The following is a 56,702-nucleotide window of genomic DNA, read 5'->3' as shown; positions in this document are numbered from 1 at the left end:
GGGCCGTACTCTGCGCGAAGTCTCCTCGTCCGCCCGAGTCTCGCTCGGCTATCTCTCCGAGGTGGAGCGGGGGCAGAAGGAGGCTTCCTCCGAGCTGCTTTCCGCGATCTGCGACGCGCTTGACGTACGGATGTCCGAGCTGATGCGCGAGGTGAGCGACGAGCTCGCTCTCGCGGAGCTGGCCGAGTCGGCAGCAGCGGTCCCGTCGGAGCCGGTGCGCGCACCGGTTCGTCCGATGCTCAATGCGGTATCCGTGACCGGCGTCCCGCCGGAACGGGTGACGATCAAGGCGCCTGCGGAGGCGGTCGACGTCGTAGCGGCGTAGCGTCTGCGGGCACTGTGAAGTGTGGGAGAGCCCCGATCGGGAAACCGGTCGGGGCTTTCTGCTGTGCGCTTGAGGTCGAAGGTCCCAGATTCTGGCTCCGCGTGTCCGTAATAGTGCATGTGTGCCATCGTTGTTGGTGATTTCCTATGGAGGTGACGGATGTACGTCGTGAAGAGCCCGCTGTCCGATGCTGATCTGAAGGTCGTGGCCGAGGCGCTGCAGGGCGCCCTGGTGGACCTGGTCGACCTCTCTCTCGTGGCGAAGCAGGTCCACTGGAACGTGGTCGGGCCTCGGTTCCGGTCGGTGCATCTTCAGCTCGACGAGGTCGTGGACACCGCGCGCCAGCACTCCGACACCGTCGCGGAGCGGGCCTCGACGCTGGGTGTCCCGCCGGACGGCCGGGCCAAGACCGTGGCCGCCACGACCGGTATCGGCCTGGTGCCCGACGGCTGGGTGAAGGACACGGACGCGGTGGGGACGCTCGTGGAGGCCCTCGGCGCGGTGATCACTCGGATGCGTGAGCGGATCGAGGCGACCGGCGAGGCGGACCCGGTGAGCCAGGACATCTTCATCGGCATCACGGCCGACCTGGAGAAGCACCACTGGATGTTCCAGGCCGAGAATCGCGGCTGACCCGCCCGTTCCGCGGGCGGACGGTGCGGGGGCGCGTCACAGGGTTCGTGGCGCGCCCCCGGTGCGTTCCGCCGGGCACGACAGTGGGCAACTCAGCGTCGAGGAGACAAGCCGGTGACGGGTGGAGGTGAGCGGTCGGTGGCAAGACGGCTGCTGCGCTGGATACCGGCCGTGGTGCTCGGCGCGCTGTGGTGGTGGGGTGTGCTGCGCCTGGCCTTCGCGCCGGATGCCGGGGCGTTCGAGGGGGCGGTCGCGGCCGGCGGCTGGGGGCTCAGCCTGCTTCCGGTGCACGCGCTGCCGAAGGCGCGAGCGGCGGGTGTGGCCGGGGCGTCGGGGCATCACGGGGCGCGGCGGGTGCGGGCGCGGGCGGTGCGCGCGGGGCGGGAGATCGGGGTCGGGGCGCGGGGGCAGGTCACCAGGGCATGGCGACGCCGCCGTTCGGACGGAGGATCTGGCCCGTCGTGAACGACGCGGCGTCCGAGGCGAGGTGCAGGACCGCATGTGCGATCTCCTCGGGGGCGCCGACCCGGCCGAGCGGGGCCATCCGCACCATCAGGGACTCCGTGTGGGCCTGGACGGCGTCGTCGTGGCGGGTCGTCATCGGCGTCCGGATCCAGCCCGGCGCGACCGCGTTGACGCGGATGCCGTGCGGGCCGACCTCCGTGGCGAGTGTCTTGGTGAGCTGTACGACGGCGGCCTTGGCCACGCCGTAGCAGAGCAGGCCCGGGCCGCCGGTGTCGATCGCGCCCGAGGCCATGGTGACGATGCTGCCGTGGGTGCCCGCCGCGATCATCGTGCGGGCCGCTTCCTGGCACGCGTACAGAACGCCCTTGAAATTGATGGCGAGCACCCGGTCGAGGTCCTCGTCGCGGGTCTCCAGGACGGGGCTGCTGTGCATGATGCCGGCGACGGCGGCCATGATGTCCAGCGTGCCGGTGGGGCCGGCAGCGGCGGCGACGGCTTCCGCGACCTGGGCGCGGTCCGACACGTCCAGAGTGTGGGTGTGGGCGATGCCGCCGGTCTCCTTGATGAAGGCCGCCGTCTCGTGCAGGCCCTGCGCGTCGCGGTCCGCGCAGTGCACGGTGGCTCCCGCCTCAGCGAGGAGCGCGGCCGAGGCGCGCCCGATGCCGCTGGCGGCGCCGGTGACGAATGCGATGCGTCCGGTGAGGTCGTACGCCTTGACGGGCATGAGGGGACCGTACGAGCTCCTCTGACGGACCGTCAATTGGCGTGCGGGGATTACCTGATGGGGGACGGACCCGACTGGCATGCGGGGCACCAGTAGGTGGGGCGTTCGCGAGAGCCGTCACCCTGGTCGGCCACGCGGATCGAGGTGCGGCAGCGCAGGCAGGGGCGGGGTGACCTGCCGTAGACGTACAGGCGCTCGTCGGGGCGGGCGCGGCCGGTGGTGACGCGGGTCGGGCGGTCGCGGTTGGCTTCGAGGAGCTTCTTGGCGAGCAGGGGGAGACGCTCGGCGGTCCCGGGCGACAGCTCGCCGACGGGGAGCCAGGGGGTGGTCCGGAGGAGGAAGCACAGCTCGGACTTGTAGACGTTGCCGATGCCGGCGAGATTGCGCTGGTCGAGGAGTGCCTCGCCGAGGGGGCGGGCGGGATCCCGCAGCAGGTTGCGCAGGGCCGTGTCGGGGTCCCAGTCCGGGCCGAGCAGGTCGGGGCCGAGATGGCCGACGGCCTTGGACTCCTCGGCGGTGCGCAGCAGTTCGAGCACGGGGAGGCGGTAGCCCACGGCCGCGTGCGACTCGTTGGCGAGGATGGCCCGGATCTGATGGGCGGGGCCGCCGCGCCAGCGCTCGCCCGGGGCGTAGATCTTCCAGGCGCCGTCCATCCGCAGGTGCGAGTGCAGGGTCAGGCCGCCCTCGATGCGGGTCAGCAGATGCTTGCCGCGCGGGGTGACGTCCAGGACCGTGCGGCCGGTGAGGTCCGCGGTGGCGAACCGGGGGACGCGCAGGTCGGAGCGGATGAGCACCTGGCCCGCGAGTGCGGTGTGCAGCCGCTTCGCGGCGTGCAGGACGGTGTCTCCTTCGGGCATGGATCCAGGGTAGGCGGCGTGCTGTCGATGGGCTGGCCCGCAGGGCGCGGTCCGGTGCAGTCGGCGGCGTCACGCCCGCAGACGCAGGCCGCGGGGCGTCGCGTGGAAACCGGCTCCTTCCAGGAGAGGGGCGTACGGGGAGGTGAGCGCGGCCTCGCCGTTGATCCGCTCGACCGTGATCGTGCCCAGGGCGCCGGAGCGGGCCGCCTCGGCCAGGGACTGGGCGGCGGCGGGCAGGCGGGGATCCTCCGTGAGGTGGGCGGCGGTCGGCTGCGCGGAGCCGGCCTCGGCGGCGGGCCAGGCGAGGAGCGTCTTCCCGCCGCGCTCCATGTAGAGCGACAGCTCACCGTCGACGAGGACCACCAGGGAGCCTGCCTTGCGGCCCGGCTTGTGGCCCGCGCCGGTGGGCGGCTCGGGCCAGGGGAGGGCCGCGCCGTACGCACTGGCCGGGTCGGCGGCCGCGAGGACCAGGGCGCGGGGAGCCGTGGTCCGGGCCGCGGGGGCCTCGGCCTGGGCGTACGGGTCGGGCGGGGGCGCGCCGCGCTCCCGCGCGTTGGCCGCCGCGCGCAGGCGGTCCACCGCGCCGTCCATCGCGAACTGGGCGGCGCCGAGCCCCTCCACCACATATCCGCGCCGCGCCTGCCCGCTCTCCTCGAAGACGGACAGGACCCGGTACGTCGCCGAGAAGCCGCCCTCGACGCCTTCCGCGGCGACCGCGCCGCGGGTCACCACACCGTGCCGGTCCAGGAGGGTGCGGGCCAGGGCATGGGCGCGCACGGTCGGGTCGGGCTCCTGGGCGGGCAGCAGTGACCAGCGCCCGGCGACGGTGGGCGGGCCCGTGCGCGAGGTGGCCCGGGCGGCTGCCGTCAGACCTCCGTAGCGGCCGCGCGGAACGGCTCTGCGGGCGCGGTGGGCGGTGGAGCCCGCGGTGCGGCCCGAGCCGAGGAGGGCGCGCATCGGGGCGAGCGTGTCGTTCGTGAGCCGGCCCGACCAGGCCAGCTCCCAGAGAGCGTCGGCCAGCTGGGGATCGGTCGACTCGGGATGCGTGGTGGCGCGGACCTGGTCGGCGATCTGCCGGAAGAACAGGCCATAGCCTCCCGAGAGGCTGTCCAGGACCGACTGGTGGAGCGCCGTGAGCTCCAGGGGGTGCGGGGGCGGGAGCAGGAGCGGGGCGGCGTCGGCGAGGTAGAGGGAGACCCAGCCGTCCTTGCCGGGGAGCGAGCCCGCGCCGGCCCACAGCACTTCGCCGGACGCCGTGAGCTCGTCGAGCATCGCCGGTACGTAGCCGGAGACACGGGAGGGCAGAACCAGCTTCTCCAGGGCCGAGGCGGGTACGGAGGCGCCCTGGAGCTGCTCGACGGCGCGGACCAGACCGTCGATGCCGCGCAGGCCGTGGCCGCCCAGGTGCTGCCACTGGGGCAGGAACTGGGCCAGCGCGGCGGGTGGCACCGGCTCGAGCTCGTGCCGCAGCGCGGCGAGGGAACGGCGGCGCAGGCGGCGCAGCACGGCGGCGTCGCACCACTCCTGACCGATGCCGGCGGGATGGAACTCGCCCTGCACGACCCTGCCGTTCGCGGCGAGGCGCTGGAGGGCGCCCTCCGTGACCGCGGTGCCGAGCCCGAACCGGGTGGCTGCCTGGGGGGAGGTGAACGGCCCGTGAGTGCGGGCATAGCGGGCCAGGAGGTCGCCGAGAGGGTCTTTGACCGGCTCGGTGAAGGCCTCCGGGACCCCGACCGGGAGCGCCGTGCCGAGGGCGTCGCGCAGGCGGCCCGCGTCCTCGATCGCCGCCCAGTGGTCCGTCCCCGCGATACGGACCCGGATCGCCCGCCGGGCCGAAGCGAGGTCCTCGGCCCAGCCCGGCTCCGCGCCGCGCTCGGTGAGCTCGGCGTCCGTCAGCGGCCCCAGGAGGCGCAGCAGGTCCGCGACTCCCTCGGCGTCCTTGATACGCCGGTCCTCGGTACGCCACTGCAGTTCCTGCTCGAGCTCCGCCAGGACGTCCGCGTCGAGCAGCTCGCGCAGCTCGGCCTGGCCAAGGAGCTCGGCCAGCAACCGGGAGTCCAGGGACAGGGCCGCCGCGCGGCGCTCGGCGAGCGGGGAGTCGCCCTCGTAGAGGAACTGCGCGACGTAACCGAACAGGAGCGAACGCGCGAAGGGAGACGCCTCCGGGGTGGTGACCTCGACCAGGCGCACCTTGCGGGACTCGATGTCGCCCATCAGCTCGGCGAGGCCCGGGACGTCGAAGACGTCCTGGAGGCACTCCCGCACCGCCTCCAGGACGATCGGGAAGGAGCCGAACTCGCTCGCCACCTGCAGCAGTTGGGAGGCGCGCTGACGCTGCTGCCACAGAGGCGTGCGCTTGCCCGGGTTGCGCTTGGGGAGCAGCAGCGCGCGGGCGGCGCACTCGCGGAAGCGGGAGGCGAACAGGGCCGAGCCGCCCACCTGGTCGGTGACGAGCTGGTCGACGTCCCCCTTGTCGAAGGCGACGTCCGCCGCGCCGATGGGGGCCTGCTCGGCGTCGTACTCGAGGCCCGGCTTCGTGGGTTCCTGGTCGAGGAGGTCCAGGCCCATCAGATCGGCGTCAGGCAGGCGCAGCACGATGCCGTCGTCGGCGTGCATGACCTGGGCGTCCATGCCGTACTTCTCGCTGAGCCGGGCGCCGAGGGCGAGCGCCCACGGGGCGTGCACCTGGGCACCGAAGGGGGAGTGGACGACGACCCGCCAGTCGCCCAGCTCGTCCCGGAAGCGCTCGACCACGATGGTGCGGTCGTCCGGGATGTGGCCGCACGCCTCGCGCTGCTCGGCCAGGTACGACAGCACATTGTCCGCGGCCCACTGGTCGAGCCCCGCCGCGCTGAGGCGCACGCGCGCGTCGTCGGGCTTCAGTGAGCCGACCTCGCGGAGGAACGCGCCCACCGCCCGCCCCAGTTCGAGCGGGCGGCCCAGCTGGTCGCCCTTCCAGAAGGGGAGCCGGCCGGGAACCCCGGGGGCCGGGGAGACGAGCACGCGGTCGCGCGTGATGTCCTCGATGCGCCAGGAGCTGGTGCCCAGCGTGAAGACGTCGCCGACGCGGGACTCGTAGACCATCTCCTCGTCGAGCTCGCCGACGCGGCCGCCGCCCTTCTTGGGGTCGGCGCCCGCGAGGAAGACGCCGAAGAGACCGCGATCGGGGATCGTGCCTCCGGAGGTGACGGCCAGACGCTGTGCCCCGGGACGGCATGTGACGGTGCCGGTGACGCGGTCCCAGACGACGCGCGGGCGCAGCTCCGCGAAGGCGTCGGAGGGATAGCGGCCCGCGAGCATGTCGAGGACACCGGTGAACGCCGATTCGGGGAGCGAGGCGAAGGGGGCCGCTCGGCGGACGAGGGCCAGCAGGTCGTCGACCTGCCAGGCGTCCAGGGCCGTCATCGCGACCAACTGCTGGGCCAGCACGTCCAGCGGGTTGGCCGGGACCCGGAGGGACTCGATGGCTCCGGACCGCATCCGCTCGGTCACGACCGCCGACTGCACCAGGTCGCCGCGGTACTTCGGGAACACGACGCCGGTGGAGACCGCGCCCACTTGGTGGCCCGCACGTCCGACGCGCTGCAGGCCGGACGCCACGGACGGCGGGGACTCCACTTGGACGACGAGATCTACCGCACCCATGTCGATGCCCAGTTCGAGGCTGGACGTGGCGACGACAGCGGGCAGTCGGCCCGCCTTCAGGTCCTCCTCGACGAGCGCGCGCTGCTCCTTGGAGACCGAACCGTGGTGCGCGCGGGCGATGACCTGGGGCGCGCCCGTCGCCGCGCCGGAACCGCCCATCAGCTCGGCGGGGGAGTGGGCCTCGGGAAGGGATTCTCCGGTGGCGCGCTCGTACGCGATCTCGTTCAGCCTGTTGCACAAGCGCTCCGCCAGGCGGCGGGAGTTGGCGAAGACGATGGTCGAACGGTGGGCCTCGATGAGGTCCGCGATCCGCTCCTCCACCGAGGGCCAGATCGACGGGCGCTCGGCTCCCTGGTCGGAGTCGGCGACCGGGGAGCCGCCGAGCTCGCCCAGGTCCTCCACCGGGACGACCACCGACAGGTCGAACTCCTTGCCGGACGGCGGCTGGACGATCTCCACCCTGCGCTGCGGCGACAGATAGCGCGCCACCTCGTCGACCGGACGGACCGTCGCGGACAGGCCGATGCGGCGGGCCGGCCGCGGCAGCAACTCGTCCAGGCGCTCCAGCGAGAGCGCCAGGTGGGCGCCGCGCTTGGTGCCGGCCACCGCGTGCACCTCGTCCAGGATCACCGTCTCGATGCCGGTCAGCGCGTCCCGCGTGGCCGACGTCAGCATCAGGAACAGCGACTCCGGGGTCGTGATCAGGATGTCCGGCGGACGTGTGGCCAGCGCGCGGCGCTCGGCGGGCGGGGTGTCACCCGAGCGGATGCCGACCTTCACCTCGGGCTCGGGCAGACCCAGACGCACGGCTTCCTGGCGGATCCCGGTGAGCGGGCTGCGCAGATTGCGCTCCACGTCCACCGCGAGCGCCTTCAACGGCGACACGTACAGGACGCGACAGCGCTTCTTGGGGTCGGCGGGCGGCGGATCGGAGGCCAGCTGGTCGAGGGCGGCGAGGAAGGCGGCGAGCGTCTTGCCCGAACCCGTCGGCGCGACGACCAGCACGTCCGAGCCCTCGCCGATCGCCTGCCACGCCCCGGCCTGCGCGGACGTGGGCGCGGAGAAGGCCCCCGTGAACCAACCGCGGGTCGCGGGGGAGAACCCGTCAAGGGCACTGCGGGCGCTGTGGGCGCCGTCGGCCCCCTGCCTGGACCTGACCATGCCTCCATCCTGCACCCCACCACTGACAATGGGCATGACCTGCGGAAACGGCTGGTTCGCGGAGAGTGACGTGGCGCAGAATGGAGCCATGGCGGGCAAGGGCGAATGGGCACGGCACTGGCGGTACGAGCAGCTGCCCGGGCTCGACCTGCTGCGGGCCCGCTACCTCCGCCACACCTTCCCGCGCCACAGCCACGACGGCTATGTGTTCGGCGCGGTCACGCACGGTGTCGAGGAAGTCGGACTGCCCCATGGCACCGTGCACGCCGGGCCGGGCAGCGTCGTCATGATCAATCCCGAGGTGGCGCACACCGCGCGGGCGGGCGGCCCGGACGGCTGGTCGTACTTCACGCTCTACCCGTCGGCGGAGGTCGTCGCCGAGGTCGCCGCGGAGACCACCACCGTCCGCGGCACGGCCGGCTTCGGCGAGACCATCGTCACCGACCCGCGGGCCGCGCAGCTCATCAGGGAGGTCCACCGGGCCGCCGAGCAGGGCAACGCACTGGCCGCCGACAGCCTGCTGCGGGTCGTGCTCGCCCGGCTGCTGCGCGACCACGGCACGGCGCTCGCCCAGCGGCCGCACCGGTCCGCGGGAGCCGAGGCCGCGGCACGCGCGCGTGACGTCCTCGAGGAGGGCATGGCCGACCCGCCGTCCCTGGAGGCGCTCGCGGCGGACCTCGGCACCAGCCCCTTCGCCCTCCTGCGGGCCTTTCGCGACGCCTATGGGATGCCGCCGCACACCTGGCTCACCAACGCCCGGGTGCGCACCGCGCGCAGGCTCCTCGAGAAGGGCACCGCCCCCGCCGATGCCGCCGTGGCCGTCGGATTCACCGACCAGCCGCACCTGAACCGGCACTTCACCCGGATCGTCGGGGTGCCTCCGGGCGCCTACCAGCGGGAGCGCAAGAACGTACAAGACCCTGACCGGCTACTCCCCGTACTGTCCGGGACGTGGCAGAACAGACAACACCCACCGACATACGAACAGCGGACGGTCCCCGTCCCGAGCACATCGAAGAGGCCGGCAAGCCCGACGCCGCCGTCGTCCGTGACGCGCTCGGCGTCGGCGTCGCCGTCGGACTGTCCGGATTCGCCTTCGGGGTGACCTCGGCGGGCAGCGGCCTCAGCGTGCTGCAGACCTGCGTGCTCAGCCTTCTTGTGTTCACCGGGGCCTCGCAGTTCGCGCTCGTCGGTGCGCTCGCGGCCGGCGGCAACCCGTTCACCGCCGCCGCGGGTGCGTTCTTCCTGGGGGTGCGCAACGCGTTCTACGGGCTGCGCCTCTCCCAGCTGCTGGCCCTCCCGCGCGCGGTGCGGCCGTTCGCCGCGCACTGGGTCATCGACGAGACGTCTGCGGTCGCCCTGGCCCAGCCGACGCGGCGCAGCGTGCGCCTCGGCTTCACCGTCACCGGGCTGACCCTGTATGTCCTGTGGAATCTGACCACGCTCCTCGGCGCCCTGGGAGCCGAGGCCATCGGCGACACCGACGCCTGGGGGATCGACGCGGCCGGGCCGGCCGTCTTCCTCGCGCTGCTGGCACCGATGCTGAAGACCACTACGGAGCGAGTCGTCGCGGGTCTCGCCGTCGTGCTCGGGCTCGGGCTGCTTCCTGTGCTGCCCGCAGGCGTTCCGGTCCTCGTGGCCGCGCTCGCCGCGCCGGCCGTGCTCTACGTAGAGGGGCGTCGCCGCCCCGCCGCTTCCGATGCCGCGCAAGGAGGAGACCGTTGAACATCTGGATCGCCATCGGCGTCACCGCTGTGGGCTGCTACGCCGTCAAGCTGATCGGCCTGCTCGTGCCCGCCGGAGCCCTGGAACGGCCCACGGTGAAGCGGCTCGCGGCGCTGCTGCCGGTCGCGCTGCTCGCCGCGCTCACGGCGCAGCAGGTGTTCGCGGACGGGCGCACCCTGGTTCTCGACGCCAAGGCCGCGGGGCTCGCCGCGGCTGCCGTCGCCCTGGTGCTGCGCGCACCGTTCCTTGTGGTCGTCGGTGTCGCCGTGGTGGTCACGGCAGGAGTGCGGGCGCTCACCGGGTGACAGGATCCGTGCGGCGTCACATGGAACGCGCCTCATCGCACCTCTAGGCCGTCTGGGTAATGTGACGCGTCACAACCGAGCCGCCGAGTGCAGAACCGCGTACAGCACCGAGGGAGGGCCGTGCCTCTGTCACCCGAAGCGCGCTCCCTCGCTGCGCGCTGCGAGCCGCGCGTCAACGCGTTGGCCCGGCGCATGGCCCGCGACTCCTTCGAGGAGCTGCCCGGGTACGCGGATCTGCCCGACGACGTGAAGGACGTGGAGATCGCCGCGACCGCCCGGCACGGCGTACGGCTGTTCCTGCGCCGGGTCGGCGACCTCGACCCCGAGGTGTCCGACAGCCACCGGCTGTTCCGCGAGAGGGCCGCCCAGCGCGCCGAGGAGGGCATGCCGCTGCATCTCCTGCTGCGCACCCACGCGCTCGGCGTCTACGTCCTGTGGCAGGCGCTGCGCGACGTGGCACGCCCCGGTGAGGAGGCCGCCCTCGTCGAGCTGGTCGACGTCCTGCTGGAGAGCCACCCCGGCGTCGTGGGCGCGGTCGCCGAGACGTACCTGGACGAACGCTCCGCGCTGGAGGCCGAACAGCGCGCCCAGCAGCGGTCGCTGCTGCGCGGACTGCTCGACGGCATGCTCCCTTCCGGCCATGAGCTGCTCGACCAGCTCCACATCGAGGGCCCCGCCCTCGTCCTCGCCCTCGGCCTGGACACACCGTCCCCGGAGAGCCCCGTCGCGGTACGCCGCCGTCTGCGGCGTCTCCAGACCGTCCTGGACCACGCCTTCCGTGTGGACGTGCTGGCGCTCCTGGACGGCGACGGCGGCCGCGTCGTCGTTCCCGAGGACTGCGACCCGCCCGACGACCTGCCGCGGCAGCTGAGCAGGGCGAGCGGTCTGCGCGTGCGGGTGGCCGCGGTGCGGGCGGACGGACCCGAGCACATCACCGACGCGGCCCGCACCGCGACCGAGATCCTGCGCATCACGCGCGTGTGCGGCATGCCACCCGGTCTGCACCGCCTCGACGACGTCCTGCTCGAGTACCACCTCTCGCGGCGCAACGAGAGCAGCCACCGCATCGCCGCGCTCCTCGACCCGGTCGCCGGGCGGCCCGAACTCCTGGAGACACTGCGCACCCATCTGGCCCACCAACAGGACCGCAGGGCCACCGCCGCCGCGCTCGCGCTGCACCCGAACACCGTCGACAACCGGCTCGCGAAGATCGCCGAGCAGACCGGCATCGACTTGCCGTCGCCGCGCGGCACGGCCCTCGCGATCGCGGCGCTGCTGCTGCGCGACTCCGAGGACTGAGCGCGGAGGACCGCTCACCAAGGACGCGCTCCAGAGACGCGCTTACAAGGGACGTCCGTAGGCACGCAGTGTGCGCAGCGCCTCGATCGTCACCATGGGGCGCGCCTCCAGGGCGGTACTCGGCGCCCACTGGCGCCAGTTGACCGGCCAGCCGCCGTCCTCCTGCTGCTCGCTCTCCAGGTGGTCGAGCGCGCGCCCCATCTCCTCGTCGGTGAACCAGGAACGGGCCAGCGACTCGGGCGCCCTCGCGTAGTCGTACGGGAAGTGGTGCTCGCCCGGCGCATAGCCGGGCGCGACCGGATAGTCGTCCCTGCTGTCCGGATCGAGCACCGCGAGGCGCTGCTCGCGTACGAGGCGGCCGAGCCGGTCGGCGGCGGCCCGCGCGCGTGGGCGGTCCGGCGCGCCGTCCAGGAAGGCGACGGCCGCCTCGATCTCGTACGGATGCGAGGTCTTCAGGGACTCGACGGCCGACCAGCAGAAGTCGGTGGCCCGGAACAGCCAGGCGTGCCACACCTCGTTGCGGTGCAGCAGGCCGACCACCGGACCGGTGGCCAGCAGTTCGCTCGGCGGGTCGTCCACCACGGGCACGAACGGCGCGTGCGGATAGTCGCGCTGGCTGGGATGCACCGCCGGAAGGGCGCCTTCCGGGGTGGAGACGGCGGTCAAGTAGCGGCACATACGTTCGATGCGCTGTCCTGAGCATCGCCCGATCGAGTCCAGGACGCGCAGCGCGTGACCGGTGTGCAGGGGCTGGCTGACCGGGCCGCGCAGATCGGGTTCGAGGCCGTGCCCGTAGCCGTCGTCCTCGTTGCGGTAGGCGGTCAGGGCGGTCTCGACGGCATCGGCCGCGGCGGGCGAGCCTTCCAGGAAGTGGTAGGCGAACCGGCGCTGCTCCAGGACGCGCGCGGTCAGCCAGACGAACGGTTCGGCACGGGAGAGCGGGGAGCGTGCCGGCGGCGATGAGAGGAGTGGGGAAGCTCCGGTTTCGGCCATGCTCCGACCGTAGGACGGAAAGCGTTCTCAGCAAGCCACCCCGGCGGGGGCCCACTCTCAGGAGCGGGATACTGGAGGTATGCGGTTGACGGTCTTCTGGCAGCGGATGGCGGATCACTTCGGGTCCGGGTACGCCGACACCTTCGCGCGCGATCACGTGATGGCGGGCCTGGGCGGGCGTACGGTCCACGAGGCGCTCGACTCCGGCTGGGAGGCGAAGGACGTCTGGCGTGTGGTGTGCACCACGATGGACGTGCCCTCGGAGAAGCGCTGACCGCGGTGAAGATCCCCGGGTGGTAACCGATTGTCGGTGACGTGGGCGAGACTTGCTCCGTGGCAGCGACAGACGAGACCCTCCAGGTGACGGCCGATGCCGTACCGCCCGGCACGACGCCTCCTGAGCAACCGCCGGGCCAGGCGGCGATCCCGCGGCCCGGAATGCCGCGCTGGCTGCCGCGCGCCATGGTGCTGGCCCTGGCCCTCATCGCCTGCTTCCAGCTGGGCAGTTGGGCCTTCCACCAGATCACCGGACTGCTGATCAACGTACTGATCGCGTTCTTCCTGGCCCTCGCCGTCGAGCCGGCGGTCAGCTGGATGAGCGCCCGCGGACTGCGCCGCGGCCTGGCCACGGGCATCGTCTTCCTCGGCGTGATGATCGTGAGCGCGGGCTTCGTCGTGCTGCTCGGATCGATGCTCGCGGGCCAGATCGTGGACATGGTCGAGGACTTTCCGAAGTACCTCGACCAGGTCATCAGCTGGGTCAACGAGACGTTCCACACCGAGCTCAACCGCGTCGAGGTCCAGGACAGCCTGCTGCACTCGGACTGGCTCCAGAAGTACGTCCAGAACAGCGCGAGCGGCGTTCTCGACGTGTCCGCGCAGGTGCTCGGTGGGCTCTTCCAGCTCCTGACGATCGCCCTGTTCTCGTTCTACTTCGCCGCCGACGGGCCGCGGCTGCGGCGCGCGCTGTGCTCGGTGCTGCCGCCCGCCAAGCAGGCCGAGGTGCTGCGCGCCTGGGAGATCGCCGTCGACAAGACGGGCGGCTACTTGTACTCGCGCGGCCTGATGGCGCTGATCTCCGGCATCGCGCACTACATCCTGCTGCAGGCGCTCGGCGTGCCGTACGCGCCGGTGCTCGCCGTGTGGGTGGGCCTCGTCTCGCAGTTCATCCCGACGATCGGCACCTACCTGGCGGGCGCGCTGCCCATGCTGATCGCCTTCACCGTGGACCCCTGGTACGCGCTGTGGGTGCTCATCTTCGTAGTCGTGTACCAGCAGTTCGAGAACTACATGCTGCAGCCGAAGCTGACCGCGAAGACGGTGGACATCCATCCCGCGGTCGCGTTCGGGTCGGTCATCGTGGGCACGGCCCTGCTCGGTGCCGTGGGCGCGCTGATCGCGATCCCCGCCGTCGCGACGCTGCAGGCGTTCCTGGGCGCGTACGTGAAGCGGTACGACGTGACCGACGACCCGCGCGTGCACGGACACCGCAGACGCAGCGGAGCATCGGTCCTTGCACGTATGCGACGTGCCATGCGAGGTCCCAACGAGCCGAACTCCGAAGATTCGTAAGCGGGTTCACCCGGTCACTACGTGAGAGCGGCCCAGGCGCCGGCGCCGAGGACCGCGGCCACATAGCAGCCGACCGCCGCATACATGACGCGGTTCTTGGCGCGGTCGCTCCATGCGGTGCGGGACATCAGCCGGGCCAGGACCGGCAGCACGAGTACGGCATGCAGGCTCACCCCGTGCAGCGGCTTCAAGGCGGCCGTCGAGTGGTACGCCGCTTCCTGGTGCCCGGTCCTCGTGAGGGTGACGCCACGCGCGATCATCGCCGCGCCGGAGGCGAGCGCGACCAGGAGGACGGCGAAGCCCGCGCGCACGGCGAGAGGCATTCCTGTAGGTCCGCCCGGACGGTTCCTGAAGGAAGCGACGGCGAAGACCGTCAGCACCACCACCAGAATGCCGCCGCCCACGGCGAGCGACATGGAGACGGCTGTGTCGAAGCCGGCCTCCATGTTGAGGTGCGACGGAACCCTGCGCCACGCCTGAAGAGTGATGCCGCCGACCTCCACGACGCAGTCGGCCGCGAACACGGCGAGCAGCACGGACCTGAGCCGCACACCGATCCGCACGTACGAGGTCACCCACGTGAGGGCGATCAGCGTCAGGCCGAAGGAGAGCCCGAAGGTGACGGGCTTGCGCCAGGACACGGGCCCGTCCCACGGGCCGCCGTCGACCCCGAGGACCACGAGGTGGACGAGGCCTGACGCGACCAGAGCGACACTGGTCGCGTAACAGAGCCGCTCTGCCGGACGGGCGGTGTGCCACAGAGCGCCGAGAACGCCAAAGGCCCTGTTGAGCGAAGCCGCCGGGGCAGTGGACGTCGGCGCCGCGCCTTCAGGGACCAGCTCTCGATGCTCATGGTTCGCCATGCCTTGAGCCTCCCTGCGCGGGGCGGCGCCGTCGTCGTCCGGCCGAAGGCATGCCGCATACGTCCGCGGGAGTACGGTCCCGCGCCGGCCCGGGCTTGACCCTGACGTGCGCGTCAGGGATTAGCGTCACCGCACCTCGGCGGCCTCCGGGCCGCCGCCCAGCGTCCACCCGGAGGCCGACCATGACCGCAGCGCTGCCCGGTACCACCCGCCTGATACGGCTCGCGGCCGTCCCCGAGGGACTGCCCGCGCCGGAACACTTCAGCGTCGTCGAGGAGCCGCTCGCCGCACCCGGAGCGGATCAAGTGCTGGTCAGGAACCGGCACTTCCTGGTCTTCCCCGGACTGCGCACCCTGATGGGCGGTGAGGCCGACGGGATGCCGCTGCCTCGACTGCGCCGTGGGGACGCGTTGGTCGGCCCCGCTGTCGGCGAGGTCGTGGCCGCACCTGCGGGCGGACCGCTGAGCCCCGGCGACCTGGTGACCCACATGTCCGGCTGGCGGGAGTACGCCCTGGTGGGCGCCGCCGAGTGCGCTCCTGTGGACAGCGCGCTGCCCGATCCGGTCGCCTGCCTGTCCCCGGGGCCGGCCGCCTACGGAGCACTGACCCGCCTCGTCGGCGTACGGCCGGGCGATGTCGTCCTCGTCACCGGTGCGGCGGGAGCGGTGGGGTCCCTCGCCGGCCAGATCGCCCGGCTGCTGGGCGCGAAGCGGGTCATCGGCAGCACCGGATCGCGGACGAAGGCCGAGCGACTGGTCACCGAACTCGGCTACGACGCGGCCGTGCTGCGCGGCGAGGGACCGTTCGCCGACCGGCTCGCCGAGGCGGCACCCGAAGGCATCGACGTCCTGGTGGACAACGTCGCGGGGGAACAGCTCGTCGCCGCACTCGGCGCGGCGCGGCAGGGAGCGCGGTTCGCGCTGATCGGCGCCCTGTCGGGGCAGCTGGCAGCCGACCGGGCCGGGGGCAGCGCGCCGGTGGAGATCGACGCCTACCGCCTCGTGGTCAAGGGCGTCTCACTGCGCGGGTACACCGGCGCGGAGCACCCCGGTGTCGAGAAGGAGTGGAACGGCCGCTTCGGGGACTGGCTGCGCTCCGGCGAGATCGTCTTCCCCCACGTACGGATCACGGGTATCGACCGCGCTCCGCAGGCATTGCGGGACATGATGGAGGGCAGGCATTTCGGGGCCGTCGTCGTCGACGTGTAGCCATCGCGTCGCGGGAGAGTGGGGCGGGATGCGGATCGGCGAGGCGGCGGCAGCGGCCGGGACCACCCCTCGGGCGCTGCGGTTCTACGAGCAGCGAGGGCTGCTGTCCCCACCCGTGCGCACCGCCTCCGGCCAGCGCGAGTACGGCTCCGGCGAGGTGGCCCAGGTCCGTGCCATCCGCGAGCTGCTGGCCCTCGGGCTCACCATCGAGGACCTGCGCGGCTTCGCGGACCGCCTGCCGCTGCTGGCCCAGGATCCGCCGCCGCCGTGCACCTCTTCCGGGTCCGGCGTCGTCGGTTCCGCGGTCGTCACCCGGCGGCTCGCGGCCCTCGACGCCGAGATCGGCCGGCTGACCGAGCTGCGCGAAAACCTCGCGCGACGGACCCGCGGCGACGCGTGATCCTGATCGCTCCGTCCCCGCGTGGTGCGCTTGACACCAAAATCGAACATCCATTCTTATGGAGTGTCCAGGAGCTCCCGCCCCAGGAATCCCAAGGGATTCGGAGTGAGCGACTGGGCGAGAAGCCTCGAGTTATCCACAGGCGGACGGGCGTCGAGGCCGATTGTCAGTGGCAGGCGTTAGCGTCTTTGACGTGAAGCGATCGACACAAGCAAATCGGGTGGAACCCATGGCAGGAACCGACCGCGAGAAGGCGCTCGACGCCGCGCTCGCACAGATTGAACGGCAATTCGGCAAGGGCGCGGTCATGCGCATGGGCGAGCGGCCGAATGAGCCCATCGAGGTCATCCCCACAGGGTCGACCGCGCTCGACGTCGCCCTCGGCGTCGGCGGCATCCCCCGCGGCCGCGTGGTGGAGGTGTACGGCCCGGAGTCCTCCGGTAAGACGACCCTGACCCTGCACGCCGTGGCCAACGCCCAGCGGGCGGGCGGCGCGGTGGCCTTCGTGGACGCCGAGCACGCCCTCGACCCCGAGTACGCGAAGAAGCTCGGCGTCGACATCGACAACCTGATCCTGTCCCAGCCGGACAACGGTGAGCAGGCTCTGGAGATCGTCGACATGCTGGTCCGCTCCGGCGCCCTCGACCTGATCGTCATCGACTCCGTCGCCGCGCTCGTGCCGCGCGCGGAGATCGAGGGCGAGATGGGTGACTCGCACGTGGGTCTCCAGGCCCGTCTGATGAGCCAGGCCCTGCGGAAGATCACCAGCGCGCTCAACCAGTCGAAGACCACCGCGATCTTCATCAACCAGCTCCGCGAGAAGATCGGCGTGATGTTCGGCTCCCCGGAGACCACGACCGGTGGCCGGGCGCTCAAGTTCTACGCCTCGGTGCGCATGGACATCCGCCGTATCGAGACCCTGAAGGACGGCACGGACGCGGTGGGCAACCGCACCCGCGTCAAGGTCGTCAAGAACAAGGTCGCGCCGCCCTTCAAGCAGGCCGAGTTCGACATCCTCTACGGCCAGGGCATCTCCCGCGAGGGCGGCCTGATCGACATGGGCGTCGAGCACGGCTTCGTCCGCAAGGCCGGTGCCTGGTACACGTACGAGGGCGACCAGCTCGGTCAGGGCAAGGAGAACGCGCGCAACTTCCTGAAGGACAACCCCGACCTGGCCAACGAGATCGAGAAGAAGATCAAGGAGAAGCTCGGCGTCGGTGTCCGCCCGGAGGAGCCGGCCGCCGAGCCGGTCGCGGACGCGGTGGCCGGTGCTCCCGCCGAGGACGCGGCCAAGACGGTGCCCGCTCCCAAGGCCGCCAAGTCCAAGGCCGCGGCGGCCAAGAGCTAGTCCGTGACACGACGAACCGACTGGGCCGAGTACGACGCCTGGCCCGCCGTCCCTGAGGGCCGGGGACGCGGGAGCGACGAGGCGTACGACGATGCCGCGTACGGGGAGACGGGGCACGACGCCGACGCGGGGGACGGTGCGGCGGGCGGGCCGCGCCGCGGGGGCCGCGCGCGCGGCGGCGCCGGGCCGCGCGGCCGTCGACGCAGGGGCGGATTCGGGGATCCGTCCGGCGGCGCACAGGACGACGGCCCCCCTGACTCGTCGAGGGCCGAGCGAGGGGAGCCGTCAGGGGACCCGGCGGAGCGGGCGCGGAACATCTGCTTGCGTCTGCTCACCGGGACCCCGCGCACGCGCAAGCAGCTGGCCGACGCTCTCCACAAGCGGGAGATCCCGGACGACGTGGCGGAGGAGGTGCTGTCCCGGTTCGAGGAGGTCGGGCTGATCAACGACAGCGCCTTCGCGGACGCCTGGGTGGAGTCCCGGCACCACGGCCGGGGGCTGGCCCGTCGGGCGCTCGCCCGTGAGCTGCGCACCAAGGGGGTGGACTCGACGGTGATCGACGAGGCGGTCGGGCAGCTCGACGCCGAGCGGGAGGAGGAGACCGCGCGCGAACTGGTCGCTCGCAAGCTCCGTTCCACGCGCGGCCTCGACCGGGACAAGAGACTGCGCCGCCTCGCGGGCATGCTCGCCCGCAAGGGCTACTCCGAGGGCATGGCGCTGCGTGTGGTGCGTCAGGCGCTGGAGGAAGAGGGGGAGGAGACCGAGGACCTGGGGTTCGGGGAGTAGGGGCTGTCGCCCGGCAGACGTCCTGGCGGTCGCCGTGTCCCTCCTCGGACCGCTCCCCGTCAAGGCCGCCATGGTCTTCCTCGGGCGGCCGTTGCGGCCGACCGGCTCCGGCGCCCGGCTCGCCGCCGCCAACCTCCGGGGCAATGCCGCAGGCATGGCCGCCGTGGTCACCCCGCTCACCCTGCTGGTCGGCATGACGTGCACCGTCCTGCTCGCCCAGCCCACCCTCGGCTACGCCGCCCTGCCCAGGTCCGTGACGGGCTCCGCGCCGACCGGGTGCTCGCGGCACAGGGGTCGGGTGTGCCCGAGGCCGCTGTCCGGACGCTGCGGAGAGATCGGGGGCGCCACTGTCACCGAAGTCGTCCGCTCCACTGTCCGCGTCGGCCTCGACAAGTACCCGGCGCAAGGCCTCACGTCGACCGGACCCACCCGCACCTGGGACTCGGACGTCACCGCCGGATCACTCGGCGGATTCGGTGCCGGCTCGGTCGCCGGGAGCGAACTCGCCGCCGATCAGCAGCACTTGAATCTCGGAGACCATCTGAAGGTGGCGCTCGGCGACGGCATGCCCGTCATGCTCACCATCGCCGAAGCAGTAAGCAGTAAGCAGTAAGGGGCAGTTCGCAATAGTGGGTGGCCCTTACGGCCCCTACGGCCAGGGGCACCCGTACTCACGCCTCGGTGACCGGCAGACCCGCCGCTCGCCACGCCTGGAACCCGCCCACCAGGTCCGTCGCCCGGTGCAGCCCCAACTGCCGCAGCGACGCGGCCGCGAGGCTGGAGGCGTAGCCCTCGTTGCAGACGACCACGACGCGCAGATCATGACCGGTCGCCTCGGGCGCGCGGTGGCTGCCCTGCGGGTCGAGACGCCACTCCAGTTCGTTGCGCTCGACCACCAGGGCGCCGGGGATCAGCCCGTCGCGCTCGCGCAGCGCCGCGTACCGGATGTCGACCAAGAGGGCCTCACCTGCGGAGGCCGCGTCGAACGCCTCCCGTGCCTCGATCCGGTCGAGCCCGGACCGCACCTGTTCCAGCAGCGTGTCGATGCCCACCGGGCCGTGGTCCGCGGCGCTCACTGCCAGTCCTCCGGGCGCTCCACCGACTCCAGGCGCAGCACCGGACCGGTGCGGCTGTAGCGGCGGATCTGCGGAAGCGGCGGGTAGTAGGCGTGCACCGACACGGCGTGCTCGGTGCGGGATTCGTTCAGCACCTCGTGCACGTGGTGGCGGCCGAAGGCGCGGCCCTGGCCGGCCTTCAACTGCCGCTCCCTGTCGACCCCTTCGGACAGTTCCAGGGTGCGCCAGCCGTCGGCGGGCAGTCGGGCGGCCAGGGAGTTCTCCGTCAGCTCGCCCGACGCCGTGAGGAAGGCGCCGACGGACTCGGCGTGGTCGTGCCAGCCGGTGCCGGTGCCGGGCGGCCAGCCGATCAGCCAGGCCTCGCTGCCGCCGGGGCCTTCGAGCCGTACCCAGGTACGGCCCTCCGGATCCAGCGGCAGGGAGGCGATGAGATCACGGTCCGCGGCGGTGCGGCGGACGAAGTCGAGCAGGTCGGCCTGGGTGGGCGCCGCTTCGGGCGCGGCGCCCCCGGCGGACACGGGGGAAGACGTGGGCAGAGACACGGGTACCGTCCTGGAGTTCGCGAAGGACGCGCGCCGCGGATGCCGACGACAGGGCATCACAGGGCAGGCACGCGGAAGGGAAGAGAAGGCGAATTCAGCAGGACGGGCGACACACGCAGCCCGCGTAGCGGACGAGGTCCATATGGACCCTCCGCCACAGGCGTACATCGCTGTCGATCGTCACGCTCCGGAGTACACCATGGCGGTGGGAGCCGGTCAACTCACATCCCTGGAGGCCCGCTCGAGCCCGTCGCGGCCCGCGCACGATCAGGCGCGCCCGCCCTTCGTGGCGCTCTCCACCGGTTCGCCGTCGGGCACGGGGCCGCCGAGCGCGGTCTGCGCCGCTTCGTACAGCTCCGCCGGGCGCACTCCGCTCAGCGCCGTCACCAGATGCCCGTCGGGCCGGATCAGCAGCACCGTGTGGGCCGCGGCGCCCGGATAGCTCTCCGCGACGAGCAACTCGGCCTCGTGCGGCAGCGCCGCGACGGCCGCGGCGAGCCGTGGCATCAGGCCCGCCGACATCCAGTGCTTGCGCTCCCACACACCGGTGCCGGGCGCGACGAGGACGACGAGCAGGTGCCCGAGGCCCAGCCGGTCCCGCAGCCGGACGAACGAGCCGTCGGGCGCCGTCACGCGGACATCGGAGATCGGGGCGCCGGGCGCCGTGCCGACCTCCACCTGCGACTCGGAGCGGGGCGGCGCGAGGGGCGAATCGGCGTACGTCCCCGGCGCGCCGAGCGGGCCGTGCCCCAGGTGACCGTCCGTGAGCAGCGCGTCGTGACCGCGGGCGGACCCGGGGACGTACGAACGCAGTCCGCCGCCGCCCCGCAGTATCGGCAGCGCCTGGTCCGCGGCGCGCAGCCGCCCCGCGACGACGGCGCGGCGCTCGACCTGGTAGCTGTCGAGCAGCGCGTCGTCCGGGGCCGCGCGCGGCCCGTCGTGCCAGGCCAGGGCCAGCTTCCACGCGAGGTTGTCCGCGTCGCGCAGGCCTTCGTCCAGGCCCTGGGTGCCCAGGGCGCCCAGCAGGTGCGCGGCGTCGCCGGCGAGGAAGGCGCGGCCGACGCGCCAGCGGCGGGCGAGGCGGTGGTGGACCGTGTGGACGCCGGTGTCCAGCAGCTCGTAGGGCGGGGTGGAGCCTCCGCACCAGCCCGCGAGCGTCTCCCGGATGCGTGCCACCAGCACATCCGGGGTGACCAGGTCGCTGCGGGGCGGCAGCAGCCAGTCCAGGCGCCAGACGCCGTCGGCGAGGGGGCGGCCGACGATTTCCGCGCCCGAAGGACCCGAGGTCCGCCACGGAGGGCTCCGATGGAGCAACGCCTGGCCGGGCCAGGGAAGTTCCGTGCGCAGCGCGGCGACCGCGTGCCGTTCGACGGCGGTGCGGCCCGGGAAGCGGATGTCGAGGAGCTTGCGCACGGTGGAGCGGGGGCCGTCGCAGCCCACCAGGTAACTGCCCCGCCACCACGTGCCCTTGGGGCCGCGGGTGTGCGCGGTCAGGCCGGACTTCTCCTCCTCGATCGAGTCGAGGCGGCTGTCGACGGAGATCTTGACGAGCCGTTCCCGGGCGACGGCCTCGCGCAGCGCGCCGGTCAGTTCGTGCTGGGCGATGTGCAGCGGGGCGGGCAGTTGCTCACCGAAGGTGAGCGTACGCATCTCCTGTTTGCGGCGCAGGGAGCGCCACCCCGCCCAACGGGAGCCGGCCCCGTCGAACGACGTACCCGACAGGCGCTCGACGAGCGCGGCGGTGTCCTCGCGCAGGACGACCGTGCGCGCCGGGCGCTGCTCGTCCTTGCCCGGACCCTCGTCCAGCACCACGGACGGCACGCCGTGCCGGGCGAGCGCGAGGGACAGCGTGAGCCCGACCGGGCCGGCGCCGACGACGATCACCGGATCCACGGCGCGGCCCCTCCTGCCCCGAGAAGCCCGCCGGTGGGAGCCCCGCGCAGGGGCGCGGGCGGCGTACTGGACGTACAAGGACGGGCAGTTGGAGCGGGGTGCGCGTTCACAGAGCGTATGCAACCCATTGCCGGTGCTTGCGTCAAGTGACGGAGGCAGTGGCGATCATGCCACTGCCTCCTTGATACCGGAACGGTCGAGCGACCGCGCGCCGACCCCCTACATGGTGCCGCCGGCTCCCGCGGACTCCGCGCCGCCGACGGCCGCAGCCGGGAGCACCGCGCCGGTCGACTTCTTCCTGCGGCGCAGCCGTCCCTCCAGCCAGGAGGCGAAGGTCGTCAGGGCGAAGTTGATCGCGATGAAGATGAGGGCCACGATCGTGAAGCACGCGATGGTGTTGGCGCCGTACGCGGCGCTCATCGGACGCACGGACGCCAGCAGTTCGGGGAACGTGAGGAGCGCGCCGCCCAGGGCGGTGTCCTTCACGATGACGACGAGCTGGCTGACGATCGCCGGCAGCATCGCGGTCACCGACTGCGGCAGCAGGATCGCGCGCATCGTCTGGCCCTTGCGCAGACCGATGGCGTACGCGGCCTCCGTCTGGCCCTTGGGGAGGGCCTGGATGCCCGCGCGGACGACCTCGGCGAGGACCGATGCGTTGTAGAGCACCAGGCCCGTCACGACGGCGTACAGCGGCCGGTCGTCCGAGGAGACGTTCGTGAACTCGGAGTACGCCGCGTTCGCGAAGATCATCAGAATGAGGACCGGGATGGCGCGGAAGAACTCGACGACTGCGCCGGAGGGGATGCGCACCGACAGATGGTCGGAGAGACGCGCGATGCCGAAGAGGGCGCCGAGCGGCAGTGCGATGACCATCGCGAACGCGGCTGCCGTGAGGGTGTTCTCCAGGCCCGGCCAGATGTAGGTCTCCCACGGACGGCTGTCCGTGAAGAACGGCTTCCACTTGAGCCAGTCGAGCTGGTTCTTCTCGTCGAGCTTGGCGATCACCCACCAGGCGACGAGAGCGAAGACGACGAGGAACGCTATGGAGTAAAGGACGTTGCGCCGCTTGGCCCGGGAGCCCGGGGCGTCGTAGAGGACCGAGGTCATCGCTTTACCGCCACCTTCTTGCTCACCCAGCCGAAGAACAGGCCGGTCGGCAGCGTCAGGCAGATGAAGCCGAACGCGAAGACGGCGGAGATGAGAATGAGCTGGGCCTCGTTCTCGATCATTTCCTTCATGAGGAGCGCGGCCTCGGCGACACCGATGGCCGAGGCCACCGTGGTGTTCTTGGTGAGCGCGATCAGCACGTTGGCGAGCGGGGCCACCACCGAGCGGAAGGCCTGCGGCAGGATGATCAGGGTCAGAACCTGATTGAAGCTGAGCCCGAGCGCACGGGCCGCCTCCGCCTGGCCGAGAGGCACCGTGTTGATACCGGAGCGGAGCGCTTCACAGACGAACGCCGAGGTGTACGCGATCAGGCCGAGCACCGACAGCCGGAAGTTGATGGTGTCGAACTGAGTGGAACCCATGCTCATGCCCAGCGTCTGGAAGAGGCCGAGCGAGGTGAACACGATGATGACGGTCAGCGGAATGTTCCGCACGATGTTGACGTACGCGGTGCCGAAGCCGCGCATCACGGGGACCGGGCCGACTCGCATACCGGCCAGGACGGTTCCCCATATGAGGGAGCCGACGGCTGAGAGAGCGGTGAGTTTCACCGTCACCCAGAACGCTCCCAGCAGGTCGTAACCTTCAAGAAAGTCGAACACGATCTCCCGCGCTTCCGCGTGTCTGGAGGGCTGCCAGGTATGGGGAGGGCGCGGCGGTCCGTCCGGCCGGAGGGATCGCCGCGCCCTGCCTCACCACGTCACTTGACGATGTTGCCGATCTTCGGGGCGGGCTCGTTCTTGTAGTTCGCGGGACCGAAGTTGGCCGTCACGGCCTTCTCCCAGGAACCGTCCGAGACCATCTTCTCCAGGGCCTTGTTGATCTTGGCCTTGAGGTCGCTGCCCTTCTTGACGCCGATGCCGTAGTTCTCGTTGGTCATCTTGAAGCCGCCGAGCTTGAACTTGCCCTTGAACTGGGACTGCGCGGCGTAACCGGCGAGGATCGAGTCGTCCGTGGTCAGCGCGTCGATCGCCTTGTTCTCGACGCCGGTCAGGCACTCCGAGTAGCCGCCGTAGTTCTGCAGCTGGGCCTTCGGAGCGAGCTTGTCCTTGATGTTCTGCGCCGACGTCGAACCCGTCACCGAACACAGCTTCTTGCTGTTCAGGTCCTTCGGGTCCTTGATCGAGTTGTCGTCCGCGCGGATCAGGACGTCCTGGTGGGCCAGGAGGTACGGGCCGGCGAAGTCCACCTTGGCGGCGCGCTCGTCGTTGATCGAGTACGAGGCGGCGATGAAGTCCACGTCGCCGCGCTGCAGCATCGTCTCGCGGTCGGCGCTCTTGGCTTCCTTCCACTCGATGTTGTCCGCGCTGTAGCCGAGCTCCTTGGCCACATACGTGGCGACGTCGACGTCGAAGCCCTCGTACTTGCCGTCCGGGGTCTTCTGGCCGATGCCCGGCTGGTCGAACTTGATACCGATGGTGATCTTCTTGCCGCCACCGGAACCCTTGTCGTCGTCGCTGCCGCCGCACGCGGTGGCGGTGACGGCGAGCGAGAGGGCGATGGTGGCCGCCGCGGTGACCTTGCGGAGCTTCATGGGGAACATCCTTCGTGTCGGCAGATTCGGCAGAGGGAAAAACTCAACACGCGCGCGCGGGGGTCCCGTTGGGGCGACGCACGCGTCGACGCGCGTCTAGTGGTGCAGGATCTTCGACAGGAAGTCCTTGGCCCGGTCACTGCGCGGGTTGCTGAAGAACTGGTCGGGGGCGGACTCCTCGACGATCCGGCCGTCCGCCATGAAGACGACGCGGTTGGCGGCCGAGCGGGCGAAGCCCATCTCGTGCGTGACCACCACCATCGTCATGCCGTCCCGGGCGAGCTGCTGCATCACCTCGAGGACCTCGTTGATCATCTCCGGGTCGAGCGCCGAGGTGGGCTCGTCGAAGAGCATCACCTTCGGGTCCATCGCCAACGCCCGCGCGATGGCCACACGCTGCTGCTGGCCACCGGAGAGCTGTGCGGGGTACTTGTCCGCCTGCGCGCCGACGCCGACCCGGTCGAGGAGCGCCCTGGCCTTCTCCTCGGCCGTCTTCTTGTCCGCCTTGCGGACCTTGATCTGGCCCAGCGTCACGTTCTCGAGCACGGTCTTGTGCGCGAAGAGGTTGAAGGACTGGAACACCATGCCCACGTCCGCGCGCAGCCTGGCCAGTTCCCTGCCCTCCTGGGGCAGCGGCTTGCCGTCGATCGTGATGCTGCCGGAGTCGATCGTCTCCAGGCGGTTGATCGTGCGGCACAGGGTCGACTTGCCGGAGCCGGACGGGCCGATGACGACGACGACCTCACCTCGCGCGACGGTCAGGTCGATGTCCTGGAGCACGTGCAGCGCACCGAAGTGCTTATTGACTTCGCTCAGCGCGACCAGTGCATCGCCCGCAGGGGGAGTGGCGTCCTTGGTCACCGAAACTTCGGTCATCGGGGTCTTGCTCCATCCTCCTCGGTTGGGAGGACATTAGTAACGCCGTACGACCAGCGTCATTACATCTGAGGGGAAATTGAGCATAACGATCCGGCCGCAACCGGACACTATGCGTGAAGAGGGCGTGGTCCCGCGTACCGGCTGCATAACGGAACACGGACGTAACCGGCAGGCTCTTGACGCCGTCCTTATGTATCGGCGTGGATGCCTTGGTGAACGTGAAGAGACCGGGGCGGGTGAGGGGGCCGGAATGAGACTGCTGCTCGTCGAGGACGACGACCATGTGGCCGCGGCCCTGTCCGCCGTGCTCGCCCGGCACGGTTTCTCGGTGCGGCACGCCCGCAACGGCGAGGAGGCGCTGCAGGCGCTCGTCCCCGAGCCCGACGCGTTCGGCGTCGTCCTGCTCGATCTGGGGCTGCCCGACCAGGACGGCTACGAGGTCTGCGGCAAGATCCGCAAGCGCACCTCGACCCCCGTCATCATGGTCACCGCGCGCGCGGACGTGCGCTCGCGCATCCATGGGCTCAATCTCGGCGCGGACGACTACGTGGTGAAGCCGTACGACACCGGGGAACTGCTGGCCCGCATCCATGCCGTCAGCCGGCGCAACACGGGCGGGGAGGCCGCGCCCGTCGCCGAGGCCGAGCCCGGACTGCGGCTCGGTGCCGTACGCATCGAACTGCCCACGCGGCAGGTCACGGTGGACGGGACCGCCGTCCAGCTCACCCGCAAGGAGTTCGACCTGCTGGCACTGCTCGCGCAGCGTCCGGGGGTCGTGTTCCGGCGGGAGCAGATCATCAGCGAGGTGTGGCGCACCAGTTGGGAGGGGACGGGGCGCACCCTGGAGGTGCATGTCGCCTCTCTGCGGTCCAAGCTGCGGATGCCCGCCCTCATCGAGACCGTGCGCGGCGTCGGGTACCGGCTCGTCGCGCCGGCCGCGTAGCGGAAGCCGTAGAGTCCCCGGGTGCGCGCCCGTCTGCTTCCGCTGCTCATCGTCCTCATGGCGGGCGTGCTGCTCGCGCTCGGCTTCCCGCTCGCGGTGAGCGTGGCCTCCGCGCAGCAGCAGAAGGTCGTGATCGACCGCATCGACGACACCGCACGGTTCGCCTCGCTCGCGCAGTTCGTCACGACCCACCCGGAAGAGGGCGGGCGGAGCGTGACGGACGAGCGGCAGCAGACCCTGCAGAAGGAACTCGCCCGCTATCACGACGTGTACGGCATAAAGGCCGGCGTCTTCTACCGCGGCCGGGAGCCGATGGGCCGGGCCCCCGGCGACTTCTCCGTGCCCCGGCGAACCGGCGCCGTGTACGCGGCGTTCGAAGAGGCGCTGTACTCGCGCGGCAGCCACGATCCGGCCCAGGTGTGGCCGTGGCAGGAGGGCCGGCTCGTCGTCGCCTCGCCGGTCATCCGGGACGGTGACGTCGTCGCGGTCGTCGTCACCGACTCGCCCACCGACGCGATGCGCGCCGCGACGCTGCGCGGCTGGCTCGTCATCGTGGCGGGCGAGGTCGCCGCGATGCTCCTCGCGGTGGGCGCGGCGCTCCGCCTGACCGGCTGGGTGCTGCGTCCGGTACGGGTGCTGGACGCGACCACCCACGACATCGCCACCGGGCGCCTGAAATCGCGGGTCGCGGCCGCCGGCGGTCCGCCGGAACTCCGGCGCCTGGCCCGGTCGTTCAACGAGATGGCGGACAACGTCGAGGACGTGCTGGAGCAGCAGCGCGCCTTCGTCGCCGACGCCTCGCACCAACTGCGCAATCCGCTCGCCGCCCTGCTGTTGCGCATCGAGGTCCTGTCGTACGAGCTACCGGAGGGGAACGAGGAGATCGCGTCCGTGCAGACCGAGGGCAAGCGCCTGGCCCGCGTCCTCGACGACCTGCTCGATCTGGCCCTGGCCGAGCACGCCGCCGCCGACCTGCAGTTGACCGACATCGGCGCGCTGGCCGCCGAGCGCGTCGAGGCCTGGCGCCTCACGGCCGACGGCAAGGGCGTACGGCTGGTCGCCGAGTGTCCCGCGGTGACCGGCTGGGCCGACCCGGTCGCGCTGTCCAGTGCCCTGGACGCGGTGGTCGACAACGCCCTGAAGTTCACGCCCGAGGGCGAGCGGGTCACGGTCACGGTCCGGGCGAACGGGGAGACGAGCGCCATCGAGGTCGCCGACGGCGGCCCCGGCCTGCGCGAGGAGGAGCTCGCCCGGATCGGCGACCGGTTCTGGCGCAGCGGACAGCACCAGAACATCAAGGGCTCGGGCCTCGGCCTGTCCATCTCCCGGGCGCTGCTGGCCGCGGGCGGCGGCTCCATCGCGTACACCCCGCACGAACCGCGCGGGCTGAAGGTCACGATGCGCGTGCCCAGGACCGCGCCGGTGCCGCAGTCCCGGGACGCCGGTCAGGGCTTGACGGAGCGGTAGTAGCGGCGCGCGCCCTCGTGCAGGGACAGCGGGTCCGTGTAGACGGCGGTCCTGAGGTCGACGAGCTGCGCCGCGTGCACCTCGTTGCCGATGTGGTCGCGGCTGTCGATGACGGTACGCGTCATCGCCTCGGTCAGTGCCGCGTCCGTGCGGTCGGTGGTCACCAGCAGGTTCGCCACGGCCAGCGTGCTGACGGCCTTGCCCCGCTGGGCGGCCGGGTAGGCGTCGGCGGGCATCACGGCCGCCCGGTAGTAGCGGGACGACTCACCCTGCTTGTGCAGTTTGTCGACGAGACTGCCGAGTTCGACCAGGCGGATCGGGAACCTCTCCGACAGCTTGCCGACGTGGGTGGTGGGCAGGCCGCCCGACCAGAAGAACGCGTCGATCTCTCCGGACTCGAGGGCCGCGGGCATGGTGTCTATGCCGATGCCCACGGGCGTGACGTCCGTCTCGATGTCCAGGCCCGCCGCGCGCAGCACCCGGTCGGCGATCAGGCGCACGCCCGAGCGGGCCCCGCCCACGGCGACCTTCTTGCCCTTGAGGTCCTTCACCGACTTCACGGAGGACGAGCGGGGCACGATGAGCTGCATGTAGTCGTCGTAGAGGCGGGCGCAGCCGCGCAGCTCGGTCGCGCCCTGACGGCCCTCCTGCTGGTACTTGGCGACCGCGTCGGCCGCGGCGATGGTGAAGTCCGCCTTGCCGGTGGCCACCCGCTCGACGTTGTCCCACGAGCCCTCGCTGCTGGTGAGCCGCACGTCGAGCCGGGGGATGTCCTCGCCCAGGGCCGTCTTGAGCAGGTTGCCGTACTTCTCGTAGACGCCGGTGCGGGCGCCCGTGCTGATCGTGACCTTCCCGCTCTGTTCGGGTTCGCCCCACGGGGCCAGCCACCACAGCAGCAGCCCGAACACCACGAGCCCGGCCGCGGCGCCGGTGAGCGCGCGGCGACGGGTGACACGGGTGAACAGTTCGGGCATGCGCGCGATCCTGCCAGCTCGGGCCGGGCGCTGACCAGGCCTTGCGGAGGCAGCGGGCATCACACCTCGGCGACGATCCACGACGGCGAAGCGGATCGTCGCCGGTGGCGCCTTCGGCCGGCTACGGGCTGCAGCGGCCGACTTCGGGCTTCAGCGGCGTACGAGATCGCGGGCCGCGCTCTCCCAGCGCTCGTGCGTGAAGGAGAACCCCGCCTCCAGGAGCCGGCCCGGCACCACGCGGCGGCTCTTGAGGAGCAGTTCCGTGTCGGAGCGCAGGGCGAAGGCGCCCAGCTCGGCCATCCCGCGGGTGGCGGGCAGGCCCACCGGGACGCGCCGGGCGCGGCGCAGGGCGCGCATGAACTCCCGTTGGGGGAGCGGGTGCGGTGCGGCGAGGTTCACCGGCCCCGTGAGGTCCTCGCGGCCGATCAGGAACTCGACCGCGCGCACGAAGTCCCGGTCGTGGATCCACGACACGTACTGCCTGCCACCGGCGACGGGACCGCCCAGGCCCAGGCGGGTCAGCCAGGACAGCACGTCGAAGACGCCGCCGCGGTCCGGGCTCATGACCATCGCCGCGCGCAGGGCGACCTTGCGGGTGTCCGGAGTGGTGGCGGCCTCCTGCGCCCGCTCCCACTGCCGGGCGATGTTCACGCTGTACGCCCAGTAGCCGGGGACGCCCGGCTCGGTGCCTCCGAGGACGCCGTTCGTCTCGTCGTGGGCGGCGCCGAAGGTGTGCGCGTAGATCGTGGCCGTGCTCATCTGCAGCCACAGCGCGGGCGGCCGGCCCGCGGAGGCGATGGCCTCGCCGACCGCACGGGCCGAGTCGACCCGCGAATCCATCATGGCCCGGAGGTTCTCGGGCGTGTAGCGGCAACTCACGCTGCGCCCGGCCAGGTTGACGACGACGTCACTGCCGTCGATCTCCTTCGTCCAGGCGCCCGGGGTCCGACCGTCCCAGGCCACCTCGCCCGCGCGCGTGGGGCGCCTGCTCAGGACGACGACCTCGTGCCCCGCCGCGCTCAGCGCGCGCCGCAGGACGCCGCCCACCTGGCCGGTGCCGCCCGGAATCACGATCTTCATGGCTCTGCCTCCACCCCTAGGAACCCTCGGACCCAGGATAGTTGAACGCGTTCAAAACATCTGGAAGGGGGAGGTGAAGCTGTGAGATCCCGTATCCGCGGACAGGATGTGAGCGAAATTGCTGACAATTTTGTAGGCGATCCATATCCTGGCGGCGCTGCACCCGCTGACCCGTTCCCCGTGCCCGAACCGGGCCCGGAGGGGCGGCAGTTGCCCGCAGAGCCGCGACGACAGGAGACGTACGTGAAGCGCAGGACAGTGGTCATGGGACTCGCCGCGAGCGCCGCCGCACCGGCGGCCGGACTCGCCTCGGCCGCGGTGTCGAGAGCGTCCACGCCCTCCTCCCTGGTCTTCGACCCGGACGCGTACACGGAGCTCACGGTCACCATCAAGGACACCGAGGGCACGGCCCACGAGGTCGTCTACCGCTTCACCAAGGTCGCCTCGTACGTGGCGCGCCCGGTGGACGCCGCGTACCAGTCCCTGAACGTCAGCGTCCCGGTGCGCATCGACGGCAGGCCCGTCGACGCCCGGCGGGCCCCCGTCCTGCTGGCCAACCAGATCGGCGGATACATGCCGTCCTCGGTGGCGGGCGCCACCGGGATCAGCGCCTCCGGGATGGGCGGCGGCACCAGCCGCCAGGGCCTCGCCCTCGCCGCCGGGTACGTGGTCGTGGAGCCCGGCGCGCGTGGCCGCACCCTCGTCGACGCCAGTGGTACGTATTACGGCACGGCGCCCGCCGCGATCGTCGACCTCAAGGCGGCCGTCCGGTACCTGAGATTCAACAAGGGGCGCGTCCCCGGCGACGTGGACCGCATCGTCTCCTCCGGCGTCAGCGCGGGCGGCGCCCTGTCGTCCCTGCTCGGAGCCTCCGGTGACAGCCCGCTCTACCGCCCCTACCTGGAGGAGATCGGCGCGGCCCCCGCTTCCGACGCGATCTTCGCCACGGGGGCCTGGTGCCCGATCACGGACCTGGAGCACGCCGACATGGCGTACGAGTGGTGCTGGGGCAGCAACCCCCTCATTGACGGCTCCCAGGTCGACCGCACCGTATCCAAGGAACTCGCCACCTCATATGTCGACTACGTGGCCTCGCTCCACTTGAAGGCGAAGGGTTTCGGCTCCCTGACCGCACGCAACATGGATGCGTACCTCCTGAAGACCTACATGGAGCCGTCGGCCACCAAGTACCTCGCGTCCCTGTCCGACGCGGACCGCGCCGCATACCTCGCCGCCAACCCGTTCATCACCTGGGCCCAAGGCCGGGCCACCTTCACATGGAGCGACTTCCTCACCCATGTCGGCCCCCGGAAGAAGAACGCGCCGTCCTTCGACGACTTCGCCATGACCACCCCCGAGACCAACCTCTTCGGCACGGGAACGACCAGGGCCCGCCACTTCACCCTCTACAGCCTCCGCCACGAGAACGGCGCCGGAGCCCGCCTGGAACCCGACGTCCCCGCCAAGCTCCACCTGATGAACCCGATGCACCACTTGGCCGGCCAGGCCGACGCGAACCGCTCCCGGCACTGGTGGATCCGCCTCGGCACCAAGGACACCGACACCTCGCACACGATCGCCGGCAACCTCTCCGCCCGCCTCACCGCCCTCGGCGACCACGTGAACACGTCGTACTACTGGGACGCCGGGCACGGCGCCGACCAGGACCCCGGTGACTTCATCCGCTGGATCGCCGCCGTCGCGGACCGCCGCAAGTAGCGCAGAGCGGCACGGGGGCGGAACGGGGCCACTCCGGGCACCCCATACCCTTGTTGTTATGAGCAGCAGCGACCCGCGTCCGGCCGTGGACGACCGTTCACCCAAGACCTATGAAGTACGCACCTACGGGTGCCAGATGAACGTCCACGATTCCGAGCGCCTGTCGGGCCTCCTCGAAGGCGCGGGGTACGTCCGCGCCCCCGAGGGCTCCGACGGCGACGCCGACGTCGTGGTCTTCAACACGTGCGCGGTGCGTGAGAACGCTGACAACAAGCTCTACGGCAACCTCGGCCGACTCGCTCCGCGGAAGACCCAGCGCCCCGGCATGCAGATCGCCGTGGGTGGCTGCCTCGCTCAGAAGGACCGCGACACGATCGTGAAGAAGGCGCCCTGGGTGGACGTCGTCTTCGGCACGCACAACATCGGCAAGCTGCCCGTCCTCCTGGAGCGCGCCCGCGTCCAGGAGGAGGCGCAGGTCGAGATCGCCGAGTCGCTGGAGGCCTTCCCGTCCACGCTGCCCACCCGCCGCGAGAGCGCGTACGCGGCCTGGGTGTCCATCTCGGTCGGCTGCAACAACACCTGCACCTTCTGTATCGTCCCCGCGCTGCGCGGCAAGGAGAAGGACCGCAGGACCGGCGACATCCTCGCCGAGATCGAGGCCCTGGTCGCCGAGGGCGTCTCCGAGATCACCCTGCTCGGCCAGAACGTGAACGCGTACGGCAGCGACATCGGCGACCGTGAGGCGTTCAGCAAGCTGCTGCGCGCCTGCGGGACCAGCGAGGGCCTGGAGCGGGTCCGCTTCACCTCCCCGCACCCCCGCGACTTCACGGACGACGTGATCGCCGCGATGGCGGAGACCCCGAACGTCATGCCGCAGCTCCACATGCCGCTGCAGTCCGGTTCGGACACGGTCCTCAAGGCGATGCGCCGCTCCTACCGCCAGGAGCGCTTCCTCGGGATCATCGAGAAGGTCCGCGCCGCCATGCCGGACGCGGCGATCTCGACCGACATCATCGTGGGCTTCCCGGGCGAGACCGAGGAGGACTTCGAGCAGACCATGCATGTGGTCCGCGAGGCCCGCTTCACCAACGCCTTCACCTTCCAGTACTCCAAGCGCCCCGGAACGCCCGCCGCGACCATGGAGAACCAGGTCCCCAAGGAGGTCGTGCAGGCGCGCTACGAGCGTCTGGTCGCCCTTCAGGAGGAGATCTCCTGGGAGGAGAACAAGAAGCAGGTCGGCCGCACGCTCGACCTCATGGTCGCCGAGGGCGAGGGCCGCAAGGACGGCGCCACCCGCCGCCTCTCCGGCCGCGCCCCCGACAACCGCCTGGTCCACTTCACCGCGCCGGACCAAGAGGTCCGCCCCGGCGACGTGGTCACGGTCGAGATCACCTACGCCGCCCCCCACCACCTGCTCGCCGAGGGCGCCGTCCTGAACGTGCGTCCCACGCGCGCGGGCGACGCCTGGGAGAGGCGCACCAAGGAAACGCAGGACAAGAAGCAGGGCGTCCTGCTCGGCCTGCCCAAGGTGGGCGTACCGGAGCCCCTGCCGGCGGTCACCGGGGGCTGCGCGGTCGACTGACCACAAGGGCCGACTCATAGAGGGCGGACTCATAGAGGGCCGACTCACGGGGGCACATGGTCACTGCATGGTTGATCATGCGTGAGCTGGGCCACCCGTGAGGAGGCCCGCCGCAGGCGGTACGAGGTGTGGAGCACTCCCGCGCCCGGGCCCGGCCATACCTCCGCGGGCGCTACGGATGTCGGGGACGCCGTCCCCGACATCTGGCGGGCCCCCGACCAGTAAGCTGCCGATCATGCTTGTCGCCGCCGCCGTCTGCCCCTGTCCTCCCCTGCTCGTGCCGGAGGTCGCGGCCGGTGCCGCCCCCGAGCTGGACACCGCGCGCGCCGCCTGCGACGAGGCGATCGGTGCGGTCCTCGCCGCCGAACCGGACCTGCTGTGGGTGATCGGCGAGGGCCCGCGCCAGGGTGTCCACGGGCCGGGCTCCCGAGGCTCCTTCCGCCCCTTCGGCGTCGACCTCGACGTCCACTTCGGAGCGCCGGACGAGTCCGCCGGGGCCACGCTCCCGCCGTCCCTCTCCGTAGGCGCGTGGCTCCTCGCGCGCGCGGGCTGGACGGGCGAGACGCGCGGCTACGAGGTGGAGTCCGGCGGCACGGCGTTCGACACCGCGGACGGCGCCTGGCGCCTCGCGGACGGCCGCACGGGCACGGAGCGCGTGGGCTTCCTCGTCATGGGCGACGGCACCGCCTGCCGCACCGTGAAGGCACCCGGCTACCTGGACGAGCGCGCCGAAGCGGTGGACGCACGCATCGCCGAGGCCCTGGGCACCCTGGACCAGGACGGCTACCTGGCCCAGCTGGACGCCGGCCTCGCCCGCGAACTGAAGATCTCCGGCCGCGCGCCCTGGCAACTGCTCAACGGCGCGTGGGACAAGAAGGACGGCAAGAGCCGCCTCCTCTACGAGGGCGCGCCCTACGGAGTCGGCTATTTCGTGGCCTCCTGGACGTAGCGAGCAGCCCGCAAGGAACACGGCGACGGCCGCGAAGCCCTCGGGCTTCGCGGCCGTCCGCCATGTGCGTGGCTGCGGCGTCAGGACGCCGCCGGGGGTGACGGCGGAGTGCCGCCGTCCTTGCCACCCGGTCCGGAGAGACGGTCCAGAGCGTCCTTCGCCTTGTCCGTGCCCTGCTGGATCTTGTCGCTGTACTTGCCCTTGGTCTTCTCGTCGACCGTCCTGGCGGCCTTCTCGAGACCCTGGTCGATCTTGTCCCCGTGCTGCTGCGCGAGGTCGGCGACCTTGTCCTTTGCGGGGCTGAGCTTGGCTTTCAAGTTGTCCAGGAAGCCCATGGACCCACCTTCCCTCGCGGAAGCTACTTGCGGGCGCCCTCGCCGGCCGTCTCGTTGTCGGCGGCCTGCTCGGCGGACTGCTGCTTCGGGATCTCCACGCTCTCCGTCGCGGCGGCTTCGACAACCTCGTCGGCCTCCGTCTCCTCGGCCCGCTGCTCGGCCGTGGCGGCTCCGGCGGCCTCGGACGGGGACTCGGCGCCCTCCACGCTCTCCGACACCGGCTCGGCCGTCACAGCGGCGGCCTGCTCCTCGACGGCCGACACCTCGCCGCTGTCCTTGGCCTTCCGGCGAAACATGGCAAAAACGCCCATTTCAACTCCATACGTTACTCGTGTGGGCGAAATCCCGCCCTGCCCGGTGCGTCTCATTGCGTCGCCCGGGTCACCGGCCCCTCGAAACCGGCGGCTGGAACCTCGCAACAGGCAACGACCTCGGACCTGTGGCGTCACGCAGCTCGTTCGAGAAGCGGCCCCGGGGTTTGCGAGACTGGGGCGGTGAGTAGTGCAGCTCCCGCCCCGCGGGTCATCGCCGTCGTCGGTCCCACCGCGGCCGGAAAGTCAGATCTCGGTGTCTTCCTCGCCAAGGAACTCGGCGGCGAAGTCGTCAACGCCGACTCCATGCAGTTGTACCGGGGGATGGACATCGGCACCGCGAAGCTGACGCCCGAGGAGCGCGCCGGGATCCCGCACCACCTCCTGGACATCTGGGACGTCACGGTCACCGCGAGCGTCGCCGAGTACCAGAAGCTCGCCCGCGCCGAGATCGACCGCCTCCTCGCCGAGGGCCGCTGGCCGATTCTCGTCGGCGGCTCCGGGCTCTACGTACGCGGCGCCGTCGACAAGATGGAGTTCCCCGGCACCGACCCCGAGGTCCGCGCCCGCCTGGAGGAGGAACTCGCGCTGCGCGGCTCCGGCGCCCTGCACGCCCGCCTCGCCGCCGCCGACCCGGAGGCCGCCGCCGCGATCCTGCCGAGCAACGGCCGCCGCATCGTGCGCGCCCTCGAAGTCATCGAGATCACCGGAAAGCCGTTCACGGCCAACCTGCCGGGGCATGACTCCGTCTACGACACCGTCCAGATCGGCGTCGACGTCGAGCGCCCCGAACTCGACGAACGCATCGCCACACGTGTGGACCGAATGTGGGAGGCGGGTCTCGTCGACGAGGTACGCACGCTGGAGGCCCAGGGCCTGCGCGAAGGACGTACGGCATCGCGTGCACTCGGCTACCAGCAGGTCCTCGCCGCCCTCGCGGGCGAGTGCACCGAGGAGGAGGCGCGCGCGGAGACCATCCGCGCCACCAAGCGCTTCGCGCGCCGCCAGGACTCATGGTTCCGGCGAGACCCGCGCGTGCATTGGCTCAATGGGACCGTTGCCGAGCGCGGGGAACTCCCGGCCCGGGCAATGGCGTTGGTCGAACGACCGGTTACAGCCTGATCACGTGATGGCATCGGGACGCTCGGGCGGTCATCCCGGCCTCCCGGAGCGTGCCATCATCGACCATCGATCGACCAATGGAGTCCGGAGTGGGAGGGCGCGTGGCGATGGAGGCCGGCCCTCGTGACACCGCACCAGGCGGGGAGCAGTTGAGCCCAGACGGTCCAGAGGCGATCCCGGACGGCGTGATCGCCGACGGGCCCACCGCCGAGGAGATCACCGCCCAGGACGAGGCGGCGGAGGTCGAGGTCGAGCTGCGCCCGCAGCGCAGACTCCGCATCTGGCAGCTCGCCCCCATCGTGATCCTGGCCACCATCGGCTCGCTGATGTTCGCCTTCCCGCTGTTCTTCGAGTTCGGCGACGGCGGCGCCGTGGTCGCGATGCTCGGCCTGCTGATCAGCTCGTGCGCGGCCGGCTGGGGCATGATGGCGGCCCGCCGCGTGGGCTACGCGCTGCCCGGCTTCCCGCCGCGCGGGTCCGGCAGACTGCCGGACTGGCGGGTCGTGTGCGCGTACGTCGTCGTGGTGGCGGCGGTGGCGGTCCTCGCCGTCTGGCGGGTCGCACGACTCCGCTGACCGCGTTGTCGGACCCATCTCGTACGATCGAAAAATGACCACCTTCCTCAAGGGCCACGGAACGCAGAACGACTTCGTGATCATCCCGGACGCGGAGAACGCCATCGCGCTCTCCCCGGCCGTGGTGGCCGCGCTGTGCGACCGTCGCGCCGGAATCGGCGGCGACGGCGTTCTCCACGTCGTGCGCTCCGCCGCCCACCCCGAGGCGCGGCACCTGGCCGCCGAGGCCGAGTGGTTCATGGACTACCGCAACGGGGACGGCTCGATCGCCGAGATGTGCGGCAACGGCGTGCGGGTCTTCGCCCGCTACCTCCAGCACGCCGGGCACGTCACCGAGGGCGATGTCGCCGTGGCCACCCGAGGCGGCGTCAAGACGGTCCACATCGACAAGGAAGGCCTGATCACGGTCGGTATGGGCAGGGCGGCTCTGCCCGCGGGCGACGTCACCGTGTCCGTCGACGACCGCACCTGGCCGGCGACGAACGTGAACATGGGCAACCCGCACGCCGTCGCCTTCGTGGACGACCTCGCGCACGCGGGCACCCTGTACGACCCGCCCCCCTTCGCTCCGGCGAACGCCTACCCGGACGGGGTGAACGTCGAGTTCGTCGTCGACCGCGGCCCCCGCCACGTCGCCATGCGCGTGCACGAGCGCGGCTCCGGCGAGACCCGGTCCTGCGGCACCGGCGCCTGCGCGGTGGCCGTCGCCACGGCCCGCAGGGACGGCCTCGACCCGGCCCTGACCGGCGCCCCCGTGACGTACGAGATCGATCTGCCCGGCGGCCGGCTCAGCATCACCGAGCGGCCCGACGGTGAGATCGAGATGACCGGGCCCGCCGTGATCGTGGCCGAGGGCATGATCGACACGGACTGGTTCGCGGCGCTCGAAACCGTAAACCCGTAAACCTTCGCTCGAATGGGTGATCCGTTTCACGCTGGGCGAGAGCGGGACTGCGCCACGTGATGGGCTCGGTAGCATCAAGCACCGGTCCGGACGGGTGCCGCCGCCAGCCCGCCGCCGGTCGACAAAGCCGGAGGTGCTCATGAGTGCGGAGGCGACGAACCCCGCCAGCCCGGGGCCGATCACGCCCGGAGCACATCGCAGGCGCGGTCGCCCACGGATCGATCTGCGCCGTCTGGGCCGTGCCGCGCTGCTGGGACCCACCGCCCGCGGCCGGTTCCCCGACGCCATCGGCCATGTGGTCGAGGCGCACCGCGCGCACTACCCGGACACCGAGATCGACCCGCTGCGCCGCGCCTACGTGCTGGCCGAGTCCTCGCACCGCGGTCAGATGCGCAAGAGCGGCGAGCCCTACATCACGCACCCGCTCGCGGTGACGCTGATCCTGGCCGAACTGGGCGCGGAGACCACGACGTTGACCGCCTCCCTGCTCCACGACACCGTCGAGGACACGGAGGTGACGCTCGACCAGGTGCGCACGGAGTTCGGCGAAGAGGTCGCCTATCTCGTCGACGGCGTCACCAAACTCGAGAAGGTCGACTACGGCGCGGCCGCCGAGCCCGAGACCTTCCGCAAGATGCTCGTCGCCACCGGCAACGACGTACGTGTCATGTCGATCAAACTCGCCGACCGCCTGCACAACATGCGCACCCTCGGCGTCATGCGCCAGGAGAAGCAGGAACGGATCGCCAAGGTCACCCGCGACGTCCTCATCCCGCTCGCCGAGCGCCTCGGCGTCCAGGCCCTGAAGACCGAGCTCGAGGACCTCGTCTTCGCGATCCTCCACCCCGAGGAGTACGCGCAGACCCGCACCCTCATGGCGGCCAACGCGGCCCGCGAGGACGACCCCCTCGCCGCGATCGCCGAAGAGGTGCGCGGCGTGCTGCGCGAGGCGGGCCTGAGCGCCGAAGTCCTCATCCGGCCCCGGCACTTCGTGTCCGTCCACCGGGTCCGCCGCAAGCGCGGCGAGCTGCGCGGCGCCGACTTCGGGCGCCTCCTCGTCCTCGTCTCCGAGGACGCGGACTGCTATGGCGTCCTCGGTGAGCTGCACACCTGTTTCACGCCGGTGGTCTCGGAGTTCAAGGACTTCATCGCCGTACCGAAGTTCAACCTGTACCAGTCGCTCCACACGGCCGTCGCCCGCGGCGACGGCGAGGTCGCCGAAGTCCTCATCCGTACGCACCAGATGCACAAGGTGGCGGAGGCGGGCGTCGTCGCCCTCGGCAATCCCTATACGCCGTCCGGCGAAGAGCACCTGGACACCCTCGGAGAGCGCTCCGACCCCACCCGCCCCGGCTGGCTCTCCCGCCTCCTCGACTGGCAGCAGTCCGCCCCCGACGCCGACATGTTCTGGTCGACCCTGCGCGAGGACCTCGCCCAGGACCGCGAGATCACCGTCTTCCGGCCCGACGGCGGCACCATCGGCCTGCCCGCGGGCGCCAGTTGTGTCGACGCCGCGTACGCCCAGTACGGCGAGGACGCCCACGCCTGCATCGGCGCACGCGTCAACGGCCGCCTGGCGACGCTGGGCACGGTCCTCAGCGACGGCGACACCGTGCAGCTGCTGATGGACCGGATGGAGGGGGCCGCCGCCTCCGAGCCGTCCCGCGACTGGCTCGACCACGCCCGGACGCCCGCCGCGCGCATCGCCATCCGGCGCTGGCTCGCCGCCCACCCGGAGGGCCCGAGCGCCACCGAGCCGGCGCCCCGCGCGCCCTACAACGGCCCCTCCGTACGGCCCGCCGCGGCGAATGCCGTGGTCGACCAGCCCGGCGCGACCGTGCGCCTCGCCGGATGCTGTACGCCCGTACCGCCCGACGAGGTCACCGCCTTCGCCGTGCGCGGCGGCGTCGTCACCGTGCACCGCGTCGAATGCTCCGGGGTGGCGCGGATGAAGAGCGCCGGCCGCTCGGAGGTCGGCGTGCGCTGGGCCGACGCCGAGACGGACGCCGAGTACCGGGTGACGCTCGTCGCCGAGTCGTTCAGCCGCCCGCACCTGCTGGCCGACCTCACGGAAGCCATAGCGCTGGAGGGCGTCGCCATCATGTCGGCGACCGTCGAACCACCCGTCCAAGGCCGCGTCCGGCACACGTACACGCTCCAACTCCCCGACGCCGCCCAGCTCCAGGCGCTCATGCGGGCGATGCGCAACGTGCCGGGGGTGTACGACGTGGGGCGCGCCCAGCACGCGGCGGCCGGAGCACTCTGAGGTCCGGGTGGGTCTCGTTCGGGTGGGTGCGGCGTGTACCGCCCGGTGCGCGGGGCGGCACGCTGATAGCCGTAGTTCATGCTGCTCAGCTCCCGACTCCGCACCCGAACGCCCCGCACCGCCGCGCTCCTCGCCGCCGGCGCCTCCGTCGCCCTCCTCGCCGCGGCCGCGCCCCAGCCGGCACCGCTCGGCATCGGGGACCGCCTCTTCCCGCACCTGGGCAATCCCGGCTACGACGTGCAGTCGTACGACATCGCCTTCGCCTACCGCGGCGACAACAGCAAGCCGCTCGACGCCGTCACCAAGATCGACGCGCGGACCACGTCCCCGCTCGACCGGATCAACCTCGACTTCTCGCACGGCACGGTGCGCTCGGTCGAGGTGAACGGCACCCCCGCGCGCTTCGCCACCAGCGACGAGGACCTGATCGTCACTCCCGCACAGCCCGTCCCGGCGGGACTGCCGCTGCACATCACCGTGCGGCACACCAGCGACCCCAGGCCCGGCAAGCAGGAGATCGGGTGGGTGCGCACCAAGGACGGGCTCGCCATGGCGAACCAGGCCGACGCCGCGCACCGGGTGTTCCCGTGCAACGACCACCCCGCCGACAAGGCCTACTTCACCTTCCGCGTCACCGCACCCAAGAACCTCACCGCCGTCGCCAACGGCCGGCCCGTCGCGACGGCGCGCGTCGGGAACACCACGAGCTGGGTCTACCGCACCCGCCACCCCATGGCCACCGAACTGGCGCAGGTCTCCATCGGCCGCTCCGCGGTGCTCCACCAGGAGGGCCCGCACGGCCTTCCCGTACGCGACGTCGTCCCCGCCAAGGACGTCAAGGCGCTGCGGCCCTGGCTCAAGAAGACGCCCGCACAGATCGCCTGGATGGAGGGGAAGGTCGGCCGCTACCCCTTCGAGAACTATGGCCTGCTCATCGCGGAGGCGAGCACCGGCTTCGAACTCGAGACGCAGACGCTCTCCCTCTTCGAGCGGGACCTCTTCACGCGCCCCGAGTACCCGAAGTGGTACGTCGACTCGATCATGGTCCACGAGCTGGCCCACCAGTGGTTCGGCGACAGCGTCAGCCCGCGCACCTGGTCCGACCTGTGGCTCAACGAAGGACACGCCACCTGGTACGAGGCCCTGTACGCGCAGGAGAAGGCGGACCAGCCCATGGAGAAGCGGATGCGCGCCGCCTACCAGAACTCCGACACCTGGCGCGCCGCCGGCGGGCCGCCCGCCGCGCCCAAGGGGCCCGAGTCCGGCGAGAAGATCAGCATCTTCCGGCCCGTCGTCTACGACGGCAGCGCCCTCGTCCTCTACGCGCTGCGCCAGGAGATCGGCAAGAACGCCTTCGAGAGCCTGGAGCGGGAGTGGGTGCAGACGCACCGTGACGACACCGCCACCACGGCGGACTTCACGGATCTCGCCTCGAAGGTCGCGGGGCGTGACCTGAGCGGCTTCTTCCATGCGTGGCTCTACGGCGCGAAGACGCCGCCGATGCCGGGGCACCCGGACTGGAAGACCCAGCCGGCCCGGAAATAGCGCCGAAATCCGGGCTTCGGCCCGCTGACCGCGGGAAAGAACCCGGATGACGAGACGCCCCGTTCCGTGCGAACATCTTCAGGTCGACGGCGCGGGCCGTCGGATCGGCTCCGACCGGCCCTCCCGGGAATCCCGGGGCGGGGTCGCGCGTTGTCAGAGATGACGGACGAGGCGTTCGTCACCCTTTCCCGAATCCCAGCTACGTAAGGATCCAATGACCTCCTCTTCTTCCCCTTCCCAGGACGCGCAGAGCCTCGCGCAGAACTACCCCGAAGGTCTTCGGGCCGATGCCCTGATGGAAGAGGACGTCGCCTGGAGCCACGAGATCGACGGAGCGCGGGACGGTGAGCAGTACGACCGCTCCGAGCGCGCGGCCCTGCGCCGTGTGGCCGGCCTGTCCACCGAGCTCGAGGACGTCACCGAGGTCGAGTACCGGCAGCTCCGCCTGGAGCGCGTGGTCCTCGTCGGCGTCTGGACGTCGGGCACGGTGGACGACGCGGAGAACTCCCTCGCGGAGCTCGCCGCGCTCGCCGAGACCGCGGGCGCCATGGTGCTCGACGGCGTCATCCAGCGCCGGGACAAGCCTGACGCGGCGACGTACATCGGTTCGGGCAAGGCCCAGGAACTGCGTGACATCGTCCTCGAGACCGGAGCCGACACCGTCGTGTGCGACGGTGAGCTCAGCCCCGGCCAGCTCATCCACCTCGAAGACGTCGTCAAGGTCAAGGTGGTCGACCGGACCGCTCTGATCCTCGACATCTTCGCCCAGCACGCCAAGTCCCGAGAGGGCAAGGCGCAGGTCGCGCTCGCGCAGATGCAGTACATGCTGCCGCGACTGCGCGGCTGGGGTCAGTCGCTGTCCCGGCAGATGGGTGGCGGCGGCGGTGGCGGCATGGCCACGCGTGGTCCCGGTGAGACCAAGATCGAGACGGACCGCCGTCGGATCCGCGAGAAGATGGCGAAGATGCGTCGTGAGATCGCGGACATGAAGACGGGCCGCGAGATCAAGCGCCAGGAGCGCCGACGCAACAAGGTGCCCTCGGTCGCCATCGCCGGATACACCAACGCGGGCAAGTCGTCCCTGCTCAACCGCCTCACCGGCGCGGGCGTCCTGGTGGAGAACGCACTGTTCGCCACCCTCGACCCGACCGTGCGCCGGGCCGAGACCCCGAGCGGCCGGCTGTACACGCTGGCCGACACGGTCGGTTTTGTACGACACCTGCCGCACCACCTCGTCGAGGCGTTCCGCTCCACGATGGAGGAGGTCGGCGACTCCGACCTGATCCTGCACGTGGTCGACGGCTCGCACCCGGCGCCCGAGGAGCAGCTCGCTTCCGTACGCGAGGTCATCCGCGACGTCGGGGCCACCAAGGTCCCCGAGATCGTGGTGATCAACAAGGCGGACGCGGCCGACCCGGTGGTGCTGCAGCGGCTGATGCGCCAGGAGAAGCACTCGATCGCCGTCTCGGCCCGCACGGGCGCCGGCATCGAGGAGCTGCTCGCGCTCATCGACGCCGAACTGCCGCGGCCCGAGGTCGAGATCGAGGCCCTCGTGCCGTACACGCACGGCAAGCTGGTCGCGCGGGCGCACACCGACGGCGAGGTGATCTCCGAGGAGCACACCCCGGAGGGCACCCTGCTGAAGGCCCGCGTCCACGAGGAACTCGCGGCGGAACTCGCGCCGTACGTTCCGACGGCCACCGCGAGCTGACCCGCACCATGTGAAGGAGCCCCGCCCGGGACCACCCGGGCGGGGCTCCTTCACGTACAACTGCCCTACTTGCTGCTGTACTTCTCACTCATCATGTCGAAGACGCCCTGGGCCTCCTGGCCCAGCTGCGGTCCGGCCAGCCAGGTGTTGGAGGCAGGACCGATCGACGTGTTCGACACCAGGACGGTCTTCCCGCCGCGGACACGGAACCAGCCGCCGCCCGACGAACCACCCGTCATCGTGCAGCCGATCCGGTACATCGTCGGCTGCTCGGGGCTCAGCGAGAGCCGGCCGGGCCGGTCGACGCACTTGTTCATCAACAGACCGTCGAACGGCGGCGCGGCCGGGTACCCCCACGCGCCCATCGAACCGACCGACTGGACCGACGGCGTCGAGAAGTCCACGTCCAGCGCGTTGCCGACCGTCTCCTCGAGCGACTTGGTGCCCTGCTCCGGCTTCACGTGCAGCACCGCGAAGTCGTACGGCGCACCGGCGCCGCCCGACTCGGCGCCCTGGTTCATCCACTCGTTCGACGTCGAGGCCCAGTCCGCCCAGAACGTGCCGTACGGCGCGATCTCCTGCTGCGTCGCATTGCGCAGCGCGTCCGCGGACTTGCCCAGGTCGTTGTACGACGGCACGAAGGCGATGTTGCGGTACCAACCGCCGGCCGCGCCCGCGTGCACACAGTGGCCCGCGGTCCACACCAGGTTCGACCTGCCCGGGTTGCGCGGGTCCTTCACGACGGTGCCTGAGCAGACCATCGAACCCTCGGGGGAGTCGAAGAAGACCTTGCCGACCGGTGCCGCGTTCTGGTGGTACGGCGTCTTCTCGGCCTGCGCCCGGACGGGGACGGGCTCCGGGTCGGAGACCCCCTGGTCGTCCGCGTAGTCCTGCGCGGCGATCGTCTTGTCCGGGTCCTTGGCGGACTTCATCCGCTCGGGCTTCCACAGCCCCTCGATGACCGGATTGACGAAGTCCTTCGCCTCACGCAGCCAGTCGTCCTTGTTCCAGTTCTTCCAGGCCCCGTTCTTCCACTTGTCGGGGTCGATGCCGTGCTTCTTCAGCTGGTCGGCGATGTCCCCCGGCACCTTGGCGCCGCTGTCGGAACCCTGCGACGCGGCGGCAGCCGGCTTGTTCCCGGCCGTGTCGTCACTGTCGTTGCACGCGGTGGCGGTGAGCGCCAGGGCCGCGACGATTCCGGTAGCGGCGAGGACAGTGCGCTGTCTCCGGCCGCGGCCGACGGACGGACGTATAGAACGCATGGTGCGAGTACCCCCGAAGGAAAAGCGGCGCGCGGCAGGCCTGTGGCGGCATGACCACGGCATCGGCGCGCGGTGTCTGTCATGAGCGTGTCATTCGTGAGCCGGGCGCCTGCGCACCCGCCACGACACAGCACCCCACTATGCCTGTGGGGATGGGGACGAACAGCGGCGGGGTGGTGAAGGTTTCGACACCCTGCCGCCGACGACCTGGTCCACATCGGCGTCCTGACCGGACCGTTGTCCCGCCGGTCCGGCGGACCGCTCCCGCCGGTCCGGCGGACCGCTCCCGCCGGGCTACTGCCCGGCGAACTTCTTGCTCACGGCGTCATAGATCCCCTTGGCCTCCTTGCCCAGCCGCGGACCGGCCAGCCAGCCCGCCGTCACCGGGCCGATCGAGGTGTTGGACACCAGCGCCGGCTTGCCGTCCGAGCCCTGCCCGACCCAGCCGCCACCGGACGAACCGCCGGTCATCGTGCAGCCGATCCGGTACATCGTCGGGTCCGTCGAGTTCAGCGACAGACGCCCCGGCCTGTCCGCACACTGGTACAGCTTCTGCCCGTCGAACGGCGGAGCCGCCGGGTACCCCTTCGCCGTCAACTGGGAGATCTTCGGCACCGCAGGCGCGTTGAAGTTCACCGGGAGCGACGAACCGACCGTCTCCTCCAGGGACTTGTCCGTGCTGCCCTTCTCCGGCGTCACGTGAATGACGGCGAAGTCGTACGGCGCGCCCGCACCGCCGGTCGGGCCGCCCTGCTCGATCCACTGGTCGGACGTCTGCGCCCAGTCGCCCCACCACACACCGTACGGAGCGACCTCTTCCTTGGGTGCTCCCTGCAACTCCTCGGCCGACTTGCCGCTGTCGTTGTACGAGGGCACGAAGGCGATGTTGCGGTACCAGCCGCCCTTCTTGCCCGCGTGCACGCAGTGGCCGGCCGTCCAGATCATGTCGGACTTACCCGGGTGAGCAGGGTCGGAGACCACGGTCGCCGAGCACACCATCGACCCCTCCGGCCCGTCGAAGAACAGCTTGCCCGCGTACGGCGCGCTGCCGTGGTACGGACTCGCGACGGCCGCCGCCTTCACCGGCTGCGGCGTCGGGTCCGTCACCCCCTGGTCCCCGGAGATGTCGTTCTCGTCGACCTCGTTGTCCGGGTTCTTGTCGGCGTCGCGCATCCGGTCCGAGTCCCACAGACCGTCGATGATCGGGTTGACGAAGTCCTGCGCTTCACGCAGCCACTTGTCCCTGTCCCAGTTCTTCCACTCGCCGTTCTTCCACTTGTCCAGATCGATCCCGCGTTCCTTGAGCTTGTCCTTGATGTCGTCCGGGATCTTGATCGTGTCGTCACCGCCCGCGGCCGCGGAGGACGTCGGCTTGTCGCTCGCGTCGTCCTCGCTCGGACCGCACGCGGTGGCGGTCAGGGCGAGGACCGCGCCGAGCGCAACCGCCGCCGCCACGGGGGACGTTCTGCCCCGCACACTCCTCGCGCGGCGGGCGGCGAACGGTGGGCGTATGGGTCGCATGTCGTGAATCCCCCTGGGCTTCGAGATCGTTGCACTGCCGAACAGGTGTGGTGGATGAGCCGCCGTGGCCCCTCCCCGAACGGCACCCCACACTATGCCGGTGCCGTCGGGGACGGCCGACGGAACCGCAACGGTTCCGTCACGGAGGGATCTTGGCGCCGCCCTCTGACCCGTCGTCCGTGCGAGGAGCGAGAGCGAGAGCGAGAGCGGGGTGCCGGAACAGGCGCCCGAGCGGTCTTCTCAGCGGGGCAGTGAAGAGCTCGGAGGCCCGCCCGTGTTCCCGCGGAACCTCGTCGGTCATGCGTACGCACGATCCGTTGCCGTTGTTCAGTTGCCGGTGTTCGGTGTTCGGTGTTCGGTGGTCGGATTGCAGGCGTTGGCGTTCAGGTGTCGGAGTTCAGGTGTCGGAGTTCAGTCCCCGAACCGCTTCGCTGTCCTACTGGGACGGCCCTCGCGCTGTCCGGTTGTCGCGGGTCGGCCGGCTGGATGGCGACGCGCAGCGCTGATGATCTGTGGCGTAGATCTCGTCGTAAGTCTCCGGACGACCCGTGTTCCTCCCGTCCTCCCGTCGTTAGTGCGTACGGGGGATCCGTAGGCGGTGCTCAGTCCTCGGACCGTCCTGGCATGATGCCAGGACGGTCATTCGGTGCTGTGTCTGCCAACTCGCCCCGCCCACCGGTGAGTCGACGAGACCAGCCGGCCGTACTTCCAGCGGGAGGACCAGCAGCTGTGGCCGTGACCGATCCTTCGCCCGTGCCGGTGCCCGCCCCGTGCGACGGGGAGGCACGCGGCACAGCCGCACACGACAGCGCCGTGCACGAAGGGATTCTGCGCCGCCAGTCCGCGCGGGAATCGGCGGCGCGCACCTATGCGCGGGCCTTGCCGATCGTTCCCGTCCGGGCCCGGGGACTCACCATCGAAGGCGCCGACGGCCGCCGCTATCTGGACTGCCTCTCCGGCGCGGGCACGCTCGCCCTCGGCCACAACCACCCCGTGGTACTCGAAGCCATTCGCAAGGTCCTCGACTCGGGCGCGCCCCTCCATGTCCTCGACCTGGCCACCCCCGTGAAGGACGCCTTCACCACCGAACTGTTCCGCACACTGCCGCGCGCCCTCGCCGACCGGGCACGCATCCAGTTCTGCGGACCGGCCGGCACCGACGCCGTCGAGGCCGCCCTGAAACTCGTCCGCACCGCCACCGGCCGCGCCGGCCTCCTCACCTTCACCGGCGCCTACCACGGGATGACCGCCGGAGCCCTCGAAGCATCGGGCGGAGCGCAGGACGTCCGGGTCGCGCGCCTGCCCTATCCGCAGGACTACCGCTGCCCCTTCGGCATCGGCGGGCCCCGCGGGGCCGAACTCGCCGCCCGCTGGACCGAGTCGCTCCTCGACGACACCAAGTCGGGAGTGCCACACCCGGCAGGCATGATCGTCGAGCCGGTACAGGGCGAGGGCGGTGTCATTCCGGCCCCCGATCCCTGGCTGCGCCGCATGCGGGCGATCACGGAGGACCGCTCGATCCCGCTGATCGCCGACGAGGTGCAGACCGGAGTCGGCCGGACCGGTGCCTTCTGGGCCGTCGACCACAGCGGCGTCGTACCGGATGTGATGGTTCTGTCCAAGGCGATCGGCGGCAGCCTCCCGCTCGCGGTGATCGTCTACCGCGACGACCTCGACATCTGGGGACCCGGCGCTCACGCCGGCACCTTCCGCGGCAACCAGCTCGCGATGGCCGCGGGCGCCGCGACCCTTGCCTACGTCCGTGAGAACCGCCTCGCCGAGCGTGCCGCGGACCTCGGCGCCCGCATGATCGGCCAGCTCCAGTCCCTCGCCAAGGAGTTCCCCTGCATCGGGGACGTACGAGGCCGGGGCCTGATGATCGGCGTGGAACTCGTCGACCCGGAAGGCGCCCCCCCGGCGGCCACGGGCGGCCCCGACAGCCCCGACCTCTCGACCGACCCGCTCCTCGGCTGGCCGACGGCCGCGCCGCTCCCGGCCGCCCCGGACCTTGCCGCGGCCGTGCGCGACGCCTGCCTGGACCGGGGCCTGATCGTCGAACTCGGCGGCCGTCACTCCAGCGTCGTACGCCTTCTGCCTCCCCTCACGATCACCGACGAACAGGCCGCGGCCGTCGTCGACCGGCTCGCGGACGCCCTCGCCGCCGTGGCCCGGACCTCTCACTCCTAGCAGCGCCCGTACACGGCGGCCCGCCCTGCACCAGCGACAGCCGCGGCAACCGGACCAGCCGGACCACCGCCCCACGGAGCCCACCACCCCACGCAAGGAAGCACTCTTGAACGCCACTCCCGCATCCGATGGCCGTCCCCGCCCCCCTGTCGGCGGAGCCTGCGACACGCAGACCCCGCACGGGTCGGAGCGTGACACGGTTCCCCGGCAGATGGGCGGCGGCCAAGAGGCCGAGCGTCTGCACACCTCTCCAGGCGACCCTGCCGTCGACCTCCTGGAACACCCCGATCCCGCAACATCCGCCCAGCTCGCCGCAGTTGAGAACCTGCTGCGCTGCTGGGTACGCGAGAACGACATCGCCCCTCCTTCCGTGGGTGCCCTCCGCGTGGCTCTGCCCGCGAGCGGCACCGCTCTGCTCGTCCCCGTCCACTACTGGTCACGCACCGGCTGGCACCGCTTCGGCCTGCCCTATCTGGAGGACGGCCCCCGGGGCGCCCCCTGCGTCGACGCGGTGACCCTCGCCGCCCTCCTGAGCCGCGAATCGGCCCCGGGCGACGCGGCACCGACGTCGAACGAGACCGCCGAAGCCGGTGTCGAAGCCGCGGCTGGTGCCGGTGCAGGCGCGAACGCCGTACGGCATACACCGAGCACCGACGCCCGCGTCTCACCGGATATGCAGGATGCCGATGCCGATAACCAGCCCCTGCCAGGCTCGGACTCGGTGGCAGACGCCACCCGAACCACCGCCCTCACCGCCTCCGTCGTCCCCACCGGTGACGGCGGCGACCTGGTCGGCCGGGTCGCCGACTCCGTACGCCGCACGGCCGAGTTCATCGCAGACCGCCGCCGACGACGCGCCGACGCCCCCGACCGCTTCCTCGCCGGCGAACAGGCCCTGCTCCTCGGCCACCCGCTCCACCCCACTCCGAAGAGCCGCGAAGGACTCTCCGAAGCCGAAGCCCGCCGCTACTCACCAGAACTGCGCGGCTCTTTCCCGCTGCACTGGATCGCCGTCGCACCCGATGTCCTCGCCCACGACTCGGTCTGGACCGAACGTGGCCGTGCCGTCTCCGCCGCCGATCTCACCTCCCAACTCGCCGGCCCCGGCCTCCCATTGCCCGACGGCTACGCAGCTCTGCCCGTCCACCCTTGGCAGATCCGCGAACTCCAGCACCGCCGCAGCACCGCATCCCTCCTGAACGCAGGCCTCCTGCGCGACCTCGGCCCGCATGGCGAGCCCTGGTTCCCCACCTCTTCTGTCCGCACCCTGTACCGCCCCGGCACGCCGGCCATGCTGAAGCTGTCTCTCGGCCTGCGGATCACCAACTCCCGCCGCGAGAACCTCCGCAAGGAACTCCACCGAGGCGTCGAGGTCCACCGGCTCCTGCGCAACGGCCTCGCCGCGCAGTGGCATGCCGCCCACCCGGGCTTCGACATCGTCCGCGACCCGGCCTGGCTGGCGGTCGACGACCCGGCCGGTGAACCCGTGCCCGGCCTCGACGTCATGATCCGCAACAACCCCTTCGGTCCCGGCGACGACGCCTCCTGCATCGCCGGGTTCGTCTCCCCTCGGCCCTCGCACGACCCATCGGGCCACCCGGACCGCGCCCCGATGGGCTCACGGCTCGCCGACACCATCGACAACCTCGCGGCACGCACCGGACGACCCCGTGGAGCCGTCGCCACCGAGTGGTTCCTGCGCTACCTCGAGCAGGTCGTGCGCCCCGTGCTCTGGCTCGACAGCGAAGCCGGCATCGCCCTCGAGGCCCATCAGCAGAACACCCTTCTCCTCCTCGACGCCGACGGATGGCCCACCGGTGGGCGCTACCGCGACAACCAGGGCTACTACTTCCGTGAGTCCCGCCGCGCCGAACTCGACACGAGGCTCCCCGGCATCGGTATTCGCAGCGACACCTTCGTCTCCGACGAGGTCACCGACGAACGCTTCGCCTACTACCTCGCCGTCAACAACGTCCTCGGCCTCATCGGCGCCTTCGGCTCCCAACACCTCGCCGACGAACGCCTTCTGCTCGCGGCCTTCCGTCGCTTCCTGAACGAAGCCGCCGCCGGGCCCACCCGACTGCGCAGCCCCCTGCCCGGACAACTGCTGGACTCGCCCACGCTCCGTTGCAAGGCCAACCTCCTCACCCGGCTGCACGGCCTCGACGAACTCGTCGGCCCCGTCGACACCCAATCCGTCTACGTCACCATCACCAACCCCCTTCATCCCTGACGGCCCAGAGGACCCCGCGAACCCGAGGACCACGCCCCGCACCACTTCCTGAGAGGAGCGTCGCCGTGCCCCCCACCGATGCGAGCACCGACGCGGACACCACCCCCGTCTCCGACCCGAGCGAAACCACCGCCGGTCCGGAGAACACGGACTGCCAGGACACCCTGGACCTGCGCCTGCCCGATGAACTCATCGCGCTCATCGCCGAGCAGGACGGACCGAAACACGTCTCCGGGACGGACAGCGAGCACCGGAGCACGGCCGCCCTCATCGACCCCACCGAGCACGATCTGCTCGACAACGTGGGGGAGTGGGGGACCGCCACCACTCCGGCAGGCGTGTTCCACCTCGTCCCGGTCCGCCTCGAGCGCGACCTCACGCTCATCAGCCGCTGGATGAACGACCCCGCCGTGGCCGCCTTCTGGGAACTCGCGGGTCCAGAGACCGTCACCGCGGACCACCTTCGCCCCCAACTCGACGGCGACGGTCGCAGTGTCCCCTGCCTCGGCGTACTCGACGGCACACCCATGAGCTACTGGGAGATCTACCGCGCCGACCTGGACCCGCTGGCCCGTCACTACCCCGCCCGCCCGCACGACACCGGCATCCACCTCCTCATCGGTGGCGTCGCCAACCGCGGACGAGGGCTCGGAACCACGCTGCTCAAAGCCGTCGCCGACCTCGTACTCGACCACCGCCCGCCGTGCGCGCGCGTCGTCGCAGAACCCGACCTTCGCAACACCCCCTCCGTCTCCGCCTTCTTGAGCGCCGGCTTCCGCTTCTCCGCCGAGGTGGACCTCCCCGACAAGCGAGCCGCGCTCATGGTCCGTGACCGCACCCTGCGCACTGTGCTGTGAGCCAGTCACTCTTAGTACACCGCTCGACCCGATCCGGTTCCCTCGCGAGGAGTCCCTGTGCCGAATCCGCCCGTCGCCCCGATTTCCGCAGAGCCGCCCGTGCTGTACGACCCGCCCGAGCTCACGCGTGAGAACTGGGACAGGGCAGGAGCTCGCCTGCTGGCCAAGCTGATCGGCGAATTCGCGTACGAGGAGATCTTCCAGCCGCTGCCTGCCGACCCGGACGCTGCCGCTGCCCCCGGCCGCCATCTCTACACCCTGACCGTCCCGAGCCACGAAGAATCGGATGGCGGACTGGTCCGATTCCGCGCCCGCCGTGGTGCGTACGGCAGTTGGCAGGTCGATCCGGACAGCATCGAGTGGACGGCCGAACCGAGCGCAGCGGATGCCGAGTCCTTCGCTCCGCACGATTCCGGGCCACTCACTGACCCGCTCACCTTCCTCCTGCGCACCAAGCACCTCATCGGCCTCGACGGCACCACCCTCGGCCACCTCATCCGCGAGCTCACCGTCACCCTCGCCGCCGACGCCCGCCTCGACCACACCGCGGTGACCGCGGCGCGGCTCGCCGACCTCGGATACGCCGATCTCGAAGGCCACCAGACCGGCCACCCCTGGATCGTCCTCAACAAGGGCCGCCTCGGGTTCTCGGCAACCGACACATCCCGCTGGGCCCCAGAGGCCCGCCGTCACACCAGCCTCCCCTGGATCGCTGTGCACACCGGCCTCGCCAGCTACCGGGGCGCCTCAGGACTGGAGTCCGCTGACTCCCTCTACTCCCGCGAACTGGACATGTCGACACGGCAGCTGTTCGCCGAGAGCCTGCGCGCACGAGGCCTGGACCCGGCCGTGTACCTCTACCTCCCCGTGCACCCCTGGCAGTGGGACGACATCGTGCTCCCGCTCTTCGCGCCGTCCATCTCCCGGCACGAGATCGTCCCCCTCCCCACCGACGGCGACCTGCGCCTGCCCCAGCAGTCGATTCGCACGTTCCTGAACACCACCCACCCGGAACGGCACACCGTCAAACTGCCGCTGTCCGTTCTCAACACCCTTGTATGGCGCGGTCTCCCGACGGAGCGCACCCTGGCCGCTCCCGCCGTGACCACATGGATGCTCGCACTGCGCGACTCCGACACCTTCCTCAAGGACGAGTGCGGAGTCATCCTGCTGGGCGAAGTCGCCTCAGTGGCCGTTCAGCACCCCTTGTACGACGGGCTCGACGAGGTCCCCTACCAGTACAAGGAGCTGCTCGGAGCGATCTGGCGCGAGCCTGTGACGCGACACCTCGCTCCTGGGGAGCGGGCGCGTACCCTCGCCTCCTTGTCGCACGTCGACCCCCACGGACGTGCGTTCGTGGCAGAACTCGTCGAGCGATCGGGACTCGACCCGAAGGTCTGGCTGCGCAGGCTCTTCGCCGCTCTGCTTCCGCCCCTGCTGCGCTTTCTGTACCGCTACGGAACCGTGTTCTCGCCGCACGGTGAGAACGCCATCGTCGTCTTCGACGACCAGGACGTACCCGTCCGCCTGGCGGTCAAGGACTTCGTGGATGACGTCAATGTCAGCGCCGAACCGCTTCCGGAGCACGCCTCCATGCCCCAGGACGTCCGTGACGTCCTGCTCACCGAGAGTCCCGCGTTCCTGACCCAGTTCATCCACTCCGGGCTCTTCGTCGGCGTCTTCCGGTACCTGGCGCCGCTGTGCGAGGAACAACTGGGAGTGCCGGAAGCGGAGTTCTGGTCGCTGGTGCGCGCGGAGATCGTGCGGCACCACGCCCTCTTCCCGGAGCTGAAGGAGCGGTACGAGATGTTCGACCTGCTCACGCCGGAGATCGAGCGTCTGTGTCTCAACCGCAACCGGCTCCACCTCGACGGCTACCGCGACCGCTCCCACCGCCCGCACGCCGCCGTGCACGGCACCGTCGCCAACCCCTTGCACCAGCCTTGATCGCGGGATTGTCAGTGGTGCCCCTTAGGGTGGTCGAGCTATGACGAAGCCCTCACTCCCCGAGCTCCTGCACGCCGCGGTCACTGCGGTCGGCGGCACCGAGCGCCCTGGCCAGGTGACCATGGCCGAGACCGTCGCCGAGGCGATCGACGACGGCTCCCATCTGCTCGTCCAGGCGGGCACCGGCACCGGAAAGTCACTCGGATACCTGGTGCCGGCCCTGGCCCACGGGGAGCGCGTCGTGGTGGCGACGGCCACGCTCGCCCTCCAGCGCCAGCTCGTCGAGCGGGACCTGCCGCGCACGGTCGACGCCCTGCATCCGCTGCTGCGCCGCCGCCCCGAGTTCGCCATGCTGAAGGGCCGGTCGAACTACTTGTGCCTGCACCGTCTCCACGAGGGCGTCCCGCAGGACGAGGAAGACGGGCTCTTCGACCAGTTCGAGGCGGCCGCGCCGACCAGCAAGCTCGGACAGGACCTGCTGCGCATGCGGGACTGGGCCGACGAGACCGAGACGGGCGACCGGGACGACCTCACGCCCGGCGTCTCGGACCGAGCCTGGTCCCAGGTGTCGGTGTCGTCCAGGGAATGCCTGGGCGCCTCGAAGTGCGCGTACGGACAGGAGTGCTTCGCGGAGATGTCGCGTGAGCGCGCCAAGCTCGCCGACGTCATCGTCACGAACCACGCACTGCTCGCGATCGACGCCATCGAGGGCGCGCCGGTCCTGCCGCAGCACGAGGTCCTGATCGTGGACGAGGCTCACGAGCTGGTGTCCCGGGTGACCGGCGTGGCCACCGGCGAGCTCACGTCCGGCCAGGTCAATCGTGCCGTGCGCCGCGCAGCCAAGCTCGTGAACGAGAAGGCCGCCGATCAGCTCCAGACCGCCGCCGAGGGCTTCGAGCGACTCATGGAGCTGGCCCTGCCCGGCCGCCTCGAGGAGATTCCGGAAGACCTCGGCTATGCGCTGATGGCGCTTCGCGACGCCGCACGCACCGTCATCACCGCCATCGGATCGACGCGGGACAAGTCCGTTCAGGACGAGGACGCCGTACGAAAGCAGGCTCTCGCCTCAGTGGAGACGATCCACGGCGTCGCGGAGCGGATCACGAACGGATCGGAGTGGGACGTCGTCTGGTACGAGCGCCATGACCGGTTCGGGGCGTCGCTGCGCGTGGCGCCCATGTCCGTCTCGGGACTGCTGCGAGAGAAACTCTTCTCCGACCGCTCCGTCACCCTGACATCGGCGACCTTGAAGCTCGGCGGTGACTTCAATGGAGTGGGCGCCTCTCTGGGCCTCGCTCCCGAGGGCACGAAGGGCGACGACCTGCCCGAGTGGAGGGGCATCGACGTCGGCTCGCCGTTCGACTACCCGAAGCAGGGCATCCTCTACGTCGCCAAGCACCTGGCCCGTCCCGCACGCGAAGGCACGCGGAGCGACATGATGGACGAGCTGGCCGAACTGATGCAGGCGGCCGGCGGCAGAACGCTGGGCCTGTTCTCGTCGATGCGCGCCGCCCAGGCGGCGGCTGAGGAACTGCGGACGAGGATTCCCGAGTACCCGATCCTGCTGCAGGGCGAGGACACCCTCGGCGAGCTGATCAAGGGCTTCGCCGCGGACCCGAAGACCTGCTTGTTCGGCACGCTGTCCCTGTGGCAGGGCGTGGACGTACCGGGAGCCGGCTGCCAGCTGGTCGTCATGGACAAAATCCCGTTCCCACGCCCCGACGATCCGCTGATGAGCGCCCGGCAGAAGGCCGTCGAGGACGCCGGCGGCAACGGCTTCATGGCGGTGGCGGCGACGCATGCGGCGCTGCTCATGGCGCAGGGGGCAGGCCGTCTCGTACGCGCCACGGGAGATCGTGGCGTCGTCGCCGTCCTCGACCCCCGCCTGGCGACGGCCCGCTATGGCAGCTATCTGCGCGCCTCGATGCCGGACTTCTGGTACACGACGGACCGGAATCAGGTGCGGCGGTCGCTCGCCGCGATCGACGCGACAGCGAAGGCCGACGACAAGTAGCTCTTCAGCCCTGCGCAGCGATTCGGCTGACCACGGGGCCTGGCGTGGACAGCGCTGGGCCCCGGAACCGGCGCAGTTGGTTCCGGGGCCCGGTCAGGGAGGAGTCACACCCGGCGCAGTACCGCCACCACCTTGCCGAGGATCGTCGCCTCGTCACCGGGGATGGGCTGGTACGCGGCATTGTGGGGGAGCAGCCACACGTGGCCGTCCTCGCGCTTGAAGCGCTTGACGGTCGCCTCGCCGTCGAGCATCGCCGCGACGATGTCACCGTTCTCCGCGACGGGCTGGCGACGGACCGTGACCCAGTCGCCGTCGCAGATCGCGGCTTCGATCATCGAGTCACCGACGACCTTCAGTACGAACAGCTCACCGTCACCGACCAGCTGCCGGGGGAGCGGGAAGACATCCTCGACCGACTCCTCGGCGAGGATCGGACCACCTGCGGCGATACGGCCGACCAAGGGCACATACGAAGCGGCCGGCTTGCCCGTCGTGTCCGTGGGCTGCGCGCTCGGCTGATCCGAGCCGCGAACCTCGTACGCGCGAGGACGGTGCGGGTCGCGGCGCAGGAAACCCTTGCGCTCGAGGGCCATCAGCTGGTGCGCCACCGACGAGGTGCTGGACAGGCCCACCGCCTGACCGATCTCCCGCATCGACGGCGGGTATCCACGGCGCTGCACCGAGTCCCTGATGACCTCGATCACCCGACGCTGGCGGTCGGTGAGCCCCGAGCTGTCCGCGCGGATGCCTGGAGGTCGGCCGGGCAGCGAGCGCCCGGGCTTGGGCCCCTCCTGGCTCATGGCTGCGTCATTCATGGCATGCACCGGCTCGAGTCGGCCCTGGGCGCGGCCCTGGGCAGTGATGGTGGCACTGTCTGCGGTGGTGGTCACGTCGATGGGCCCCTCTCGAGAATGTCTCCCTAGCTAGCCAACGGTAGTTCCTTTCGAAAGGTTGCGCCAAACACACGTTCGAGTGAAAAACCGTAGATTGCTTGTCGTGATCATGTGCCTAGGTGTATGGCCAGCACTCGTACGGAGTGACGATTCGGTTCAATCCGGTACGCTTCACCGCCGGGACCGAGACCCGCTCTGAGGGCTCTCCCAGTCTGCCATCCGCCGCCTCGTCAACCGGGCACCGCCCCCTTTCGCGTGCGTCGTGCCGGTCGAGGGCTGTGGCTCATGAGGTTTCCTTGCCTCGCGCGGCGAACCTGGCCCTGCGACACGCTCTAGGGCTCAAAAAGCGGCCAAACCCCAGATGTAGTGGTTGGATTGCATCAGCAGCCCAGAAGTTGTGGTCCCCGGTCCTTCATGGCCGTGGTCATCGCCTATGCTGGGGGCTGCTTCGAGGGGCGGGATCAGCCTCTCGGGGCTATCGAGTCGTGCCGTGAAGGAGGGTTGGGAGTTCATGCACTGCCCCTTCTGCAGGCATCCCGACAGTCGTGTCGTCGACAGCCGCACCACCGACGACGGCACGTCGATCCGCCGGCGCCGTCAGTGTCCGGACTGCTCCCGTCGTTTCACGACGGTGGAGACATGCTCACTGATGGTGGTCAAGCGGAGCGGGGTGACCGAACCCTTCAGTCGCACCAAGGTCATCAACGGCGTACGCAAGGCGTGCCAGGGGCGCCCGGTGACCGAGGACGCGCTCGCTCTCCTCGGTCAGCGGGTCGAGGAAGCGGTGCGTGCCACCGGGAGCGCCGAATTGACCACCCATGACGTGGGCCTGGCCATACTCGGCCCGCTTCAGGAGCTGGATCTCGTTGCCTACTTGCGGTTCGCGTCCGTGTACCGGGCGT

52 protein-coding genes (2 of these 52 running past the window's edge) are annotated in these 56,702 nt (G+C 71.0%); 32 read left to right on the top strand and 20 right to left on the bottom strand.

Annotated elements, in window-relative coordinates:
• The 3 genes from ACQUQD_RS11170 to ACQUQD_RS11160 all read left to right on the top strand — a co-directional run.
• On the top strand, positions 1 to 325 hold the 3' portion of the coding sequence (locus tag ACQUQD_RS11170; protein WP_324769056.1) for a helix-turn-helix domain-containing protein. It extends 56 nt beyond the left edge of the window; 325 of the gene's 381 nt are visible here — the last part of the coding sequence; its start codon lies beyond the left edge, outside the window; the stop codon is at positions 323 to 325.
• Between the two features lie 159 nt (positions 326 to 484).
• Positions 485 to 958: a Dps family protein gene (locus tag ACQUQD_RS11165; RefSeq protein WP_428951897.1), complete on the top strand. Its 474-nt coding sequence runs from the start codon at positions 485 to 487 to the stop codon at positions 956 to 958.
• 138 nt (positions 959 to 1,096) lie between these two features.
• Entirely contained in the window at positions 1,097 to 1,423 is a 327-nt protein-coding gene (locus ACQUQD_RS11160) for a hypothetical protein (RefSeq protein ID WP_428951896.1), read from the top strand.
• On the opposite strand, the gene ACQUQD_RS11155 is transcribed toward ACQUQD_RS11160, so the two are convergent.
• The 3 genes from ACQUQD_RS11155 to ACQUQD_RS11145 all read right to left on the bottom strand — a co-directional run bounded on the left by ACQUQD_RS11155 (position 1,371) and on the right by ACQUQD_RS11145 (position 7,810).
• A complete protein-coding gene (locus ACQUQD_RS11155; protein WP_428951895.1) occupies positions 1,371 to 2,147 on the bottom strand; it encodes an SDR family NAD(P)-dependent oxidoreductase in 777 nt (258 codons plus the stop codon). The genes ACQUQD_RS11160 and ACQUQD_RS11155 overlap by 53 nt on opposite strands.
• Before the next feature lie 50 nt (positions 2,148 to 2,197).
• The gene (locus tag ACQUQD_RS11150) at positions 2,198 to 3,004 is read right to left on the bottom strand and encodes an Fpg/Nei family DNA glycosylase (RefSeq protein ID WP_428951894.1); all 807 of its coding nucleotides are present in this window, start codon (positions 3,002 to 3,004) and stop codon (positions 2,198 to 2,200) included.
• A 69-nt stretch (positions 3,005 to 3,073) separates the two neighbouring features.
• Complete coding sequence (locus ACQUQD_RS11145) at positions 3,074 to 7,810, bottom strand: ATP-dependent helicase (RefSeq protein ID WP_428951893.1); 4,737 nt, start codon at positions 7,808 to 7,810, stop codon at positions 3,074 to 3,076.
• Between the two features lie 88 nt (positions 7,811 to 7,898).
• Here ACQUQD_RS11145 and ACQUQD_RS11140 point away from each other — a divergent pair, with 88 nt between their 5' ends.
• The 4 genes from ACQUQD_RS11140 (at position 7,899) to ACQUQD_RS11125 (ending at position 11,139) form a co-directional block, all read left to right on the top strand.
• Positions 7,899 to 8,915: an AraC family transcriptional regulator gene (locus tag ACQUQD_RS11140; RefSeq protein ID WP_428957521.1), complete on the top strand. Its 1,017-nt coding sequence runs from the start codon at positions 7,899 to 7,901 to the stop codon at positions 8,913 to 8,915.
• Positions 8,822 to 9,535 carry an AzlC family ABC transporter permease gene (locus ACQUQD_RS11135; RefSeq protein WP_428957520.1) on the top strand — a complete coding sequence of 238 codons (714 nt, stop codon included), beginning with the start codon at positions 8,822 to 8,824 and terminating at the stop codon, positions 9,533 to 9,535. The genes ACQUQD_RS11140 and ACQUQD_RS11135 overlap by 94 nt, the downstream gene beginning before the upstream one ends.
• On the top strand, positions 9,532 to 9,840 hold the full coding sequence (locus tag ACQUQD_RS11130; protein ID WP_428951892.1) for an AzlD domain-containing protein: 309 nt from the start codon (positions 9,532 to 9,534) through the stop codon (positions 9,838 to 9,840). The genes ACQUQD_RS11135 and ACQUQD_RS11130 overlap by 4 nt, the downstream gene beginning before the upstream one ends.
• Before the next feature lie 120 nt (positions 9,841 to 9,960).
• Positions 9,961 to 11,139, top strand: a complete 1,179-nt coding sequence (locus tag ACQUQD_RS11125) for a PucR family transcriptional regulator (RefSeq protein ID WP_428951891.1) — start codon at positions 9,961 to 9,963, stop codon at positions 11,137 to 11,139.
• A 42-nt stretch (positions 11,140 to 11,181) separates the two neighbouring features.
• Here the strand turns inward: ACQUQD_RS11125 and ACQUQD_RS11120 are convergent, their stop codons facing one another.
• Positions 11,182 to 12,132, bottom strand: coding sequence for a hypothetical protein (locus ACQUQD_RS11120; RefSeq protein ID WP_428951890.1), 951 nt, complete (start codon positions 12,130 to 12,132; stop codon positions 11,182 to 11,184).
• A 79-nt stretch (positions 12,133 to 12,211) separates the two neighbouring features.
• Between ACQUQD_RS11120 and ACQUQD_RS11115 the strand changes: the two genes are divergently transcribed.
• Positions 12,212 to 12,406: a DUF3046 domain-containing protein gene (locus ACQUQD_RS11115; RefSeq protein WP_428951889.1), complete on the top strand. Its 195-nt coding sequence runs from the start codon at positions 12,212 to 12,214 to the stop codon at positions 12,404 to 12,406.
• A gap of 59 nt (positions 12,407 to 12,465) precedes the next feature.
• Positions 12,466 to 13,704: an AI-2E family transporter gene (locus ACQUQD_RS11110; RefSeq protein ID WP_428951888.1), complete on the top strand. Its 1,239-nt coding sequence runs from the start codon at positions 12,466 to 12,468 to the stop codon at positions 13,702 to 13,704.
• A gap of 17 nt (positions 13,705 to 13,721) precedes the next feature.
• Here the strand turns inward: ACQUQD_RS11110 and ACQUQD_RS11105 are convergent, their stop codons facing one another.
• Complete coding sequence (locus tag ACQUQD_RS11105; RefSeq protein WP_428951887.1) at positions 13,722 to 14,567, bottom strand: hypothetical protein; 846 nt, start codon at positions 14,565 to 14,567, stop codon at positions 13,722 to 13,724.
• Between the two features lie 182 nt (positions 14,568 to 14,749).
• Here ACQUQD_RS11105 and ACQUQD_RS11100 point away from each other — a divergent pair, with 182 nt between their 5' ends.
• From ACQUQD_RS11100 to ACQUQD_RS11080, 5 genes are all read left to right on the top strand, one after another.
• Positions 14,750 to 15,775, top strand: a complete 1,026-nt coding sequence (locus ACQUQD_RS11100) for an MDR family NADP-dependent oxidoreductase (protein WP_428951886.1) — start codon at positions 14,750 to 14,752, stop codon at positions 15,773 to 15,775.
• Positions 15,776 to 15,803: 28 nt separating this feature from the next.
• A complete protein-coding gene (locus ACQUQD_RS11095; RefSeq protein WP_428951885.1) occupies positions 15,804 to 16,175 on the top strand; it encodes a MerR family transcriptional regulator in 372 nt (123 codons plus the stop codon).
• Between the two features lie 229 nt (positions 16,176 to 16,404).
• A complete protein-coding gene (gene recA, locus ACQUQD_RS11090) occupies positions 16,405 to 17,523 on the top strand; it encodes a recombinase RecA (protein WP_428951884.1) in 1,119 nt (372 codons plus the stop codon).
• Between the two features lie 3 nt (positions 17,524 to 17,526).
• Positions 17,527 to 18,309 carry a recombination regulator RecX gene (gene recX / locus ACQUQD_RS11085; protein WP_428951883.1) on the top strand — a complete coding sequence of 261 codons (783 nt, stop codon included), beginning with the start codon at positions 17,527 to 17,529 and terminating at the stop codon, positions 18,307 to 18,309.
• Positions 18,310 to 18,343: 34 nt separating this feature from the next.
• Positions 18,344 to 18,922, top strand: a complete 579-nt coding sequence (locus ACQUQD_RS11080) for a hypothetical protein (RefSeq protein ID WP_428951882.1) — start codon at positions 18,344 to 18,346, stop codon at positions 18,920 to 18,922.
• Positions 18,923 to 18,980: 58 nt separating this feature from the next.
• On the opposite strand, the gene ACQUQD_RS11075 is transcribed toward ACQUQD_RS11080, so the two are convergent.
• The 8 genes from ACQUQD_RS11075 to ACQUQD_RS11040 all read right to left on the bottom strand — a co-directional run bounded on the left by ACQUQD_RS11075 (position 18,981) and on the right by ACQUQD_RS11040 (position 25,400).
• Complete coding sequence (locus ACQUQD_RS11075; RefSeq protein WP_428957519.1) at positions 18,981 to 19,391, bottom strand: rhodanese-like domain-containing protein; 411 nt, start codon at positions 19,389 to 19,391, stop codon at positions 18,981 to 18,983.
• Positions 19,382 to 19,927 (bottom strand): cysteine dioxygenase, encoded by a 546-nt coding sequence (locus ACQUQD_RS11070; protein ID WP_428951881.1) that lies wholly within the window; start codon positions 19,925 to 19,927, stop codon positions 19,382 to 19,384. Before ACQUQD_RS11070 ends, ACQUQD_RS11075 begins: the two co-directional genes overlap by 10 nt.
• Positions 19,928 to 20,021: 94 nt before the next feature.
• The gene (locus tag ACQUQD_RS11065) at positions 20,022 to 20,111 is read right to left on the bottom strand and encodes a putative leader peptide (RefSeq protein ID WP_428951880.1); all 90 of its coding nucleotides are present in this window, start codon (positions 20,109 to 20,111) and stop codon (positions 20,022 to 20,024) included.
• An 83-nt stretch (positions 20,112 to 20,194) separates the two neighbouring features.
• On the bottom strand, positions 20,195 to 21,820 hold the full coding sequence (locus ACQUQD_RS11060) for an FAD-dependent monooxygenase (protein WP_428951879.1): 1,626 nt from the start codon (positions 21,818 to 21,820) through the stop codon (positions 20,195 to 20,197).
• 219 nt (positions 21,821 to 22,039) lie between these two features.
• A complete protein-coding gene (locus tag ACQUQD_RS11055; protein ID WP_428951878.1) occupies positions 22,040 to 22,930 on the bottom strand; it encodes an amino acid ABC transporter permease in 891 nt (296 codons plus the stop codon).
• Positions 22,927 to 23,592: an amino acid ABC transporter permease gene (locus tag ACQUQD_RS11050; protein ID WP_428951877.1), complete on the bottom strand. Its 666-nt coding sequence runs from the start codon at positions 23,590 to 23,592 to the stop codon at positions 22,927 to 22,929. Before ACQUQD_RS11050 ends, ACQUQD_RS11055 begins: the two co-directional genes overlap by 4 nt.
• A 98-nt stretch (positions 23,593 to 23,690) precedes the next feature.
• A complete protein-coding gene (locus ACQUQD_RS11045; RefSeq protein WP_428951876.1) occupies positions 23,691 to 24,524 on the bottom strand; it encodes a glutamate ABC transporter substrate-binding protein in 834 nt (277 codons plus the stop codon).
• Positions 24,525 to 24,620: 96 nt separating this feature from the next.
• Entirely contained in the window at positions 24,621 to 25,400 is a 780-nt protein-coding gene (locus ACQUQD_RS11040; protein WP_428951875.1) for an amino acid ABC transporter ATP-binding protein, read from the bottom strand.
• 253 nt (positions 25,401 to 25,653) lie between these two features.
• Between ACQUQD_RS11040 and ACQUQD_RS11035 the strand changes: the two genes are divergently transcribed.
• A complete protein-coding gene (locus ACQUQD_RS11035) occupies positions 25,654 to 26,346 on the top strand; it encodes a response regulator transcription factor (protein WP_428951874.1) in 693 nt (230 codons plus the stop codon).
• A 21-nt stretch (positions 26,347 to 26,367) separates the two neighbouring features.
• Positions 26,368 to 27,813: an ATP-binding protein gene (locus tag ACQUQD_RS11030; protein ID WP_428951873.1), complete on the top strand. Its 1,446-nt coding sequence runs from the start codon at positions 26,368 to 26,370 to the stop codon at positions 27,811 to 27,813.
• On the opposite strand, the gene ACQUQD_RS11025 is transcribed toward ACQUQD_RS11030, so the two are convergent.
• Together ACQUQD_RS11025 and ACQUQD_RS11020 are read right to left on the bottom strand one after the other, a co-directional pair.
• Positions 27,792 to 28,787 carry a TAXI family TRAP transporter solute-binding subunit gene (locus ACQUQD_RS11025; RefSeq protein WP_428951872.1) on the bottom strand — a complete coding sequence of 332 codons (996 nt, stop codon included), beginning with the start codon at positions 28,785 to 28,787 and terminating at the stop codon, positions 27,792 to 27,794. The genes ACQUQD_RS11030 and ACQUQD_RS11025 overlap by 22 nt on opposite strands.
• 150 nt (positions 28,788 to 28,937) lie before the next feature.
• Positions 28,938 to 29,867: a TIGR01777 family oxidoreductase gene (locus ACQUQD_RS11020; protein WP_428951871.1), complete on the bottom strand. Its 930-nt coding sequence runs from the start codon at positions 29,865 to 29,867 to the stop codon at positions 28,938 to 28,940.
• 264 nt (positions 29,868 to 30,131) lie between these two features.
• Between ACQUQD_RS11020 and ACQUQD_RS11015 the strand changes: the two genes are divergently transcribed.
• From ACQUQD_RS11015 to ACQUQD_RS11000, 4 genes are all read left to right on the top strand, one after another.
• Positions 30,132 to 31,586 (top strand): subtype B tannase, encoded by a 1,455-nt coding sequence (locus ACQUQD_RS11015; RefSeq protein WP_428957518.1) that lies wholly within the window; start codon positions 30,132 to 30,134, stop codon positions 31,584 to 31,586.
• Positions 31,587 to 31,644: 58 nt separating this feature from the next.
• On the top strand, positions 31,645 to 33,168 hold the full coding sequence (gene miaB, locus ACQUQD_RS11010; RefSeq protein WP_428951870.1) for a tRNA (N6-isopentenyl adenosine(37)-C2)-methylthiotransferase MiaB: 1,524 nt from the start codon (positions 31,645 to 31,647) through the stop codon (positions 33,166 to 33,168).
• An 81-nt stretch (positions 33,169 to 33,249) separates the two neighbouring features.
• A complete protein-coding gene (locus ACQUQD_RS11005) occupies positions 33,250 to 33,393 on the top strand; it encodes a hypothetical protein (RefSeq protein WP_428951869.1) in 144 nt (47 codons plus the stop codon).
• Between the two features lie 10 nt (positions 33,394 to 33,403).
• On the top strand, positions 33,404 to 34,117 hold the full coding sequence (locus ACQUQD_RS11000) for a class III extradiol dioxygenase subunit B-like domain-containing protein (RefSeq protein WP_428951868.1): 714 nt from the start codon (positions 33,404 to 33,406) through the stop codon (positions 34,115 to 34,117).
• Between the two features lie 80 nt (positions 34,118 to 34,197).
• Here ACQUQD_RS11000 and ACQUQD_RS10995 read toward each other — a convergent pair whose 3' ends face one another.
• Positions 34,198 to 34,452 (bottom strand): antitoxin, encoded by a 255-nt coding sequence (locus tag ACQUQD_RS10995; protein WP_428951867.1) that lies wholly within the window; start codon positions 34,450 to 34,452, stop codon positions 34,198 to 34,200.
• Between the two features lie 23 nt (positions 34,453 to 34,475).
• Positions 34,476 to 34,748: a hypothetical protein gene (locus ACQUQD_RS10990; protein ID WP_428951866.1), complete on the bottom strand. Its 273-nt coding sequence runs from the start codon at positions 34,746 to 34,748 to the stop codon at positions 34,476 to 34,478.
• Positions 34,749 to 34,946: 198 nt separating this feature from the next.
• Between ACQUQD_RS10990 and miaA the strand changes: the two genes are divergently transcribed.
• The 6 genes from miaA to hflX all read left to right on the top strand — a co-directional run bounded on the left by miaA (position 34,947) and on the right by hflX (position 42,886).
• On the top strand, positions 34,947 to 35,885 hold the full coding sequence (gene miaA, locus ACQUQD_RS10985) for a tRNA (adenosine(37)-N6)-dimethylallyltransferase MiaA (protein ID WP_428951865.1): 939 nt from the start codon (positions 34,947 to 34,949) through the stop codon (positions 35,883 to 35,885).
• A 107-nt stretch (positions 35,886 to 35,992) separates the two neighbouring features.
• Positions 35,993 to 36,460, top strand: a complete 468-nt coding sequence (locus ACQUQD_RS10980) for a hypothetical protein (protein WP_428957517.1) — start codon at positions 35,993 to 35,995, stop codon at positions 36,458 to 36,460.
• 34 nt (positions 36,461 to 36,494) lie between these two features.
• The gene (gene dapF, locus ACQUQD_RS10975) at positions 36,495 to 37,364 is read left to right on the top strand and encodes a diaminopimelate epimerase (RefSeq protein WP_428951864.1); all 870 of its coding nucleotides are present in this window, start codon (positions 36,495 to 36,497) and stop codon (positions 37,362 to 37,364) included.
• A gap of 139 nt (positions 37,365 to 37,503) precedes the next feature.
• Positions 37,504 to 39,630, top strand: coding sequence for a RelA/SpoT family protein (locus tag ACQUQD_RS10970; RefSeq protein ID WP_428951863.1), 2,127 nt, complete (start codon positions 37,504 to 37,506; stop codon positions 39,628 to 39,630).
• Positions 39,631 to 39,708: 78 nt separating this feature from the next.
• Positions 39,709 to 41,175, top strand: a complete 1,467-nt coding sequence (locus ACQUQD_RS10965; RefSeq protein WP_428951862.1) for a M1 family metallopeptidase — start codon at positions 39,709 to 39,711, stop codon at positions 41,173 to 41,175.
• A gap of 214 nt (positions 41,176 to 41,389) precedes the next feature.
• The gene (hflX, locus tag ACQUQD_RS10960) at positions 41,390 to 42,886 is read left to right on the top strand and encodes a GTPase HflX (protein ID WP_428951861.1); all 1,497 of its coding nucleotides are present in this window, start codon (positions 41,390 to 41,392) and stop codon (positions 42,884 to 42,886) included.
• Between the two features lie 65 nt (positions 42,887 to 42,951).
• Here the strand turns inward: hflX and ACQUQD_RS10955 are convergent, their stop codons facing one another.
• Complete coding sequence (locus tag ACQUQD_RS10955) at positions 42,952 to 44,148, bottom strand: trypsin-like serine peptidase (RefSeq protein WP_428951860.1); 1,197 nt, start codon at positions 44,146 to 44,148, stop codon at positions 42,952 to 42,954.
• Between the two features lie 294 nt (positions 44,149 to 44,442).
• Positions 44,443 to 45,669, bottom strand: coding sequence for a trypsin-like serine peptidase (locus tag ACQUQD_RS10950; RefSeq protein WP_428951859.1), 1,227 nt, complete (start codon positions 45,667 to 45,669; stop codon positions 44,443 to 44,445).
• A 729-nt stretch (positions 45,670 to 46,398) separates the two neighbouring features.
• Between ACQUQD_RS10950 and ACQUQD_RS10945 the strand changes: the two genes are divergently transcribed.
• The 5 genes from ACQUQD_RS10945 (at position 46,399) to ACQUQD_RS10925 (ending at position 54,907) form a co-directional block, all read left to right on the top strand.
• The gene (locus ACQUQD_RS10945) at positions 46,399 to 47,856 is read left to right on the top strand and encodes a diaminobutyrate--2-oxoglutarate transaminase family protein (protein ID WP_428951858.1); all 1,458 of its coding nucleotides are present in this window, start codon (positions 46,399 to 46,401) and stop codon (positions 47,854 to 47,856) included.
• Positions 47,857 to 48,067: 211 nt separating this feature from the next.
• The gene (locus ACQUQD_RS10940; RefSeq protein ID WP_428951857.1) at positions 48,068 to 50,089 is read left to right on the top strand and encodes an IucA/IucC family protein; all 2,022 of its coding nucleotides are present in this window, start codon (positions 48,068 to 48,070) and stop codon (positions 50,087 to 50,089) included.
• A gap of 65 nt (positions 50,090 to 50,154) precedes the next feature.
• Positions 50,155 to 50,946, top strand: coding sequence for a GNAT family N-acetyltransferase (locus tag ACQUQD_RS10935; protein ID WP_428951856.1), 792 nt, complete (start codon positions 50,155 to 50,157; stop codon positions 50,944 to 50,946).
• Between the two features lie 57 nt (positions 50,947 to 51,003).
• Complete coding sequence (locus ACQUQD_RS10930; RefSeq protein WP_428951855.1) at positions 51,004 to 52,893, top strand: IucA/IucC family protein; 1,890 nt, start codon at positions 51,004 to 51,006, stop codon at positions 52,891 to 52,893.
• 40 nt (positions 52,894 to 52,933) lie between these two features.
• Positions 52,934 to 54,907 carry an ATP-dependent DNA helicase gene (locus tag ACQUQD_RS10925; protein ID WP_428951854.1) on the top strand — a complete coding sequence of 658 codons (1,974 nt, stop codon included), beginning with the start codon at positions 52,934 to 52,936 and terminating at the stop codon, positions 54,905 to 54,907.
• Positions 54,908 to 55,011: 104 nt separating this feature from the next.
• Here the strand turns inward: ACQUQD_RS10925 and lexA are convergent, their stop codons facing one another.
• Positions 55,012 to 55,797 (bottom strand): transcriptional repressor LexA, encoded by a 786-nt coding sequence (gene lexA / locus ACQUQD_RS10920; protein ID WP_428951853.1) that lies wholly within the window; start codon positions 55,795 to 55,797, stop codon positions 55,012 to 55,014.
• A 514-nt stretch (positions 55,798 to 56,311) separates the two neighbouring features.
• Here lexA and nrdR point away from each other — a divergent pair.
• Positions 56,312 to 56,702, top strand: partial view of a transcriptional regulator NrdR gene (gene nrdR, locus ACQUQD_RS10915; RefSeq protein ID WP_428951852.1) — the 5' portion only. Its footprint extends 155 nt past the window's final position; only the first 391 of its 546 coding nucleotides appear in the window; the start codon lies at positions 56,312 to 56,314; the stop codon falls past the right edge of the window.

Source organism: Streptomyces sp. cg35, from assembly GCF_050410835.1.
Lineage (GTDB): Bacteria > Actinomycetota > Actinomycetes > Streptomycetales > Streptomycetaceae > Streptomyces.
This window is presented reverse-complemented; position numbering and strand designations above follow the sequence as displayed.

What these genes read in the sequence shown, in the direction of transcription:
- ACQUQD_RS11165 (WP_428951897.1), top strand. Translation starts at nt 485, where the DNA reads ATGTACGTCGTGAAGAGCCCGCTGTCCGATGCTGATCTGAAGGTCGTG.
- ACQUQD_RS11155 (WP_428951895.1), bottom strand. Translation starts at nt 2,147, where the DNA reads ATGCCCGTCAAGGCGTACGACCTCACCGGACGCATCGCATTCGTCACC.
- ACQUQD_RS11150 (WP_428951894.1), bottom strand. Translation starts at nt 3,004, where the DNA reads ATGCCCGAAGGAGACACCGTCCTGCACGCCGCGAAGCGGCTGCACACC.
- ACQUQD_RS11145 (WP_428951893.1), bottom strand. Translation starts at nt 7,810, where the DNA reads ATGGTCAGGTCCAGGCAGGGGGCCGACGGCGCCCACAGCGCCCGCAGT.
- ACQUQD_RS11140 (WP_428957521.1), top strand. Translation starts at nt 7,899, where the DNA reads ATGGCGGGCAAGGGCGAATGGGCACGGCACTGGCGGTACGAGCAGCTG.
- ACQUQD_RS11120 (WP_428951890.1), bottom strand. Translation starts at nt 12,132, where the DNA reads ATGGCCGAAACCGGAGCTTCCCCACTCCTCTCATCGCCGCCGGCACGC.
- ACQUQD_RS11115 (WP_428951889.1), top strand. Translation starts at nt 12,212, where the DNA reads ATGCGGTTGACGGTCTTCTGGCAGCGGATGGCGGATCACTTCGGGTCC.
- ACQUQD_RS11105 (WP_428951887.1), bottom strand. Translation starts at nt 14,567, where the DNA reads ATGGCGAACCATGAGCATCGAGAGCTGGTCCCTGAAGGCGCGGCGCCG.
- ACQUQD_RS11100 (WP_428951886.1), top strand. Translation starts at nt 14,750, where the DNA reads ATGACCGCAGCGCTGCCCGGTACCACCCGCCTGATACGGCTCGCGGCC.
- ACQUQD_RS11095 (WP_428951885.1), top strand. Translation starts at nt 15,804, where the DNA reads ATGCGGATCGGCGAGGCGGCGGCAGCGGCCGGGACCACCCCTCGGGCG.
- recA (WP_428951884.1), top strand. Translation starts at nt 16,405, where the DNA reads ATGGCAGGAACCGACCGCGAGAAGGCGCTCGACGCCGCGCTCGCACAG.
- ACQUQD_RS11055 (WP_428951878.1), bottom strand. Translation starts at nt 22,930, where the DNA reads ATGACCTCGGTCCTCTACGACGCCCCGGGCTCCCGGGCCAAGCGGCGC.
- ACQUQD_RS11045 (WP_428951876.1), bottom strand. Translation starts at nt 24,524, where the DNA reads ATGAAGCTCCGCAAGGTCACCGCGGCGGCCACCATCGCCCTCTCGCTC.
- ACQUQD_RS11040 (WP_428951875.1), bottom strand. Translation starts at nt 25,400, where the DNA reads ATGACCGAAGTTTCGGTGACCAAGGACGCCACTCCCCCTGCGGGCGAT.
- ACQUQD_RS11035 (WP_428951874.1), top strand. Translation starts at nt 25,654, where the DNA reads ATGAGACTGCTGCTCGTCGAGGACGACGACCATGTGGCCGCGGCCCTG.
- ACQUQD_RS11025 (WP_428951872.1), bottom strand. Translation starts at nt 28,787, where the DNA reads ATGCCCGAACTGTTCACCCGTGTCACCCGTCGCCGCGCGCTCACCGGC.
- ACQUQD_RS11020 (WP_428951871.1), bottom strand. Translation starts at nt 29,867, where the DNA reads ATGAAGATCGTGATTCCGGGCGGCACCGGCCAGGTGGGCGGCGTCCTG.
- ACQUQD_RS11015 (WP_428957518.1), top strand. Translation starts at nt 30,132, where the DNA reads ATGGGACTCGCCGCGAGCGCCGCCGCACCGGCGGCCGGACTCGCCTCG.
- miaB (WP_428951870.1), top strand. Translation starts at nt 31,645, where the DNA reads ATGAGCAGCAGCGACCCGCGTCCGGCCGTGGACGACCGTTCACCCAAG.
- ACQUQD_RS11000 (WP_428951868.1), top strand. Translation starts at nt 33,404, where the DNA reads ATGCTTGTCGCCGCCGCCGTCTGCCCCTGTCCTCCCCTGCTCGTGCCG.
- ACQUQD_RS10995 (WP_428951867.1), bottom strand. Translation starts at nt 34,452, where the DNA reads ATGGGCTTCCTGGACAACTTGAAAGCCAAGCTCAGCCCCGCAAAGGAC.
- ACQUQD_RS10990 (WP_428951866.1), bottom strand. Translation starts at nt 34,748, where the DNA reads ATGTTTCGCCGGAAGGCCAAGGACAGCGGCGAGGTGTCGGCCGTCGAG.
- ACQUQD_RS10980 (WP_428957517.1), top strand. Translation starts at nt 35,993, where the DNA reads ATGGAGGCCGGCCCTCGTGACACCGCACCAGGCGGGGAGCAGTTGAGC.
- dapF (WP_428951864.1), top strand. Translation starts at nt 36,495, where the DNA reads ATGACCACCTTCCTCAAGGGCCACGGAACGCAGAACGACTTCGTGATC.
- ACQUQD_RS10970 (WP_428951863.1), top strand. Translation starts at nt 37,504, where the DNA reads ATGAGTGCGGAGGCGACGAACCCCGCCAGCCCGGGGCCGATCACGCCC.
- ACQUQD_RS10965 (WP_428951862.1), top strand. Translation starts at nt 39,709, where the DNA reads ATGCTGCTCAGCTCCCGACTCCGCACCCGAACGCCCCGCACCGCCGCG.
- hflX (WP_428951861.1), top strand. Translation starts at nt 41,390, where the DNA reads ATGACCTCCTCTTCTTCCCCTTCCCAGGACGCGCAGAGCCTCGCGCAG.
- ACQUQD_RS10955 (WP_428951860.1), bottom strand. Translation starts at nt 44,148, where the DNA reads ATGCGTTCTATACGTCCGTCCGTCGGCCGCGGCCGGAGACAGCGCACT.
- ACQUQD_RS10950 (WP_428951859.1), bottom strand. Translation starts at nt 45,669, where the DNA reads ATGCGACCCATACGCCCACCGTTCGCCGCCCGCCGCGCGAGGAGTGTG.
- ACQUQD_RS10940 (WP_428951857.1), top strand. Translation starts at nt 48,068, where the DNA reads ATGGGCGGCGGCCAAGAGGCCGAGCGTCTGCACACCTCTCCAGGCGAC.
- ACQUQD_RS10925 (WP_428951854.1), top strand. Translation starts at nt 52,934, where the DNA reads ATGACGAAGCCCTCACTCCCCGAGCTCCTGCACGCCGCGGTCACTGCG.